This is a genomic window from Chryseobacterium sp. CBSDS_008, from assembly GCF_049959325.1.
Classification (GTDB): Bacteria; Bacteroidota; Bacteroidia; order Flavobacteriales; family Weeksellaceae; genus Chryseobacterium.
The window spans coordinates 3,690,726-3,745,879 of sequence record NZ_CP188202.1 but is presented as its reverse complement, the minus strand read 5'-3'; the positions used below and the strand labels follow the sequence as shown (position 1 = coordinate 3,745,879).

At 37.6% G+C, this 55,154-nt stretch carries 64 protein-coding genes (2 of these 64 cut by a window edge); 19 read left to right on the top strand and 45 right to left on the bottom strand.

Translation table 11 applies throughout. The annotated features are described in order from the left end of the window. The 27 genes from rpsD to ACP3T3_RS16845 all read right to left on the bottom strand — a co-directional run. Nucleotides 1-282, bottom strand: partial view of a 30S ribosomal protein S4 gene (rpsD, locus tag ACP3T3_RS16975; RefSeq protein ID WP_047096812.1) — the beginning only. 327 nt of this gene lie to the left of the window's left edge; 282 of the gene's 609 nt are visible here — the first part of the coding sequence; it begins with the start codon at nt 280-282; the stop codon falls past the left edge of the window. Between the two features lie 19 nt (nt 283-301). Next, the gene (gene rpsK / locus ACP3T3_RS16970) at nt 302-691 is read right to left on the bottom strand and encodes a 30S ribosomal protein S11 (RefSeq protein WP_002983263.1); all 390 of its coding nucleotides are present in this window, start codon (nt 689-691) and stop codon (nt 302-304) included. A gap of 12 nt (nt 692-703) precedes the next feature. Further along, nucleotides 704-1,081: a 30S ribosomal protein S13 gene (gene rpsM / locus ACP3T3_RS16965; protein WP_002983260.1), complete on the bottom strand. Its 378-nt coding sequence runs from the start codon at nt 1,079-1,081 to the stop codon at nt 704-706. Between the two features lie 9 nt (nt 1,082-1,090). Beyond that, nucleotides 1,091-1,207, bottom strand: a complete 117-nt coding sequence (gene rpmJ / locus ACP3T3_RS16960) for a 50S ribosomal protein L36 (RefSeq protein WP_007839480.1) — start codon at nt 1,205-1,207, stop codon at nt 1,091-1,093. A 64-nt stretch (nt 1,208-1,271) separates the two neighbouring features. Continuing rightward, nucleotides 1,272-1,487 (bottom strand): translation initiation factor IF-1, encoded by a 216-nt coding sequence (infA, locus tag ACP3T3_RS16955; protein WP_027381317.1) that lies wholly within the window; start codon nt 1,485-1,487, stop codon nt 1,272-1,274. Between the two features lie 3 nt (nt 1,488-1,490). After that, nucleotides 1,491-2,870, bottom strand: a complete 1,380-nt coding sequence (gene secY / locus ACP3T3_RS16950) for a preprotein translocase subunit SecY (RefSeq protein ID WP_089692682.1) — start codon at nt 2,868-2,870, stop codon at nt 1,491-1,493. A 9-nt stretch (nt 2,871-2,879) separates the two neighbouring features. Then, entirely contained in the window at nt 2,880-3,329 is a 450-nt protein-coding gene (gene rplO, locus ACP3T3_RS16945) for a 50S ribosomal protein L15 (protein ID WP_062673611.1), read from the bottom strand. A gap of 21 nt (nt 3,330-3,350) precedes the next feature. Beyond that, on the bottom strand, nt 3,351-3,527 hold the full coding sequence (rpmD, locus tag ACP3T3_RS16940; protein ID WP_002983247.1) for a 50S ribosomal protein L30: 177 nt from the start codon (nt 3,525-3,527) through the stop codon (nt 3,351-3,353). 11 nt (nt 3,528-3,538) lie between these two features. Further along, nucleotides 3,539-4,060, bottom strand: coding sequence for a 30S ribosomal protein S5 (rpsE, locus tag ACP3T3_RS16935; protein ID WP_002983245.1), 522 nt, complete (start codon nt 4,058-4,060; stop codon nt 3,539-3,541). A 19-nt stretch (nt 4,061-4,079) separates the two neighbouring features. Beyond that, the gene (rplR, locus tag ACP3T3_RS16930) at nt 4,080-4,433 is read right to left on the bottom strand and encodes a 50S ribosomal protein L18 (protein WP_034694689.1); all 354 of its coding nucleotides are present in this window, start codon (nt 4,431-4,433) and stop codon (nt 4,080-4,082) included. A 15-nt stretch (nt 4,434-4,448) separates the two neighbouring features. Beyond that, on the bottom strand, nt 4,449-4,994 hold the full coding sequence (gene rplF / locus ACP3T3_RS16925; protein WP_426476966.1) for a 50S ribosomal protein L6: 546 nt from the start codon (nt 4,992-4,994) through the stop codon (nt 4,449-4,451). A 17-nt stretch (nt 4,995-5,011) separates the two neighbouring features. Then, nucleotides 5,012-5,410, bottom strand: a complete 399-nt coding sequence (rpsH, locus tag ACP3T3_RS16920; protein ID WP_034694686.1) for a 30S ribosomal protein S8 — start codon at nt 5,408-5,410, stop codon at nt 5,012-5,014. 148 nt (nt 5,411-5,558) lie between these two features. Beyond that, entirely contained in the window at nt 5,559-5,828 is a 270-nt protein-coding gene (rpsN, locus tag ACP3T3_RS16915) for a 30S ribosomal protein S14 (protein WP_002983233.1), read from the bottom strand. A 3-nt stretch (nt 5,829-5,831) separates the two neighbouring features. Continuing rightward, nucleotides 5,832-6,383: a 50S ribosomal protein L5 gene (gene rplE / locus ACP3T3_RS16910; RefSeq protein WP_047427599.1), complete on the bottom strand. Its 552-nt coding sequence runs from the start codon at nt 6,381-6,383 to the stop codon at nt 5,832-5,834. 11 nt (nt 6,384-6,394) lie between these two features. Further along, entirely contained in the window at nt 6,395-6,721 is a 327-nt protein-coding gene (gene rplX, locus ACP3T3_RS16905) for a 50S ribosomal protein L24 (RefSeq protein ID WP_185249056.1), read from the bottom strand. A 21-nt stretch (nt 6,722-6,742) separates the two neighbouring features. After that, complete coding sequence (gene rplN / locus ACP3T3_RS16900; RefSeq protein WP_002983226.1) at nt 6,743-7,111, bottom strand: 50S ribosomal protein L14; 369 nt, start codon at nt 7,109-7,111, stop codon at nt 6,743-6,745. Between the two features lie 2 nt (nt 7,112-7,113). Beyond that, complete coding sequence (gene rpsQ, locus ACP3T3_RS16895) at nt 7,114-7,368, bottom strand: 30S ribosomal protein S17 (protein WP_042720938.1); 255 nt, start codon at nt 7,366-7,368, stop codon at nt 7,114-7,116. Nucleotides 7,369-7,380: 12 nt separating this feature from the next. Beyond that, nucleotides 7,381-7,566, bottom strand: coding sequence for a 50S ribosomal protein L29 (gene rpmC / locus ACP3T3_RS16890; protein WP_089793291.1), 186 nt, complete (start codon nt 7,564-7,566; stop codon nt 7,381-7,383). 12 nt (nt 7,567-7,578) lie between these two features. After that, the gene (gene rplP, locus ACP3T3_RS16885) at nt 7,579-8,004 is read right to left on the bottom strand and encodes a 50S ribosomal protein L16 (protein ID WP_002983219.1); all 426 of its coding nucleotides are present in this window, start codon (nt 8,002-8,004) and stop codon (nt 7,579-7,581) included. Between the two features lie 97 nt (nt 8,005-8,101). Then, nucleotides 8,102-8,851, bottom strand: coding sequence for a 30S ribosomal protein S3 (rpsC, locus tag ACP3T3_RS16880; RefSeq protein ID WP_034694675.1), 750 nt, complete (start codon nt 8,849-8,851; stop codon nt 8,102-8,104). 7 nt (nt 8,852-8,858) lie between these two features. Further along, complete coding sequence (rplV, locus tag ACP3T3_RS16875; protein WP_047096818.1) at nt 8,859-9,257, bottom strand: 50S ribosomal protein L22; 399 nt, start codon at nt 9,255-9,257, stop codon at nt 8,859-8,861. A 2-nt stretch (nt 9,258-9,259) separates the two neighbouring features. Next, on the bottom strand, nt 9,260-9,538 hold the full coding sequence (rpsS, locus tag ACP3T3_RS16870; RefSeq protein WP_002983209.1) for a 30S ribosomal protein S19: 279 nt from the start codon (nt 9,536-9,538) through the stop codon (nt 9,260-9,262). A 2-nt stretch (nt 9,539-9,540) separates the two neighbouring features. After that, nucleotides 9,541-10,362 (bottom strand): 50S ribosomal protein L2, encoded by an 822-nt coding sequence (rplB, locus tag ACP3T3_RS16865; protein ID WP_034678013.1) that lies wholly within the window; start codon nt 10,360-10,362, stop codon nt 9,541-9,543. Between the two features lie 22 nt (nt 10,363-10,384). Then, nucleotides 10,385-10,675, bottom strand: coding sequence for a 50S ribosomal protein L23 (gene rplW, locus ACP3T3_RS16860; RefSeq protein ID WP_002983204.1), 291 nt, complete (start codon nt 10,673-10,675; stop codon nt 10,385-10,387). Nucleotides 10,676-10,678: 3 nt separating this feature from the next. Then, complete coding sequence (gene rplD, locus ACP3T3_RS16855; RefSeq protein WP_426476965.1) at nt 10,679-11,308, bottom strand: 50S ribosomal protein L4; 630 nt, start codon at nt 11,306-11,308, stop codon at nt 10,679-10,681. Beyond that, nucleotides 11,299-11,925, bottom strand: a complete 627-nt coding sequence (rplC, locus tag ACP3T3_RS16850; protein ID WP_115927399.1) for a 50S ribosomal protein L3 — start codon at nt 11,923-11,925, stop codon at nt 11,299-11,301. Before rplC ends, rplD begins: the two co-directional genes overlap by 10 nt. A gap of 248 nt (nt 11,926-12,173) precedes the next feature. After that, complete coding sequence (locus ACP3T3_RS16845; RefSeq protein WP_426476964.1) at nt 12,174-12,938, bottom strand: DeoR/GlpR family DNA-binding transcription regulator; 765 nt, start codon at nt 12,936-12,938, stop codon at nt 12,174-12,176. Nucleotides 12,939-13,054: 116 nt separating this feature from the next. On the opposite strand from ACP3T3_RS16845, the gene ACP3T3_RS16840 reads away from it, so the two are divergent. From ACP3T3_RS16840 to ACP3T3_RS16810, 7 genes are all read left to right on the top strand, one after another. After that, nucleotides 13,055-14,653, top strand: coding sequence for a glycerol-3-phosphate dehydrogenase/oxidase (locus tag ACP3T3_RS16840; protein ID WP_426476963.1), 1,599 nt, complete (start codon nt 13,055-13,057; stop codon nt 14,651-14,653). Between the two features lie 10 nt (nt 14,654-14,663). After that, nucleotides 14,664-16,160, top strand: coding sequence for a glycerol kinase GlpK (glpK, locus tag ACP3T3_RS16835; RefSeq protein WP_426476962.1), 1,497 nt, complete (start codon nt 14,664-14,666; stop codon nt 16,158-16,160). Nucleotides 16,161-16,183: 23 nt separating this feature from the next. Beyond that, the gene (locus ACP3T3_RS16830) at nt 16,184-16,915 is read left to right on the top strand and encodes an MIP/aquaporin family protein (protein WP_426476961.1); all 732 of its coding nucleotides are present in this window, start codon (nt 16,184-16,186) and stop codon (nt 16,913-16,915) included. An 8-nt stretch (nt 16,916-16,923) separates the two neighbouring features. After that, nucleotides 16,924-17,733, top strand: a complete 810-nt coding sequence (locus ACP3T3_RS16825) for a hypothetical protein (RefSeq protein ID WP_426476960.1) — start codon at nt 16,924-16,926, stop codon at nt 17,731-17,733. 158 nt (nt 17,734-17,891) lie between these two features. After that, nucleotides 17,892-18,314 (top strand): hypothetical protein, encoded by a 423-nt coding sequence (locus ACP3T3_RS16820; RefSeq protein WP_426476959.1) that lies wholly within the window; start codon nt 17,892-17,894, stop codon nt 18,312-18,314. 201 nt (nt 18,315-18,515) lie between these two features. Then, nucleotides 18,516-19,493, top strand: a complete 978-nt coding sequence (locus ACP3T3_RS16815; protein WP_426476958.1) for a hypothetical protein — start codon at nt 18,516-18,518, stop codon at nt 19,491-19,493. Nucleotides 19,494-19,573: 80 nt separating this feature from the next. Beyond that, nucleotides 19,574-22,300, top strand: a complete 2,727-nt coding sequence (locus ACP3T3_RS16810; RefSeq protein ID WP_426476957.1) for a hypothetical protein — start codon at nt 19,574-19,576, stop codon at nt 22,298-22,300. 31 nt (nt 22,301-22,331) lie between these two features. Here ACP3T3_RS16810 and ACP3T3_RS16805 read toward each other — a convergent pair whose 3' ends face one another. The 7 genes from ACP3T3_RS16805 to rpsL form a co-directional block, all read right to left on the bottom strand. Beyond that, nucleotides 22,332-22,832, bottom strand: coding sequence for a low affinity iron permease family protein (locus ACP3T3_RS16805; protein WP_426476956.1), 501 nt, complete (start codon nt 22,830-22,832; stop codon nt 22,332-22,334). Between the two features lie 187 nt (nt 22,833-23,019). Beyond that, nucleotides 23,020-23,307 (bottom strand): hypothetical protein, encoded by a 288-nt coding sequence (locus ACP3T3_RS16800; protein WP_426476955.1) that lies wholly within the window; start codon nt 23,305-23,307, stop codon nt 23,020-23,022. A 14-nt stretch (nt 23,308-23,321) separates the two neighbouring features. Then, nucleotides 23,322-25,580 (bottom strand): TonB-dependent siderophore receptor, encoded by a 2,259-nt coding sequence (locus ACP3T3_RS16795; RefSeq protein WP_426476954.1) that lies wholly within the window; start codon nt 25,578-25,580, stop codon nt 23,322-23,324. Nucleotides 25,581-25,911: 331 nt separating this feature from the next. After that, nucleotides 25,912-26,217 (bottom strand): 30S ribosomal protein S10, encoded by a 306-nt coding sequence (rpsJ, locus tag ACP3T3_RS16790; RefSeq protein ID WP_002661363.1) that lies wholly within the window; start codon nt 26,215-26,217, stop codon nt 25,912-25,914. Between the two features lie 16 nt (nt 26,218-26,233). After that, nucleotides 26,234-28,351 (bottom strand): elongation factor G, encoded by a 2,118-nt coding sequence (fusA, locus tag ACP3T3_RS16785; RefSeq protein WP_426476953.1) that lies wholly within the window; start codon nt 28,349-28,351, stop codon nt 26,234-26,236. A gap of 6 nt (nt 28,352-28,357) precedes the next feature. Continuing rightward, a complete protein-coding gene (rpsG, locus tag ACP3T3_RS16780) occupies nt 28,358-28,834 on the bottom strand; it encodes a 30S ribosomal protein S7 (protein ID WP_426476952.1) in 477 nt (158 codons plus the stop codon). Nucleotides 28,835-28,857: 23 nt separating this feature from the next. After that, complete coding sequence (rpsL, locus tag ACP3T3_RS16775; RefSeq protein WP_002983146.1) at nt 28,858-29,271, bottom strand: 30S ribosomal protein S12; 414 nt, start codon at nt 29,269-29,271, stop codon at nt 28,858-28,860. 454 nt (nt 29,272-29,725) lie between these two features. On the opposite strand from rpsL, the gene ACP3T3_RS16770 reads away from it, so the two are divergent. From ACP3T3_RS16770 to ACP3T3_RS16745, 6 genes are all read left to right on the top strand, one after another. Beyond that, nucleotides 29,726-30,202 carry a Dps family protein gene (locus ACP3T3_RS16770; RefSeq protein WP_426476951.1) on the top strand — a complete coding sequence of 159 codons (477 nt, stop codon included), beginning with the start codon at nt 29,726-29,728 and terminating at the stop codon, nt 30,200-30,202. Nucleotides 30,203-30,298: 96 nt separating this feature from the next. Then, nucleotides 30,299-31,477 carry a nicotinate phosphoribosyltransferase gene (gene pncB, locus ACP3T3_RS16765; protein ID WP_426476950.1) on the top strand — a complete coding sequence of 393 codons (1,179 nt, stop codon included), beginning with the start codon at nt 30,299-30,301 and terminating at the stop codon, nt 31,475-31,477. A gap of 106 nt (nt 31,478-31,583) precedes the next feature. Next, nucleotides 31,584-31,934 carry a YciI family protein gene (locus tag ACP3T3_RS16760; protein WP_426476949.1) on the top strand — a complete coding sequence of 117 codons (351 nt, stop codon included), beginning with the start codon at nt 31,584-31,586 and terminating at the stop codon, nt 31,932-31,934. Continuing rightward, entirely contained in the window at nt 31,928-32,053 is a 126-nt protein-coding gene (locus ACP3T3_RS16755; RefSeq protein WP_426476948.1) for a hypothetical protein, read from the top strand. Before ACP3T3_RS16760 ends, ACP3T3_RS16755 begins: the two co-directional genes overlap by 7 nt. Nucleotides 32,054-32,235: 182 nt before the next feature. Beyond that, the gene (locus tag ACP3T3_RS16750) at nt 32,236-33,831 is read left to right on the top strand and encodes a GEVED domain-containing protein (protein ID WP_426476947.1); all 1,596 of its coding nucleotides are present in this window, start codon (nt 32,236-32,238) and stop codon (nt 33,829-33,831) included. A gap of 292 nt (nt 33,832-34,123) precedes the next feature. After that, on the top strand, nt 34,124-34,360 hold the full coding sequence (locus ACP3T3_RS16745; RefSeq protein ID WP_426476946.1) for a hypothetical protein: 237 nt from the start codon (nt 34,124-34,126) through the stop codon (nt 34,358-34,360). A 168-nt stretch (nt 34,361-34,528) separates the two neighbouring features. On the opposite strand, the gene ACP3T3_RS16740 is transcribed toward ACP3T3_RS16745, so the two are convergent. From ACP3T3_RS16740 to ACP3T3_RS16720, 5 genes are all read right to left on the bottom strand, one after another. Beyond that, nucleotides 34,529-37,627: an efflux RND transporter permease subunit gene (locus ACP3T3_RS16740; protein ID WP_426476945.1), complete on the bottom strand. Its 3,099-nt coding sequence runs from the start codon at nt 37,625-37,627 to the stop codon at nt 34,529-34,531. Then, nucleotides 37,627-38,742, bottom strand: coding sequence for an efflux RND transporter periplasmic adaptor subunit (locus ACP3T3_RS16735; protein ID WP_426476944.1), 1,116 nt, complete (start codon nt 38,740-38,742; stop codon nt 37,627-37,629). The genes ACP3T3_RS16740 and ACP3T3_RS16735 overlap by 1 nt, the downstream gene beginning before the upstream one ends. A 3-nt stretch (nt 38,743-38,745) precedes the next feature. Then, nucleotides 38,746-39,948, bottom strand: coding sequence for a TolC family protein (locus tag ACP3T3_RS16730; protein WP_426476943.1), 1,203 nt, complete (start codon nt 39,946-39,948; stop codon nt 38,746-38,748). Nucleotides 39,949-40,284: 336 nt separating this feature from the next. Beyond that, nucleotides 40,285-41,649, bottom strand: a complete 1,365-nt coding sequence (locus ACP3T3_RS16725; protein WP_426476942.1) for an ATP-binding protein — start codon at nt 41,647-41,649, stop codon at nt 40,285-40,287. Nucleotides 41,650-41,651: 2 nt separating this feature from the next. Next, nucleotides 41,652-42,326 (bottom strand): response regulator transcription factor, encoded by a 675-nt coding sequence (locus ACP3T3_RS16720; RefSeq protein ID WP_426479983.1) that lies wholly within the window; start codon nt 42,324-42,326, stop codon nt 41,652-41,654. Between the two features lie 222 nt (nt 42,327-42,548). Here ACP3T3_RS16720 and rmuC point away from each other — a divergent pair, with 222 nt between their 5' ends. Together rmuC and ACP3T3_RS16710 are read left to right on the top strand one after the other, a co-directional pair. Next, complete coding sequence (rmuC, locus tag ACP3T3_RS16715; RefSeq protein WP_426476941.1) at nt 42,549-44,054, top strand: DNA recombination protein RmuC; 1,506 nt, start codon at nt 42,549-42,551, stop codon at nt 44,052-44,054. A 200-nt stretch (nt 44,055-44,254) separates the two neighbouring features. Next, nucleotides 44,255-45,022: a TrmH family RNA methyltransferase gene (locus ACP3T3_RS16710; protein WP_426476940.1), complete on the top strand. Its 768-nt coding sequence runs from the start codon at nt 44,255-44,257 to the stop codon at nt 45,020-45,022. Nucleotides 45,023-45,173: 151 nt separating this feature from the next. Here the strand turns inward: ACP3T3_RS16710 and ACP3T3_RS16705 are convergent, their stop codons facing one another. Next, nucleotides 45,174-45,515, bottom strand: a complete 342-nt coding sequence (locus ACP3T3_RS16705) for a hypothetical protein (protein WP_047376546.1) — start codon at nt 45,513-45,515, stop codon at nt 45,174-45,176. Between the two features lie 183 nt (nt 45,516-45,698). Here ACP3T3_RS16705 and ACP3T3_RS16700 point away from each other — a divergent pair, with 183 nt between their 5' ends. Both ACP3T3_RS16700 and ACP3T3_RS16695 read left to right on the top strand, forming a co-directional pair. After that, nucleotides 45,699-46,880 carry a hypothetical protein gene (locus ACP3T3_RS16700; RefSeq protein ID WP_426476939.1) on the top strand — a complete coding sequence of 394 codons (1,182 nt, stop codon included), beginning with the start codon at nt 45,699-45,701 and terminating at the stop codon, nt 46,878-46,880. Next, complete coding sequence (locus ACP3T3_RS16695; RefSeq protein ID WP_426476938.1) at nt 46,864-47,445, top strand: hypothetical protein; 582 nt, start codon at nt 46,864-46,866, stop codon at nt 47,443-47,445. Before ACP3T3_RS16700 ends, ACP3T3_RS16695 begins: the two co-directional genes overlap by 17 nt. Here ACP3T3_RS16695 and ACP3T3_RS16690 read toward each other — a convergent pair. Continuing rightward, complete coding sequence (locus ACP3T3_RS16690; RefSeq protein ID WP_426476937.1) at nt 47,394-47,969, bottom strand: 5-formyltetrahydrofolate cyclo-ligase; 576 nt, start codon at nt 47,967-47,969, stop codon at nt 47,394-47,396. The two genes, ACP3T3_RS16695 and ACP3T3_RS16690, sit on opposite strands and share 52 nt — an antisense overlap. Nucleotides 47,970-48,034: 65 nt before the next feature. Next, nucleotides 48,035-49,396 (bottom strand): rhodanese-related sulfurtransferase, encoded by a 1,362-nt coding sequence (locus tag ACP3T3_RS16685; protein ID WP_426476936.1) that lies wholly within the window; start codon nt 49,394-49,396, stop codon nt 48,035-48,037. 340 nt (nt 49,397-49,736) lie between these two features. On the opposite strand from ACP3T3_RS16685, the gene ACP3T3_RS16680 reads away from it, so the two are divergent. Continuing rightward, nucleotides 49,737-51,266 (top strand): trypsin-like peptidase domain-containing protein, encoded by a 1,530-nt coding sequence (locus ACP3T3_RS16680; RefSeq protein ID WP_426476935.1) that lies wholly within the window; start codon nt 49,737-49,739, stop codon nt 51,264-51,266. Nucleotides 51,267-51,333: 67 nt separating this feature from the next. Here ACP3T3_RS16680 and ACP3T3_RS16675 read toward each other — a convergent pair whose 3' ends face one another. The 3 genes from ACP3T3_RS16675 to ACP3T3_RS16665 form a co-directional block, all read right to left on the bottom strand. Then, nucleotides 51,334-51,789, bottom strand: coding sequence for a hypothetical protein (locus ACP3T3_RS16675; RefSeq protein ID WP_426476934.1), 456 nt, complete (start codon nt 51,787-51,789; stop codon nt 51,334-51,336). Continuing rightward, on the bottom strand, nt 51,789-52,169 hold the full coding sequence (locus ACP3T3_RS16670; protein WP_034694591.1) for a RidA family protein: 381 nt from the start codon (nt 52,167-52,169) through the stop codon (nt 51,789-51,791). The genes ACP3T3_RS16675 and ACP3T3_RS16670 overlap by 1 nt, the downstream gene beginning before the upstream one ends. Nucleotides 52,170-52,304: 135 nt before the next feature. Beyond that, nucleotides 52,305-54,890 carry a putative LPS assembly protein LptD gene (locus tag ACP3T3_RS16665; protein WP_426476933.1) on the bottom strand — a complete coding sequence of 862 codons (2,586 nt, stop codon included), beginning with the start codon at nt 54,888-54,890 and terminating at the stop codon, nt 52,305-52,307. 53 nt (nt 54,891-54,943) lie between these two features. Between ACP3T3_RS16665 and ACP3T3_RS16660 the strand changes: the two genes are divergently transcribed. Then, a protein-coding gene (locus ACP3T3_RS16660; RefSeq protein WP_426476932.1) for an N-acetylmuramoyl-L-alanine amidase family protein crosses the window boundary here: on the top strand, nt 54,944-55,154 show its 5' portion. Its footprint extends 1,076 nt past the window's final position; the window shows 211 of its 1,287 coding nt (coding positions 1-211); its start codon is at nt 54,944-54,946; its stop codon lies beyond the right edge, outside the window.

Sequence of the window (55,154 nt, the reverse complement as noted above, 5' to 3'; positions counted from 1 at the left end):
TTCACAAAGTTGTAATAGAACTTCCCCTGTTACACCTTTGCTTCTGTGTGCTTTTTCAAATAAGTTAGCAAACTGTCTTTCTAAAATACCATAAGTATATTTAGCTTTTTGTTTTTCAGCCAACTGAACTGCATATTCTGATTTTTTAGCACCTCTTCTTTTGTTAGGACCGTGTTGTCCTGGCGGTTGGTTCTTTCTTTTTTCGAAGTTTTTATCATCTCCGTAGATTGCAGCACCAAACTTTCTAGCAATCTTAGTTTTAGGTCCAATATATCTTGCCATAATGGGTAAATTCTAAAAATTAAACTCTTCTTCTTTTTGGTGGTCTACATCCATTGTGTGGCATAGGAGTCACATCAATGATTTCGCTAACTTCAATTCCTGAATTGTGGATAGATCTGATAGCAGATTCTCTACCTGCACCAGGACCTTTCACAAACACCTTTACTCTTCTTAAACCAGCTTCGTGAGCTACAGCAGAGCAATTTTCAGCTGCCATCTGAGCAGCAAATGGAGTATTCTTTTTAGAACCTCTGAAACCCATTTTACCGGCAGAAGCCCAAGAGATAACCTCTCCGTTTTTATTTGTTAAAGAAATGATGATGTTATTGAAAGAAGCTTGAATATGGGCTTCACCAATAGCTTCAACTTTTACTTTTCTTTTTTTAACTACTTTAGTTTGTTTTGCCATAATTCCTAACGATTATTTACTAGCTTTTTTCTTGTTAGCAACAGTTTTTCTCTTCCCTTTACGTGTTCTAGAGTTGTTTTTCGTTCTCTGGCCTCTTAAAGGTAATCCAAGTCTGTGACGTATTCCTCGTTGGCATCCTATGTCCATCAATCTCTTGATGTTCAATTGCACTTCAGATCTCAATTCTCCTTCTACTTTTACGTTTTCAGAGATATATGTTCTGATTGCAGCCAATTCATCGTCATTCCATTCGTTGACTTTCTTGTCTTCGCTGATACCGGCAGCTTTAAGGATTTCAGAAGAAGTACTTCTTCCTACTCCATAGATGTAAGTTAAACCGATAACACCTCTTTTGTTTTTTGGTAAATCAATACCTGCAATTCTCGCCATAATTTAATGTTAACCTTGTCTTTGTTTAAATTTTGGGTTCTTCTTGTTGATTACGAATAGTACACCTTTTCTGCGTACGATTTTGCAATCAGCGCTTCTTTTTTTAATTGATGCTCTTACTTTCATTTTGATCGTATTTATTTTTTAACAATAGCCAAATGGAAGTCATGCGACTCCCTTTGGCGTTTGTTTAATATCTAAATGTGATTCTCCCTTTTGATAAGTCATAAGGAGACATTTCTAGTTTTACCTTATCACCAGGTAAAAGTTTAATATAATGCATTCTCATTTTACCAGAAATATGAGCGATAAGAATATGCCCATTTTCTAGTTCTACACGGAACTGAGCGTTCGAAAGTGCTTCCGTTATAACGCCGTCTTGTTCAATATGTTTTTGTTTTGCCATAAATTAATATCCAGTCGTTCTTGATAATTTAGACTGCATTAAGCCATCATAATGATGGTTCAGCAGATAAGTATTAATCTGTTGAACTGTATCTAAAATTACACCCACCATAATTAATAGTGACGTTCCCCCGAAAAATAGGGCAAACGCATCTGTCTGAACAAAGGTTCCGTGCACAATTGCCGGAAGGATTGCAAAGATAGACAAAAATATTGCACCTGGCAAGGTAATTTTTGATAAAATATCATCTAAATAATCAGCGGTCTCTTTACCGGGTCTTACTTTTGGTACTAAACCTCCATTTCTCTTCAAATCATCAGCCATCTGGTTTACCGGAATTGTAATCGCAGTATAGAAAAATGAGAAGATAATAATTAATAGCGCAAACAATACATTGTACTGCCAGCTAAAAACATTCTTGAAACCTGCAAGAAAAGTATTAGATTCATCGAATTTTGTTAATAATCCTGGTACGAACATCAGTGCCTGGGCAAAGATAATCGGCATTACACCAGCAGCATTTACTTTCAATGGAATCCATTGTCTTGCTCCCTGCATAAGATTTCTGTTTACACCTCCTCTTGCTTGAGCTCTGCTTACATACTGAATCGGGATTTTTCTAACAGCAACCGATAAGATCACCGCTAAAAGAACTACCACCATCCAGAATAATACTTCAATAAGGATCATGATAGATCCCATTCCTCCTTTTCCGTTCTGCACGGCCATCTCCTGTACGAATGCTTCTGGTAATCTTGAAAGGATCCCCACCATAATAAGGATAGAGATACCGTTTCCGATACCTTTGTCGGTGATTTTTTCACCTAACCACATTGCGAATACTGAACCAGCAACCAAGATTACAATACTTGGCAACCAGAACATGATAGAATTGGGCTCTACAAAATATGCAGACTGGAACTGAGCATATGGTAAGAATAATTGAGTAATAGAAGTTAAGTAAGAAGGTGCCTGTACCAGACAAACTCCAATCGTTAACCATCTTGTAATTTGGTTCAATGTATTTCTACCGGACTCTCCATCTTTCTGAAGCTTCTGAAGATAAGGAATAGCCATCCCCATCAACTGAACAATAATAGAAGCAGAAATATAAGGCATGATTCCTAACGCCATTACGGAAGCGTGGCTGAAAGCTCCCCCCGTAAACGACGAAAGCAAGCCAAGGAGACCTGCTCCTTGCTTGTTACCGCCTTGATTTTTATAATGCTCTAAGAGATCTCCCACCTCTGCAAGGTTAATTGCAGGAAGCGAGATATAAGATGCGAATCTATACACAAGGATAATACCTAAAGTAAAGAGAATTTTATCTCTAAGTTCTTTAAGACTCCAAATATTTTTAAGTGTTTGTATAAATTCTTTCATTAGTAAGTATTATAAGGTAATTGCTTTTCCGCCTGCCTTAGCAATAAGCTCTTCAGCAGACTTAGTGAATTTGTCAGCAGAGATTGAAACCGCAGATTTCAATTCTCCTCTACCCATAATTTTCACTAATTCGTTTTTAGAAACTATTCCGTTTGCTACTAAAACTTCTTTCGTGATATCTCCAGTGATGGATTTGTTCTCGATTAAAGTCTGGATTGTATCAAGGTTAATTCCTCTAAACTCTTTTCTGTTTACGTTTTTGAATCCGAATTTAGGTAATCTTCTTTGTAAAGGCATCTGTCCACCTTCGAAACCGATTTTTTGAGAGTAACCAGCTCTAGCCTTCTGACCTTTGTGTCCTTTTGTTGAAGTACCTCCTTTTCCACTACCTTGACCTCTACCAATTCTCTTTGAGTTGAAAGTAGATCCTGCAGCAGGTTTTATGTTATTTAAATTCATTTTAATTTCTCTTTTATAAAATTATTTTTGAACTTCAAGTAAGTGGTTTACTGCTGCGATCATTCCTAAGATAGAAGGAGTAGCTTCGTGCTCTACAACTTGGTGAAGTTTTTTTAATCCTAATGCTTCAAGCGTTCTCTTTTGGGTTTTTGTTCTACCAATAGCGCTTCTTACTTGCTTTACTTTGATTGTTGCCATTGTTTTAATTATTAACCGTTAAACACTTTACTTAGAGAAATTCCTCTCATTCTAGCGATTTCTTCAGGTCTTCTGATGTCTAATAACGCTTTGAAAGTAGCTTTCACCACGTTGTGAGGGTTAGAAGATCCTTTAGATTTTGAAAGGATATCGTGAATACCAGCAGATTCCAATACCGCTCTTACCGCACCTCCGGCGATAAGTCCTGTACCGTGAGAAGCAGGTCTTAAGAAGATATCTGCACCACCGTATCTAGCAGTAGTTTGGTGAGGGATAGTATGGTTCATTACAGGAACTTTAACAAGGTTTTTCTTAGCGTCTTCAACTGCTTTAGCAATTGCAGAAGCTACCTCTTTAGATTTTCCTAAACCGAAACCGATAACACCTTCTTCGTTACCTACTACAACAATAGCAGAAAATCCGAAAGCTCTACCTCCTTTTGTTACTTTTGTTACTCTGTTAACAGCTACGAGACGATCTTTTAATTCTAATCCTCCCGGTTTTACTCTTTCTATATTATCTAGTCCTAACATATTTTCCGAAATTTAATGATTAGAATTTAAGTCCACCTTCTCTTGCACCATCTGCCAGAGCTTTTACTCTACCGTGGTAAACGAATCCGTTTCTGTCAAATACAATACTTTCGATTCCTGCAGCGATAGCTTTAGCAGCGATAGCTTTACCAACAGCAGCAGAAACTTCAGTCTTAGTACCTTTAGCGTCCACACCTTTCTCTCTAGAAGAAGCTGAAGCTAAAGTTTTACCATTTTTATCGTCGATTAACTGAGCGTAAATTTCCTTATTACTTTTGTATACAGATAATCTTGGCAATTCAGAAGATCCAGAGATTTTCCCTCTTACTCTTCTTTTGATTCTTATTCTTTTTTCTAATTTACTTAATGCCATAATACTTATAATTTATTAAGCAGATTTACCAGCTTTACGTCTAACAATTTCTCCTACGAATCTTACACCTTTTCCTTTGTATGGCTCAGGCTTTCTGAAAGAACGGATCTTTGCAGTAACCATTCCTAGAAGTTGCTTGTCATGAGACGCTAAAGTAATAATTGGGTTTTTACCTTTTTCAGTCAATGTATCAACTTTTACTTCACTTGGAAGTTCTAATACGATACCGTGAGAGAATCCTAAAGCTAACTCAAGTTTTTGACCTGTGTGAGAAGCTCTGTATCCTACCCCTACTAGTTCTAGTTTCTTTTCGAAACCTTCTGATACACCAACGATCATGTTAGCGATCAACGCTCTGTACAAACCGTGAAGCGCTTTGTGTTGTTTAGACTCAGATGGCCTGTTTACATTAAGCTCACCATCTTTTTGTTCTAAAGTAATTCCTGCTGTAAGCTCCTGAGAAAGTTCTCCTTTCGCTCCTTTTACAGTTACTACACCGTTGTTTTCAGTGACTGTAACTCCAGCTGGAATTGTTATAATTGCTTTACCAATTCTTGACATTTTCCTCTGATTAAAAATTAATAAACATAGCAGATTACTTCACCGCCTACTTTCTCTTCTCTAGCTTTCTTGTCAGTCATTACTCCTTTAGAAGTAGAGATGATAGAAATACCCAAACCGTTTAGTACTCTTGGAAGTTCAGTAGAACCTTTGTACTGTCTCAAACCTGGTCTAGAAGCTCTTTGGATAGACTTGATAGCTGGTTTGTTGGTTTGCTTATCGTACTTTAAAGCGATTTTGATCACTCCTTGAACAGCGTTATCTTCAAACTTGTAGTTTAAGATATACCCTTGATCAAATAGGATCTTAGTAATCTCCTTTTTGATTTTCGATGCAGGAATTTCCACCACTTTGTGGCCTGCGCTTTGTGCGTTCCTTACTCTTGTTAGGAAATCTGAAATTGGATCTGTTACCATTTTTCTTTTATAAATTATTGGTTAAAGAACAATCAGTTTTGAAAGGACTTGAAGATTAAAATATCAGACGTCAGAAATCTTCGGTCTGATATTTTTATTCTTTAGTATCCTGACAACTTAATTGTCCCGATTTTTTAATTAGTAATTATTACCAACTGGCTTTTCTTACTCCCGGGATAAGACCGTTGTTTGCCATTTCTCTGAAAGTTACTCTGGAAATACCGAACGTTCTCATGTATCCTCTTGGTCTACCTGTCAATTTACATCTGTTGTGTAATCTTACAGGAGAAGCATTTTTAGGCAATTTTTGAAGTCCTTCGTAATCACCAGCTTCTTTAAGAGCTTGTCTTTTAGCAGCGTATTTAGCAACTAGTGCTTCTCTTTTGCGCTCACGCGCTTTCATTGATTCTTTAGCCATTTCTTAGTTCTTTTTAAATGGTAAACCGAAGTGAGTTAATAATGCTTTAGCTTCTTTATCTGTTTTCGCAGTAGTAACGAAAGTGATGTCCATCCCCTGGATTTTTTTCACTTTGTCAATTACGATTTCAGGGAAGATAATCTGCTCAGTAATACCTAAGTTGTAGTTACCTCTACCATCGAAACCATCTGCTTTGATACCAGAGAAATCTCTGATACGTGGTAAAGCAGAAGAAGTAAGTCTGTCTAAGAACTCATACATTCTGTGAGCTCTCAATGTTACTTTTGCACCTACAGGCATCCCTTTTCTTAGTTTGAATGCAGCCTCGTCTTTCTTAGAGATAGTACCTACTGCTTTCTGACCTGTGATGTTTGTCAATTCTTCTACAGCATAATCAATAATTTTCTTATCTGCAGTAGCATCTCCTAAACCTTGTGATACAACGATTTTCTCTAATCTAGGTACTTGCATGATTGACTTATACCCGAATTCTTCCATCATTGCAGGAACAATTGTCTCTTTATATGCTTTTTTGGGTCTTGCTATAAATTCCATGTTAATTCAAATTATAAAGTTTCACCCGTTTTTTTGTTGATTCTTACTTTCTTATCTCCTTCGATTTTGTAACCGATTTTGATAGCTTTTCCGTCTTTACCAACTAAAGCTACGTTTGAGATATGAATAGAAGCTTCTCTCTCAACGATTCCTCCTTGAGGATTTGAAGCTGAAGGCTTAACGTGCTTTTTGATGATGTTAAGTCCTGCAACAACTACTCTAGGGTCTCTTCCTTCTTTCTTGATCACTTCAATAACTTCACCAGTCTTACCTTTGATATCTTTCTTACCAGTAGTAATGATTACGTTATCTCCTCTTTTTATTTTTAACTTTGACATTTCTTTTAAAAATTTTTAAAATTAAAGTACTTCAGGAGCTAATGAAATGATTTTCATATATTCTTTGTCTCTCAACTCACGAGCAACCGGTCCGAAAACACGCGTTCCTCTCATTTCTCCTGCTGCGTTTAGTAATACACAAGCATTGTCGTCGAATTTGATGTATGAACCATCTTTTCTTCTAACTGCTTTTTTAGTTCTTACTACTACAGCTTTAGATACCTGACCTTTTTTAGCGTTTCCTGATGGCGTAGAATCCTTGATAGTAACAACGATTTTATCACCAACTGAAGCATATCTTCTTCTGGTTCCTCCCAGAACTCTGATAACCAGTACTTCTTTTGCACCTGTGTTATCAGCAACTTTTAATCTTGATTCTGTTTGTAACATTATTACTTAGCTTTTTCAATGATTCTTACTAATCTCCATCTCTTGTTCTTGCTCAAAGGTCTAGTTTCTTGGATCAAAACTGTATCACCTTCTGTGCATTCGTTGTTCTCGTCGTGTGCAGTATATTTTTTCGTTTTTAATACGAATTTACCGTACATCGGGTGCTTTACTCTTGTAGTTTCACTAACAACAATAGTTTTTTCCATTTTATTGCTGGAAACCACTCCGATTCTTTCTTTTCTTAAATTTCTATCCATTGTAAAATGAAATTATTGTTTGTTAGTTAACTCAGTGTTTAGTCTTGCGATTGTTTTTCTCAAATCTCTGATTTGAATCGGGTTTTCAACTGGGCTGATTGCATGAGCCAATTTCAATTTAGAATATTGAGCTTTTGCTTCAGTTAATTGAGCTTGAATATCACCCGCGCTTAAATTTTTAATATCAGCTTTTTTCATTGTATTCAAAGATTATAGAGGTTTAACAAAATCGTTAGCAACGATGAATTTAGTAACTACTGGTAATTTTTGTGCAGCAAGTCTAAGTGCTTCTTTCGCTACTTCGTAAGGAACTCCTCCAACTTCGAACATAATTTTACCTGGTTTTACTACAGCTACCCAATATTCAACAGCACCTTTACCTTTACCCATACGTACTTCCGCTGGTTTCTTAGTAATTGGCTTATCCGGGAAGATTTTGATCCATAGTTGACCTTCTCTCTTCATATATCTTGTTGCAGCGATACGAGCTGCTTCAATTTGTCTAGCAGTGATCCAAGCTCCTTCCGTTGCTTTGATCCCAAAAGTTCCGTAAGCAAGTTGACTACCTCTTTGGGCATTCCCCTTCATCTTCATCTTGTGAACTCTACGGAATTTGGTTCTTTTTGGTTGTAACATAATTTCTAAATTTTAGATTTTAGATTTTAGATTTTAGATTTTTTTTATTTTAAAAAAGTAACGGTAATTTAAAATTCAAAATTTCTAATCTAAAATTTTAATTATTATTGTTATTGTTGTTGTTTTTTCTAGGTCTTCTGTTGTCTCTGTCTCCTCCTCTGTTTCCTCTGTCTGACTGACCTCCTTTTTTCTGTTGTCCCACTAGTGGAGAAAGTTCTCTTTTACCGTAAACTTCACCTTTCATGATCCAAACTTTTACCCCTAATCTACCGTAAGTAGTGTGAGCTTCTGCCCAGTGGTAATCGATATCAGCTCTGAAAGTTGACAATGGAATTCTTCCTTCTTTGAAAGATTCTGATCTTGCCATTTCAGCTCCGTTTAATCTACCAGAGATCTGAACTTTGATACCTTCAGCACCCATTCTCATAGTACTTGCCATTGCCATTTTAACAGCTCTTCTGTAAGAAATTCTGTTTTCAATTTGCTTAGAAATACTATCAGCAACCAGTACAGCGTCTAATTCAGGTCTTTTGATTTCGAAGATGTTGATTTGAATATCCTTACCTGTAAGTTTCTTCAATTCTTCTTTCAATTTATCAACTTCCTGACCTCCTTTACCGATGATAAGTCCCGGTCTAGCAGTAGTGATTGTAACTGTTACTAATTTAAGTGTTCTTTCAATATAGATTTTTGAAATACCACCTTTAGATAATCTAGCCTCAAGGTATCTTCTGATTTTGTAGTCTTCAGCGATTCTGTCTCCATAATCGTTTCCACCAAACCAGTTAGAATCCCATCCTCTGATGATACCTAATCTATTACCAATTGGATTTGTCTTCTGTCCCATACCTTGATTAATTTTCTTTATTACCTAAGATTAATGTAACGTGGTTAGATCTTTTTCTGATTCTATACCCTCTACCTTGTGGAGCTGGTCTTAGTCTCTTCAATTGTCTTGCACTATCCACGAAGATTTCTTTAACGATAAGGTTAGCTTCTTCGATATCCGCACCTTCGTTTTTAGTCTGCCAGTTTGCCATAGCAGAAAGAAGTAATTTCTCTAACTTGTTAGAAGCATCCTTCTTAGAATATTTTAGGATATAAAGAGCTTTATCTACCTGCTCTCCTCTAATGATATCAGCAACTAATCTCATTTTTCTTGGAGAAGACGGGCAATTATTTAATGAAGCTTTTACAACGTCTTTGTTAGCTTCTTTTCTTGCGATTGAACTATCTTGTTTTCTTGATCCCATGATTATCTGCTTCCTTTGTTTTTATTACCCCCATGACCTCTGAAAGATCTTGTTGGAGAAAATTCGCCTAACTTGTGACCAACCATGTTTTCTGTAACGTAAACCGGGATAAAAGATTTCCCGTTGTGCACAGCAATAGTTTGTCCTACGAAGTCCGGAGAGATCATAGATGCTCTAGACCAAGTTTTGATAACTGTCTTCTTACCAGACTCTATATTTGCCTGAACCTTCTTATCTAAAGTATGATGAATGAACGGTCCTTTTTTAAGTGATCTTGCCATAATTATTTTCTTTTAGATACGATGTAACGGTTAGACACTTTGTTTTTCTTTCTAGTTTTGTAACCTTTAGACGGCATACCGTTTCTAGATCTTGGGTGACCTCCTGAAGAACGTCCTTCACCACCACCCATTGGGTGATCTACAGGGTTCATTACAACCGCTCTTGTTCTTGGTCTTCTACCTAACCATCTGCTTCTACCAGCCTTACCTGATACAGTTAATTGGTGATCTGAGTTGGAAACAGAACCAATCATTGCCATACATTCAGTAAGGATCATTCTTGATTCTCCTGAAGGCAATTTGATGATTGCATATTTTCCATCTCTTGAAGTTAATTGAGCTGAAGAACCAGCACTTCTTGCTAAAATTGCACCTTGACCAGGCTTCATTTCAACACAAGAGATAACGGTACCCAATGGAATGTTTTTCAATTTCATTGCGTTACCTACGTTAGGTTCAACGCTTTCTCCTGACACTACTTTCTGATCAACTTTGATACCGTTTGGAGCGATGATATATCTCTTCTCTCCGTCAGCATACTCTAATAAAGCGATAAATGCAGTTCTGTTTGGATCGTATTCTACAGATTTTACAGTTGCTTCAACGTTTGCTTTGTTTCTTTTGAAGTCAATAATTCTGTATTTCTTTTTGTGTCCACCTCCGGTGTAACGCATGGTCATTTTACCTGTTTGGTTACGTCCACCTGACTTTTTAATACCAACTGTTAGAGATTTCTCTGGTTTGTTGGTAGTAATTTCCTCAAAATTGTTTACAATTCTGAATCTCTGTCCCGGGGTGATAGGTTTTAATTTTCTAACAGACATTACTATTATTTATAATTAATAATTAATTTACAGCAAAAATATCGATAACCTCACCTTCAGCAAGCTTGATTACCGCTTTTTTCAATTTATTTGTCTTTCCTACTTGAAGACCTTTTTTAGTGTATTTTGAAGAAACCTTCGGAGCATAAATCATTGTGTTAACGTCTGCTACTTTTACACCGTAAGCCGCTTCAACAGCTTTTTTGATCTCGATTTTATTCGCCTTAGGGTTAACTAAGAAAGAATAAGAACCTCTTAAATCTGTAAGGTAATTAGCCTTTTCTGAAATAACTGGTTTAATAATAACTGACATGATTTATTTCTTTAAATTTTCCTGGAATTTTTCAACTGCACCTTCGAAGAAAATGATCTCACCAGCGTTTACTAAATCGTAAGAACTAATTTCATTGAAGTTCATTACTTTAGCTTTAGGCAAGTTTCTTGAAGATAAATACACATTCTTGTTAGCTTCAGGAAGAACGAATAAAGATTTTTTACCGTTAAGTTCCAATGCATTTAATACATTGATAAAATCTTTAGTCTTAGGAGCTGAAAAGCTCAAATCTTCTAAAACTTTGATGCTGTTATCTCTCATTTTCTGAGATAAAACAGATTTTTTCGCTAATCTCTTAAGAGCTTTGTTCAATTTGAATCTGTAGTCTCTCGGTTTTGGTCCGAATACTCTACCTCCACCTCTGAATACTGGAGATTTGATATCACCATATCTAGCAGATCCTGATCCTTTTTGCTTCTTAAGCTTTTTAGTAGAAGCTGTAATTTCGCTTCTTTCTTTTGCTTTATGAGTACCTTGTCTTTGAGCAGCAAGATACTGTTTAACTTCTAAGTAAACCGCGTGCTGATTTGGCTCAATTCCGAATACTGTTTCGTCTAGAGTTACTTTTCTTCCGGTCTCTTTTCCTGATGTATTTAATACTACTAGTTCCATTTTCTGATAATTACATAAGAATTTTTAGCTCCCGGAACAGCACCTTTTACTACTAAAAGATTTTGTTCTTGATCAACTTTTAACACTTGAAGGTTTTGAACAGTTACCTGCTTACCTCCCATTCTTCCAGCCATTCTCATCCCTTTGAATACTCTTGAAGGGTCTGAACCAGCACCGATAGAACCTGGAGCTCTAAGTCTGTTGTGCTGTCCATGAGTTGCCTGCATTACACCTCCAAATCCGTGTCTTTTAACAACACCCTGGAAGCCTTTACCTTTTGAAGTTCCTGTTACGTCAACAAATTCACCTTCAGCGAATAAATCAACTTTCACTTCTTCTCCTACTTTTACTTCATCAACGAATTCTCTGTAGAATTCAACCAACTTAGCTTTAGGAGCAGAACCAGCCTTTTTAAAATGACCAGCTAACGCTTTACCAACGTTCTTCTCACTCTTGTCATCGAAACCTAATTGAACAGCTTTATAACCGTCTTTTTCTAAGGTTCTGACCTGTAAAACCGAGCATGGACCAGCTTGAATAACTGTACAAGGAATGTTTTTCCCTTCTTCGTTAAACAAAGATGTCATACCGATTTTTTTACCAATAATACCTGACATTGTTTATGTTATAATAAAATTTATCCTTTATTTATCACCATTTTTGGGAAGTCTGAAGTAATTCTACTTTTGATATAGGCATACTACGCTCCTAAAATGAGTGTGCAAATTTATAAATAATTTTGTAACTGACAAATATTTCAGGTAAAATATTTTGATTTTTAATCAATTAGATGATTCCGGAAAAATTCAGAACAAATTTCCCAAAGATTTATTTTGATTTTAAAAAAGAAATTAAGATGAAGATTTTACTGGGCTATAACCTTTACCCCTGCTTCTTCCAGCTCCGCCCTGTCTTCGGCACAAATACCCGCATCTGTAATAAGATAATCCACCTGATCCAACGCAGCAATTTTTCCAAATCCTTTTTTATTCAATTTTGAAGAATCTGCGAGAATCACCGTTTGATCTGCACATTCCATCATAATCTGATTCAGATGAGCTTCAGCAGCATTGGAAGTGCTGATTCCGAATTCAGGATCAATCCCATCCACACCCAGAAAAAGCTTATTGCACGAAAACTGCTTAAGGATTTGTTCAGAAATAGACCCCACTATAGAAGTAGAGCTTTTCCGCACTTCACCTCCCAGCTGTATGATATTAATATTGGGATTATTGCAAAGTTCAATAGCTACCCGCAAAGAAGATGTCAGCACCGTAAGCGGGCCAAAGTTCACCAGCATCCTGGCCAGATAATGCATCGTTGTTCCGGACGCCAGTATAATGCAGTCATTTTCCTGAATCAGGGATAATGCAGCTTTGGCAATAATCTGTTTCGCTTCCACATTGATATTTTCTTTTTCATCAACATTTTTTTCATAAGCATACCTTACCTGCTTACTCGCTCCTCCATGGTTTCGGAAAAGAAGCCCCAGGCTTTCGAGATAGTTCAGATCCTTTCGGATCGTAACCGAAGAAACATTAAGCTTTTCACACAGATCCTGAACAAGCACATGCCCTTTCTCCTGAAGCTCTTTAAGTATTTCATCCTGCCTTGGTAATAGCTTTTCCATTGTATTCGTTTCCTCAAAAATACCGATTTTTTCCGACATTTAAAAATTTCATTTATTTTCTTTTTGCTTTCATTTTTAATTTATATATTTGAAAACGAAACATAAACGAAACATTTATGAAACGAAACGAAGAACTCAGTAAGTTAACCAATGTAAAAGAATGGGACTTTATTGTCATAGGAGGAGGAGCCAGTGGTTTAGGTTCAGCATTAGATGCGGTAAGCAGAGGATTCAAAACTTTATTGCTTGAATCTCATGACTTCGCAAAAGCAACATCCAGCAGAAGTACCAAATTGGTACACGGCGGAGTCAGATATCTAGCCCAGGGAGATGTCGGATTGGTAAAAGAAGCATTGAAGGAAAGAGGGCTGTTAGCAAAAAACGCAGCACATATCGTAAAAAATCAGTCTTTCATTATCCCAAACTATACATGGTGGGGAGGAATCTATTATAAGATAGGACTATCTGTTTATGATTTTCTTGCCGGCAAGCTGAGTCTGGGTAAAACAAAATACATCAGTAAATCAAAAACCATCGAAAAGCTTCCTACTATTGAACAAAATCACTTAATGAGTGGTGTTGTTTACCAGGATGGACAGTTTGACGATGCCAGACTGGCTATTAACCTTACCCAAACTATTATTGAAAAAGGCGGAAGCGCTGTCAACTATGTAAAGGTAGTCAACCTTTTAAAAGACAGCTCAGATAAAGTAATCGGCGTAGTTGCAGAAGACCAGTTTTCCAAACAGCAATACCAGATTCATGGTAAAGTAGTCATCAACGCCACTGGTGTATTTACGAATGACATTCTCAACATGAATAATCCTAAGCATGGTAAGCTTGTGGTACCCAGCCAGGGAATTCACCTTGTGCTGGATAAATCCTTCCTGAAAAGCGATGATGCAATCATGATACCGAAAACCTCAGACGGCAGGGTTCTATTTGTTGTTCCATGGCACGACAGAGCTTTGGTAGGAACAACAGACACCCTATTAAAGGATGAAAGCTTTGAACCCCGTGCGCTGGAAGAGGAAATCAGCTTTGTTTTAAATACAGCAAGACAGTATTTAGCTAAAAAGCCAACGCGTGAAGATGTAAAATCAGTTTTCGCAGGTCTTCGTCCGCTTGCTGCTCCTAAAGACGGAAGCAAAAGCACCAAAGAAGTTTCCCGAAGCCATAAAGTCATTACATCAGAGACTGGCCTGGTTTCTATCATCGGAGGAAAATGGACCACATACCGTAAAATGGCAGAAGACACTGTAGACGAAGCCATAAAAGTTCACAGATTGGGAAACAGCCCATCTAAAACGGAACACCTTTCCATCCATGGAAATGTAAAACCGGAACAGGTAGACAGAACCAATCATCTGTATGTTTATGGATCTGATATTCCTGCCATTAAAGCATTACAGCAAAGCAATCCGCGTTACGCTCAAAGAATCCATCCGGATCACCCTTTCACTGTAGCAGAAGTGGTATGGGCAATAAGAGCGGAAATGGCAGAAACCATTGAAGATATTCTGGCAAGAAGAGTACGTTTACTCTTCCTGGATGCAAGAGCTGCTATAGACAGTGCTCATCATGTAGCAAGAATCATTGCTGAAGAAAAAGGATATTCTGAAGAATGGGCACAGCAGCAGGAAAATGAGTTCATAGAATTAGCAAGAGGGTATTTATTAACTTCTTATTCACCTAAAGTTATCAACCTAAATTAGCACTATATACATGAATGAAAAGCTTATCCTCGCTCTAGATCAGGGGACAACTTCCTCCAGAGCGATTCTCTTCAACCATAGTGGAGAAATTAAGTATATATCTCAGAAAGACTTCAGACAGATATTCCCTACTCCGGGATGGGTAGAACACGACCCCAACGAAATCTGGTCTTCACAGATCTCTGTAGCCGCAGAAGTTATAGCGAAAGCAGGAATCTCCGGGCTGGAAGTTGCCGCAATAGGAATTACCAATCAACGTGAAACAACCATTGTCTGGGATAAAGAAACCGGCGAACCCATCTACAACGCTATTGTATGGCAGGACCGCAGAACTTCTAAATACTGTGATGAACTGAAAGAGCAGGGTCACGCAGAAATGATCAAAGAAAAAACAGGACTTGTTCTTGATGCTTACTTTTCAGCTACCAAGCTAAAGTGGATTCTTGATCATGTGGAAGGAGCAAGACAAAAAGCTGAAGAAGGAAAATTATGTTTCGGAACCATTGACACATGGCTTGTATGGAAACTTACCCGCGGAAAAATGTTTATCACAGATGTTTCCAATGCCAGCAGAACAATGCTTCTGAACATCCATACTTTAGAATGGGATAATGACTTATTAGAGCTATTCAAAATTCCTAAAGCTATTCTTCCTGAAGTAAAGCAGAGCAGTGAAATATACGGAGAGACGGCTACTACCCTATTCTCCACCAAAATTCCAATCGCAGGGATTGCAGGGGATCAGCAGGCTGCCTTATTCGGACAGATGTGTACCACTCCCGGAATGGTAAAAAACACTTACGGAACAGGATGTTTCTTATTAATGAATACCGGAACGGAAGCTGTTTCTTCTAAAAACAATCTTCTTACAACCGTAGCCTGGAAAATCAATGGAGAAGTCAATTATGCCCTGGAAGGAAGTGTATTCGTAGGCGGAGCAGCTATTCAATGGCTGAGAGACGGTCTTAAGCTTATTCATTCTTCCGAGCAGGTGAATGAGCTGGCAGCCTCTGTAGAAGATAACGGAGGGGTTTATTTCGTTCCTGCGCTTACGGGTCTTGGCGCTCCTTACTGGGACCAGTATGCCCGCGGAACTATTGTAGGAATTACCCGTGGCACTACAGACGGACATATTGCCAGAGCAACACTGGAAGGAATAGCATTTCAGGTGTATGAGATTGTAAAGGCAATGGAAGCAGATTCAGGAAGAGAGAGTCTTGAGCTCAGAGTAGATGGCGGTGCATCGGCAAGTGATCTTCTGATGCAGATACAGTCTGACCTTTTCGGATTTAAAATAACAAGACCCAAAACACTGGAAACAACGGCCCTCGGAGCGGCATATCTTGCAGGACTTGCAGTAGGATACTGGAAAAGCATAGATGAAATCCAGGAACAATGGATTATAGATAAAGACTTCCACCCTCAGCTGAAAAGGGAGCAAGTGGATAAAATGACTCACTTCTGGAAGAAAGCTGTAAAAAGTGCCCAAAACTGGATAGAAGATTAATTCACCTATTAAAAAAAACTTATATGACCCCATTTATTGCAGAAGTTATCGGAACGATGCTTCTTATATTGTTAGGCAACGGTGTTGTAGCCAATGTTGTCTTAAAAGATACGAAAGGAAATAATTCCGGATGGATTGTTATTACTACCGCCTGGGCACTCGCCGTTTTCGTGGGAGTAACCGTTGCGGGGCCAATAAGTGGGGCCCACCTGAACCCGGCTGTGACTATCGGTCTTGCTGCGGCAGGAAAATTTTCATGGGATCTGGTTCCTTCTTATATAGCAGCCCAAATGATCGGAGGAATGCTGGGTGCATTTTTGGTATGGCTGTTTCATAAAGATCATTTTGCCATTACGGAAGATGAAGGCGCAAAACTGGCATGCTTCAGTACAGCTCCTGCCATCAGAAAAACGTCTTCCAATCTTATCAGCGAGATTATAGGAACATTTGTGCTGGTATTCTGTGTATTTTACTTTGCGGATCCCAGTATTTCGTTACAGGCAGACCCAGCCGCCAAAGTGGGTCTCGGGTCAATAGGAGCCATTCCCGTTACATTTGTAGTTTGGGCAATCGGCTTATCTTTGGGAGGAACTACGGGATATGCCATTAACCCGGCAAGAGATCTTGCTCCAAGAATCATGCACGCCATCTTACCTGTAAAAGGAAGCAGCGACTGGAGCTATGCGTGGATCCCTGTAATAGGACCCATTACAGGAGCTATTATCGCGGCAGTTTTATATGGATTTTTAAAATAGTACAGATAATGAAAAAAGTCTTTAAGGGAATCTTCTTTCTTGCTTTAGGCACAGGAAGGTTATTTTCACAGGAAAGTGGTGAAACCGCGGAAGCAAAAGAAGGAAGGCTTGATTTTACAGCCAATATTCAGAACAATCACTTATGGAGAGGACTTATCATTACGGATAAACCTGTGATGATGGGCAACCTTTCTTATGCTTTAGACGCAGAAAAGAAATGGAAGGTAGGAATCTGGGGCGCTTCTGCATTGGCGGATGATAAAGACAACACCCATTATAAAGAGATCAATTATTATGTTCAGTATTCTGACGGACGTTTTTATATCGGATTATGGGATCTTTACAATTCCAGGAATATCAATACTGCAGTAGCGGCAGATGATATTTTCAGCTACTCACAAAGAAGGACTGCCCATATTATTGATTTAAGGACCAACTATACTTTCGGACCTTCATTTCCGATCAATATTGAAGCTGACATCATGCTGTATGGGGGAGCGAATGCGGGAGAAGTCATCCTGGAAACTGACGGAACCTACAAAAAGAACAGATATTCTACCTATGTACAGGCAAGCTATCCCGTCATCAAAGGACAGAAAGTAAATCTGGATGCATTTGTAGGAACAGGATTTGCTCTTAACGACAAAACCTTTTTGTATGGCAATGGTAAGAACAGTTTCGATATTGTCAATATAGGAGTAAAAGCCGGAAAAGCAATTAAGATTACCGATCATTACAGTCTTCCTGTATCAATGATGGCCATGTGGAATCCATCCAACAAGTATGCAAGGATTCAGCTTGCAGCAACCGTTTTTTAATATTAAAAAAATTATAGACAAGCCACTCCCAACAGAGTGGTTTTGTTGTTATGTTCCTACCAGACAAATAATCGTTTTTATTCTGAATTGTTATTCTAAATCCGGGTTTTTACGGTGGATATTTTGCTTAAATATCTTTACATTTGAAAAAAATATTTATGAAAAAGATTCTCAGTTTAATCATTCTGTGCATCAGTATTTTTACATGGGCGCAGCAGGAAAAGGTTCCTTTTGTAGGATACAGAAATTTTGACCTGATGAAAGGGTATAGCGGCACCGGCACTCCTCATTATTATCTGGACGTAAAAGATAATGGGGATGTACATTTTGGATATGTTCAGGTGAACCAGGCTGACGGAAAAGAAACAACGGAAGAAATCAATGCCGGCAAATATGCACCTAATAAGGTAATGAAAGTGGTTTTTAAAAAATTTGAAGAAACATTTTTTGTGAAATTTGACAAAGATAAAATCTACCTTACCGATGAAAAAGGAAATGTCCGGAACCTTGAAGGCTGCTGTTCATCCAGCGAAAGTGTCAATAAAGAAACCTGTACATGCGAAAGTGAATTTTTCAAGTAGTAAAATAGTATATATTGAGAGCCACTCCATTGGGGTGGCTTTCTTGTTACAGGAATGACCGGTTCAATAAAACAGAAATATCACGTTATAAATTCCTTTAACAATCACCGGATTTTTACGGTTTATATTCTGCTTAAATATCTTTACTTTTGAAAAAATTATAGCTGAACCGAATGGTGGCCGCCCGAATGATTTACACCTATGAAAAATTTTAAAATTTTATTTATATTTCTTCTTTTTCTTATTGTGTCATGCAGCAGGAAAGAGAATCATCCCTACACATTTTATTACTGGAAAACCAAGCTAAAGCTTGATCATGAAGAGAAAAAAATATTGGACCAGGCTACCGTCCCTTATGTATACACCAGATTCTTTGATGTAGATAAAGTGAACGGAAAATTTCAGCCGGTGGCAGTGATTACCAGAGACAACAGTTTTCAGACAGATAAGCAGATTGTTCCTACGGTTTTCATTACCAATCAGACATTGCTGGGTATTTCTGCAGAAGAAATCCAATTTCTGGCAGAAAGCATTCATCTTTTAGTTCAGAAAAAGGCAGAAGAATATCATCTGAAAACAAATAATGAAATTCAGATCGACTGTGACTGGACAGCCGGAACACGGAATGATTATTTTAAATTTCTGAAAGAGCTCAAGAGAATTTCCGGGAAGACAATCACCTGCACACTTAGGCTTCATCAGGTAAAAGATAAAAAACAGACAGGAATTCCTCCTGTGGAAAAAGTATATCTGATGTGCTATTCCACTTCATCACCGCTGGAAAATTCTGATAAAAATTCTATTCTGGATGTTAATATTCTCACGAGTTACCTTTCGAAAATGGAAGACTACCCTATTAAAAAAATTGAAGTAGCACTTCCTATTTATTCCTGGGGGATTGTCACGAACCATCTGGGAAAACATAAACTGATCAATGCCCTATCCAAAAGAGATCTGGAAAACCCAAACTTCAAAAAGATATCCGATCATGAAATTGAGGTTCTGAAAGATGGGTTCTACTTTGGAAGTTACTTAAACAAAGGATTTAAAATAAAGGCAGAAGAAATATCCGGAGAACAACTTGACAAGGTCATTTCTTTTTTGGAGAAAAAAATACCACATTTTAATATTATTTATTATCAATTAGATAGTAAATTTGTGCCAGACCGGAAATTTTAAATCTCTCCAGAGATAGAGGCATACCATTGCCAGAACCAAACCATAAACTATTATAAAACTAAAAAAACACGACAAACCCTATGAAAAAGTATATTCTTTCACTTGCGGTTGTATCACTTTTCTATACTCAATCTGACGCCTGCGCATGGTCAGATCCTGATTATGATTATTTCAACCTTTTTACACAAAGCATTATCAGGGACAAAGCTTATCTCCCTTTTCTGCACAACTATTCAAGCAGGTTCTATGGAGGATACAACCCTTCATTGATTCCAGATGATAATGTGGACACATGGAAAAAATTTTTTAACAATCAGCTTAGTTACACCGAGACTCAGGATCTGGTGTATAAAATAAGCATGAATGATCTGAATACTTTAAAAAATGGAAACCCCACCCAGCCTCTTTTACAAAAGCTAGGTACCGGATTTTACCAGAAGTATAAGGAAGGCATTGATTATTTAATTGAGGCCAAATATCTGGAACCTTATATGAGCATCAATTATATTGAAAGTGAGAATTCATTTTACTATGACAGAGATGCCAACAGGAAGAATGCTACAGCTCTTGACTATCATAAAACCATTGCTGCCCTAACTTCTTTATATAATGCAGCAAGAAACCCTGAAATAAAACAACGCTACGGATATCAGCTGGTACGTCTGAATCATTATACCAGAAATTACGACTCCGCAGTACAGGCTTTCAAAACCTATGTCGCTCCAATTAAATTAAAAGGAACCGTGTATTTCATGTCTCTTGACCAACTCGCCGGAGCACAAAGAGGATTGGAAATGAACAGCGATGCCAACTGGAACTTCTTCCAGGTATTCATGAACAGCAAAGACCGCAAAGAATCAGCATTCGTTTCTATGAAGCTTTCTGACACAGCCTCTTTCAGCAATATCATGAAAAGGGCCAACACGAATGAAGAAAAGAATATGGCATATTTTCTTTTAGGGTATGAAGATTTTAATAATCCTATTCCCATCATGGAAAAGATGTACGAGATCAATCCTGATTCTGAGATCCTGAAGGTAATGGCCGCCAGAAGCATCAATGAGCTGGAGAGAAGCTATCTTCCTGTGTATTATTACACTTCTGATGCAGCAAACAATCCCTATGTACAAAGAGGCAAAGCCGATAATAATACACCTTCAAAAAATACCAAAGCTGCTGCCACCACAGAAGTAAAAGAAGAAAAACTTTCTTTCTGGCAAAAAATTGTAAGGTTCTTTAAAAACCTTTTCGGAGGTTCTAAATCTAAAGAATCTGCTGATGGAAGTAAAACAGATCAGAGTGATGATGAATTACTGGACAATCCAAACAGAATTCCGTTTTACACAACTTCAGGTTATGGATATGATGGTAAAATGAAAGACTACCTCGATGATCTTCAGAAGTTCACCGACAAAACCAAAGAAAAGTCTAAGGATGAATATTGGCAGATTGCAGATGCTTATCTGAAATTCCTTAAAAAAGACTATAAAGGAAGCACAGAAATCCTGAACGGTATTAAAACAGCCAATCCTGAGTACCTGGAAGAAATCAAAAGAATGAAGGTTCTCAATGATATCGTTTCCCAGCCAAGAATTGACGCAGCATATGAAGATCGTCTGATGAAAGATTATGCCGAATATTTTGTAGAGAAAAAAGTAGAAAAGGACACTGTTGCTACAGATAATTTTGATTATTATGGAGAAGCTCCTTCTACTGCAGATTTCCTTAAGGATGTGCTGGCAAACCGCTATTTCCTTCAGGGAGAAGACGGCAAATCATTCCTGATGAATAATAAGCTTTCGGATCTTCAATACAATCCAAATTCCGGTCTGGTAAAAAGTGTGGAAGCGTTTTACAGAAAACCTGATAAAACACAGTTTGAACAGCAGATTATCGCCAAAAACATGGACAGCGTAGGTAACATAGATGCGTTCTTCAATACAATTTACGGTGACAGAGCGATGAGACTTGCTGATTTTGAAAAGGCAAAATCTTATTATGAAAAAGCTAAAAGCTTTGCCGGTATACCAAGACAAAATTATGAGTGGACAGAAAAGAATGGCCAAACCATAACAGCCAAACAATATACCCCTGCCGAATATGACGGATTTAAAAATATTTCCCATCTTGTATTTGGTCATAATGTATGGGAAAGTTTTGGAAGTCCTGATACCGAAAGTATGAAAGCGGAAAATTATACCGATTTCCCTTTCATCAAAACAAGCATGGATAAACTTCAACTGGCAGATGCACTGATTCAGCTTAAGAAGATTGGAGCCGGAACCGGTGAAAAAGCAGCAAAAGCCAACCAGCTTATCGGAAACTTATTGTACAATACTTCTATTTTAGGATATTACCGCCAGCTGTTTGTAATGGATATCGACAACAGCAACGGAGGTAAATACGATTTCTGGAACACAGATAGAAAGAACCCTTATAAGTATTATTATAAAAACTTCCTGGATACTTCTTATATTGAACCTGATAATTTTGATCTGTCCATCAACTATTACCAAAAGGCACTTAAGCTTTCAAACAACAAGGAAGAAAAAGCAAGAATCCTATTCCAGATGGCGAGTGCTGAGCAAGGTAAATATTACCAGTATGAAGCGAAAGCGCCAAAAGATTTTGATTATTCTGATCCGAAATGGTCCGAAAAAGAAGAGGCCCGCCAAAAAGAAATGGACAATCTTAAAAATCAAAAATACAGAACCTATTTTGCCCAGCTGAAAGCTCAGTATTCCGATACTGAAACCACGAAGAACTTAATGGGTAGCTGCAGTTATTTCAATTATTTCATGAGATAATCATGTTAAAATAAGTTACAAAAAAAAGGAATCAATTCGATTCCTTTTTTTGTTCCTGTTTATTCATCCATTCATCATGCTTTCGTTTGAAGAACTCATATTTGTAATCCTGATTTCTCTGTGCTGCGTCTATAGAATGGGAGGTATGGATATCAGCATCTTTTTTAGCCAGCTGGGCAAGCCTTTCATAATAGCAGTGGAGCTGATCCAATTCCGCTTCTGTAAGATCTTCAATATCTACAATCCTGTTACTGGCTTTTTCGTGGGCGGCTATCATTTCATTCAGCTTGATCTGTATTGCTTTCGAATCTTTGTTTTGAGCTTTCTGAATCAGGAATACCATCAGAAAAGTAATGATGGTGGTTCCGGTGTTGATGACCAGCTGCCAGGTTTCAGAATAGTTAAAAAAAGGACCGGTAACCGCCCACACCACTACTATCAGGAAAGCTCCTATAAATGCATGGGGACTACCGGTAAATCTTACCGCCCAGTTTGAAAATTTTTCAAAAAAATGATTTCCTTGGTGACTCATATCTCTGGTTTTAGATAATAAATGTATAAAAAATTAATCTGACTTGCGAAAAATAAAATCAATTACAGGAATTTAAAGACTGACATGAGATGAGGAATTCTCCACTTATTCGGTAAAAAAAACATTAAGACAGAGCTTCTGCCTTAATGTTCCTGAATTAAAGTTAATATGAATGTTTGAGATTATGTTATTGGGTTCGTCCTGAGAAACGATTTTCCAGCTCTTTCTTTTCTTCTGCGATCATACTCTTTCCGATTTGAACAGGTGAAAAAGCTTTTGGATAAAATGGAGTATTCCAATGATCCTTCCAGGGAGAAATGTTGCCCCAAGAATATATGCTTGTAGGTTTATTGTAATGTTTTTCAATATTTTCTCTGGCTGTTTTCAGTTCCTCTTCAGACAAATGTTCTTCTGAACATGAAGCAATACCCGCACCGGCAATTAATGATAAGAATATTATTTTTATGTTTTTCATACTTGTTTATCTGATTAAAATTTATAGTTTACCTGTACAGCAAAGTTTCTGGGCTGGATCTGGTCTATGTATCCTCCTCTGAAATAAGAGCTGTATCCTACGCTGTCAAAAATATTATTAAAGAACACTCTTAGTCCCATTCCATTTTTCAAAGAATATCCTACCTGGGCATCTACGGTTGTGTATTCCGGCATATCAAAAGGCTGATCTCCCGGTTTTACACTGTTGATGTGGCCTGCTGTGAATGTTTTCTGGGTCCACTCGTCAACCGGGCGCTGTCCCACATAATAAATTCCTGCTCCTATATCTAATCGGTCTAACAGACCTTTGTTAAATTTGTAATTCAGCCATGCATTCGCTGTATGTTTGGGAGCATTCATTGGTCTTGAGCCATTGATATACGCCGGGCTGTCCTGATACTGCGCATCAAGGTATGCCCATCCTGACATCACCTGAAGATTTGGTAAAATTCTTCCTATCAGCTCTACCTCCAGTCCTTTTCTTCTTAAGTTACCAGCTAATCCGTAAAGGATATTTTTATCGGCATCTCTGACCGGGTTATAGTTGGCATCCAGAATCTGGAATGAAAGATTATCGGTATTAATATCAAACCAGGTAACATTAAATCTCAAACGTTCATTAAACCAGTCTGACTTGATTCCTGCTTCCCATTGTTTTGTATGTGATGGTCCTACCAACCCACCAGCCTGAAGAATATTGTTGGAAGATCTCAATGAAGTTGTTGTTGTATATGATCCGAAAACATTAATATTTTCAATTGGAGAAATGATTAACCCGAAATTAGGGTTCCATGTATCTACCGATTCATTGGCAGAGCCATTCAGTCTGCTGTATCTGATTCCCAAATGTGCTTTTACATATTTACCGATTGACATTACATCCTGAGCCATTGCTCCGATACTTGGAGTCAATACCGTATTGGAACGTCCCAGGCTTTTATAAATAACATTTACCGGAAGTGCATTGGGAATAGATCCGTTGACTACGTCAAATGTATCAAGGGGATTGGCGGCATATTTCACACCATCAATCTCTGTAGGTCTTGCAGTAATTAAGTTTCCTGCAGCAATAGAGTTTTTATATGCTTCATAAGTTACAGCAGATGTTTCTGTTTCTCTCCAGTCGAATCCCACCTGGAAGGTATGGTTGATGATTCCTGTTTTTACATTCTCACCAATGAAATCCAACTGTAGAACTCTGTTGATATCTAATGATTCGGATTTACCAATAGTACGTTGTCTGATGTTATAATCTGTACCTCCGGCCGGCAATGAGATTGATGAAGCTTCGTTATCTGAGTTGGTCACAGAGTTCACGAAAGCAGCTCTCACTTTAAGCTTATTAGTAAGCTGACGGATAGCAGTGGTGGCAAAATTGTAGGTTTCCGTTTTGGCATAATCTGAGGTATACCCCAGGAACTTACCTTTTGGCATATGATATAACGCTTCTACATTTCCAGGTGCCAGGTTAATAGTTCCTCTATCGGGGGTTCTTTTGTCATGCAAATAATCCATCTCTACATTGATGTATGTTTTATCATCCGGACGGAAAGCGACTGATGGATTCACATAAATCCTTTCTCCTTTTACATGGCTTCTGAATGAATTGTTGTTCTGGTAAGCTCCATTGAACCTTACGGCTACTTTGCCCTGAGAGTCCAAAACCCGCTGGAAATCTACTGTAGGCCTGTAAAAATCCCAGCTTCCGTAACGGAATCCTACATTCGTCTGATCAATAAACTGAGGTCTCTTGGTTACAACATTGATAACTCCACCTGCAGATCCCAAACCATTTCCGATCCCCTGACTTACTGCAGCAGAACCTTTGATTACCTGAATACTTTCTACTCCCTGCATATCGGTCATCATTCCCGCAGTACGGAAATCAGAATCCATCTGTACTCCGTTCTTCAGTACAGGAACTCCACGATATCCTCTGATCGACATACTCTCACTTCCGCCTCCATAGCTCGAGAATAGCGTCACTCCCGGAACGTTTTTGGCAACATCAGTGACAGTAAGTGCTCCTAATTCTTCAATTGCTTTATGGGAGATGACAGAAATACTCTGAATCTGATCTCTGGTTTTCAACGGCAATCTGGTAATTGCCTCCAGCCCCTGCGGCTGTTTTTTTCTTTCACCAAAGACTTCTATTTCTTCAATTTTCTTGTGTTTAACTGAATCATTTACTTTCTGTGCATTGGCCAGAACCCCACCTAATAATAGCAGAGAAAAGGATACTACTTTATTCATCTGATAATTTTTTGCAAAATTATTATTTTTATTAATTCTAAATAAATAAAACAAAGTGACATATGTCACCCTGAAAAGAGCTATTAATATCAGATCATTAATCTTTCTCAAGGACTCTTTAAAATCCCTAAGCGCATTTATCCTATCCTTAAAAGTAATATTCCCTGGACCTTTTATGATTAAAAGAAATACAATTGAAAAAAAGCAGATTTCTACTGGTAAAGCCATCCTCTTCTAACAGGAGTTTAACCTGCTGCCGGAAAGAAATAAGCATAAAAAAATCCGTCCCTAAAAGGAACGGATTGTATAATCATTGCAAAGTATGCATTTATCACACTTTAATTTCAACGTCTACACCTGAAGGAAGTTCTAATTTCATTAGAGCATCAACAGTTTTAGAAGAAGAAGAGTAGATATCCATTAGTCTCTTGTGAGCTGAAAGTTGGAACTGCTCTCTTGCTTTCTTGTTTACGTGCGGAGATCTCAACACTGTGAAGATTCTCTTATTCGTTGGTAATGGAATAGGACCGTTTACAACAGCACCAGTAGCCTTTACCGTTTTTACGATTTTCTCAGCAGACTTGTCTACCAAGTTATAATCGTAAGATTTTAGTTTTATTCTGATTCTTTGTGACATTTCTTTAATTTAAAAATTAACCTTTTGCTTTAGCTATGATTTCTTCAGCAACGTTTTGTGGAGTAGCCTGGTACTTCTCTAATTCCATAGAAGAAGTAGCTCTTCCTGATGAAAGTGTTCTTAGAGTAGTAACATATCCAAACATTTCAGAAAGTGGAACAGAACCTTTGATTACAACAGCTCCATTTTTCTCTTCCTGACCACTGATAGTACCTCTTCTCTTGTTAAGGTCACCAATGATATTACCCATATATTCTTCCGGAGTTACAACTTCCAGTTTCATAATAGGCTCCATAATTACTGGCTTAGCAGCACGTCCCGCTTCTTTAAATCCTAATTTAGCAGCCATTTCAAATGAAAGAGCATCAGAATCCACCGCGTGGAAAGATCCATCTTTAAGAACCACTTTAATACCTTCAACTTCGAAACCAGCCAAAGGACCGTTCTTCATTGCAGCTTTAAAGCCTTTTTCAATTGCAGGAACAAATTCTCTAGGAACGTTACCACCTTTGATCTCATTGATGAATTCTAAACCAACTTTACCTTCGTCTGCAGGTCCTAGTTCAAATACAATATCAGCAAATTTACCTTTACCACCAGATTGTTTTTTGTAAACTTCTCTGTGTTGAGCAACTTTTGTTAAGTTTTCTTTGTATTCTACCTGAGGCTGTCCCTGGTTTACTTCAACCTTGAACTCTCTCTTCATACGGTCAACAATGATATCTAAGTGAAGCTCACCCATACCAGAGATAATCGTTTGTCCAGAAGCTTCGTCAGTTCTAACAGTAAACGTTGGATCTTCTTCAGCCAATTTAGCTAGAGCGTTACCCATTTTATCCTGGTCAGCTTTAGTTTTAGGCTCAACAGCGATACCAATTACCGGATCAGGGAAAACCATAGATTCAAGAATGATCGGGTTTTTCTCATCACACATTGTATCACCAGTTTTGATAGATTTGAATCCTACTGCTGCACCAATATCACCAGCTTCAATATATTCTACCGGGTTTTGCTTGTTAGCGTGCATCTGATAGATTCTTGAGATTCTTTCTTTATCTCCTGAACGGGTGTTCAAGATATAAGAACCGGCATCCAGTCTTCCAGAGTAAGCTCTGAAGAATGCTAATCTTCCCACGAACGGGTCAGTAGCAATCTTAAATGCTAAAGCTGCAAAAGGCTCATCTACAGATGGCTTTCTTGTAATTTCAGCATCTGTTCTTGGATCAGTACCTTTGATATCATCTTTATCCAATGGAGAAGGAAGGTATTTACATACCGCATCCAGCATAAACTGTACTCCTTTATTCTTGAATGAAGAACCACAAGTCATTGGAATAATAGATAAATCGATAGTAGCAGCTCTCAATGCAGCATTGATTTCTTCTTCTGTAATTGAATCCGGATCTTCGAAGAATTTCTCCATCAAAGTTTCGTCATACTCAGAAACAGCTTCTACTAGTTTCTCTCTATATTCAAGAACTTCATCTTTCATATCTTCAGGAATTGGCACTACTTCGAAAGTAGCTCCTTGTCCTGCTTCATCCCAGATGATCGCTCTGTTTTTAATTAAGTCAACAACACCTTTGAAATCTTCTTCAGCACCGATTGGTAAAACGATTGGAACGGCGTTAGATCCTAACATATCTTTAACCTGGTTTACCACGTTAAGGAAGTCAGCCCCTTGTCTGTCCATTTTGTTTACAAATCCCATTCTAGCCACTTTGTAGTTGTCAGCAAGTCTCCAGTTTGTTTCAGACTGAGGCTCTACTCCATCTACTGCAGAGAATAAGAATACCAATCCATCCAATACTCTCAAAGATCTGTTTACTTCTACTGTGAAGTCAACGTGTCCCGGTGTATCGATGATGTTGAAGTGGTAAGGCTTAGTTTCAGCAACAGGTTTTCCTTGATCTGTTGGAAAGTTCCAAGAACAAGTGGTAGCTGCAGAAGTAATAGTAATACCTCTTTCTGCTTCCTGCTCCATCCAGTCCATTGTAGAAGCACCATCGTGAACTTCTCCAATTTTGTGGTTTACCCCTGTATAGAATAGAATCCTTTCTGTAGTGGTAGTCTTACCTGCATCAATGTGAGCAGCGATACCAATATTTCTTGTAAATTTAAGATCTCTTCCCATTTCAGATTAGAATTTGAAGTGTGAGAAAGCTTTGTTAGCTTCCGCCATTTTGTGAGTATCAGATTTCTTTTTGAAAGCAGCACCTTCTTCTCTTGAAGCAGCTACAACTTCGTTAGCTAATTTCAAAGCCATAGACTTATCATTTCTAGCTTTAGAATATTTGATTAACCATTTCATTGCCATAGAAATTTTTCTGTCAGCTCTGATTGGCATAGGGATCTGGAAGTTAGCTCCACCTACTCTTCTAGAACGTACTTCTACGTGAGGCATTACATTTGTAAGTGCATCTTTCCAGATTTCAAGTGCAGTTTTTTCAGTTTCCCCTTTTTTAGTTTCTACGATCTCTAATGCATCATAGAAAATTTTGAATGCGATTGACTTCTTACCGTCAAGCATTAAGTTGTTTACGAATCTCGTTACCAATTGATCATTAAATTTCGGATCTGGTAACAACGGTCTTTTTTTCGCTTTTGTCTTTCTCATTGCTTTTGTACCTTATTTAATGATTATTTTTTCTTTCCTTTTGCAGGAGCAGCAGCTGCTTGTCCTGGTTTAGGTCTCTTAGCTCCGTACTTAGATCTTCTCTGAGTTCTTCCATTTACACCAGCTGTGTCTAAAGCACCTCTTACGATGTGGTAACGTACTCCCGGTAGGTCTTTCACCCTTCCGCCTCTAACCAATACTATCGAGTGCTCTTGAAGATTATGTCCTTCGCCCGGGATATAGGCATTCACTTCTTTACCGTTAGAAAGTCTTACCCTTGCTACTTTTCTAAGTGCAGAGTTAGGTTTCTTAGGTGTAGTAGTATATACTCTCGTACATACACCACGTCTTTGTGGACAAGAATCAAGGGCAGCCGATTTGCTCTTCTTGGCAAGCGTGGCTCTTCCTTTTCTTACTAATTGTTGAATAGTAGGCATTTAATTGCTTTTTATTTTAGGGTGCAAAAATAAGAATATTTTTTTAATCTGCAAATACTTATATAAAAATTAAAATCAAATACTTACATCAAAAATAGCAGACATTTCAATATGACCATCAGAGAAGCATAATATACATGCGGAAAGAAACAGGAAATATCTGCTTTTCAATGATAAAAAAAGAAGTATTAATTAATTATGAAATTTACAGCCTTAAGATAAATAAGCTTTTCAGTTCAACGCAATCCGAAAATCTAATCCGATACATCCAAACTATTTTTAAAAACTTTCTTATAGTTACCATCTATTAACAATCAGCCCTAGTCGGCACGATATTTCGTAAATTTGAGCTATACAAAATGATAAACTTATTGGTCCCACTACAATCTTCACAGTTTTTACTCCGCTGAAGATGGTAATTGAATTTTAACCTTAAATAATTAAATATATACATATGAAGAACGCTAGTATTATTGGCCTTAATGAAGCCGACTGCAAAAAAATTTCTGAAAAGCTAAATGTACTGTTGGCCAACTATTCTGTTTTTTATCAGAATACAAGAGGTTCTCACTGGAATATCAAAGGAGAGCAGTTTTTTACCCTTCACCCGAAGTTTGAAGAACTGTATAACAGCCTTGTATTAAAGATTGATGAAATTGCAGAAAGAATCCTTACGTTAGGAGCAACTCCGGCACACAACTATTCAGATTATTTAAAAGTAGCTACTATTAAAGAAAGTAAAGAAGTTACAGATGGCACAAAAAGTGTTGAGCAGATCCTAAATTCATTCAAAGTAGTGATTGATCTGCAGAGAGAACTTTTAGATATTACGGATGAGGCAGGAGATGAGGGTACAAATTCGCAAATGAGTGACTATATTACCGAGCAGGAGAAAGAAGTATGGATGTACAATTCTTATCTTGGAAAATAAGCTCCATCAAAAGCATGGAAATATTTCAAAAAAATCGCCTTACATTTAGGCGATTTTATTTTTTATTTTTATATTTGCGTTAAAATTACACATATTATGAGCGACGTGAGACTAAACTCTATCCTGGATAATGATTTCTATAAAATAACCATGCAGAATGCTGTGGTAAAACTATTCCCAAGTTCTATTGTAAAGTATGAATTTATCAACAGGGGAAAGCACCATTTTCCGGAAGGATTTGACGTTGCTTTAAGAGAAGCTGTGAATAAAATGGCTGAACTTAAACTTACGAAAGATGAAAAAAAGTTCATGGCAAGAACATGTCCCTATATTGATCTGCCCTACCTTGATTTTTTAGAAGGCTATCATTACGATCCGTCTGAAGTGAAAATCCACCAGGAAGGCGGCGACCTTTCCGTTATTGTAGAAGGACTTTGGTACAGAACGATTCTCTGGGAGGTTCCGCTGCTTGCATTGATCAGTGAGCTGCATTATGAAATGAACCACATGGAAAGAGATTCCAATAAAGTGGTAATGAGCAAAACGATAGAAAAGGCAGACTCATTAGGAAGACTTGGAGTAACATTTGCAGAATTTGGAACCAGGAGAAGACATTCTTATAAGGTACAAAACCTGGTGATGGAAGCTTTAACGCAGAAAAAAGAGTCTACATTTATCGGAAGTTCAAATGTTCATTTTGCCATGAAGTATGGGGTAAAGCCCATCGGAACGCATGCTCATGAATGGTTTATGTTCCATGCTGCCGAATATGGATTCAAAATGGCGAATGAAATGGCACTGGAACATTGGGTAGATGTTTACAGAGGCGACCTTGGAGTAGCTTTATCTGATACGTATACTACTGATGTTTTCTTCCAGCAGTTTGATAAAAAATTTGCAAAACTTTTTGATGGTGTACGCCATGACAGTGGTGATGCTTTAGAGTTTGCCGATAAAACAATTGCCCACTATCAAAAGAACGGCATTAATCCTATGTTTAAGTACATTATTTTTTCTGATGCTTTAAATCTTGAAAAAGTAGAAGAAATTACCAATTACTGCAGAGGAAAAATTGGTATTTCATTCGGAATAGGAACCAATCTTACAAATGATGTAGGAGTAAAACCAATGAATATTGTAATGAAATTAATTGGTGTACAGGCTCCAAACAAAGAATGGATTCCTACGGTAAAATTATCCGATGAGCATGGTAAATATACCGGAGATCCAAAGATGATCGAACTGGCGAAAGAATTTTTAAGAATAAAGGATTAAATTAGATTTTAGATATCAGACGTCAGATTTTAGATATCAGACGTCAGATTTTAGATATCAGACGTCAGATTTCAGATATCTGACTGATATAAATAATAAAGTAACTATGAAATTAAAAATTTATTTATTCCTCACTCTTTTAGTGCCCATTTTATCCTTTGCACAGGAGCAAAAAGCAGAAAAAGCTAAATACAATCAGAAGCTGGCAGATTCTTTAGGAGCTGATAAATACGGAATGAAGCCTTATATGATTGTCATGCTGACAACAGGTTCCGTTACCATCGAAGACAAAGTCAAAATGGGCGAAATCATGAAAGGGCACATGACCAATATCGGTAAACTGGCGAATGAAGGCAAAATTGTCGCAGCCGGCCCTTTCCTTGAAAAGAATAAAGAAAACTACCGTGGCATGTTTATTTTTAATACCCAATCTAAAGAAGAAGCTGAGCAATGGTAAAAACAGACCCTGCAGTTCGGGCCGGCGTTTTCAGCTATGAAATTCTCCCTTGGTATGGTTCAGCAGCGCTGCCATTATATTTAAAATATCATGACGGGATTTCGAAAGAAAATCCTTAGTCACCTAACCCCTACCTGTCCAACTGTAAAAGTGATAATTTTAAACAAAAAGAATAAAACATTCAAAGTAATTCAAATTAAATTCAAAAAAAATAAAATTAACTCATTTGTTAAATATGAATATTGTTTTCTATTTGCCTTTATAATAAAATAGTATTATATTCGGTGAAAACTTTTATCATATGAAAAAATTACTATTCTTGAGTTTCACAGCGCTCTCTATAATGGGCAGCGCTCAGATTTTAGTCACGGAAAGTTTTGAGAACGGAACTTATCCAGGTTTTACAATTACAGGCGGATATACCGGAACTCCTACAACCTATATTGTAGGGAATTGTGACGGCGCAATATCCATAGGTGCTGAATCATATGGCTCCAGTACTGCCAACAGAACTATAAACCTGTTATACACCAAACCGGCAAGTGTAACAGCCAATGGAAAAAAAATTGATATTTCCTTTTCATATTCAACACTTGCTTATGACACTTCCAGTTTAATCGGAGGCAGTATTAACGTTGAATACTCTACAGACGGTGGTACCACATATACACCCGTTAGTACTCCTATTACATTAACTGCGGCAGCCCAAACCTGTGCATCATATACAGGTACAATTCCTGAAAGTGCCAATGTAAACGGAAATTTTATGCTCCGCATTCAGACGGTAGGTACTACGGGAACTACTTATGATTTTTACAGCTTTATAGATAATGTAAAAATTAAACAGGAGGTTACGGCAATACCTGCATGTACCACTATAAGTGCTCCCGTAAGTGGTGCAACCGGAGCATCCGTGCGTCAGCAGATTTCCTGGGCAGCAACAGCCGGAGCAGAATCCTATAAAATTAAGGTAGGTACTACCTCAGGCGCCTCTAATGTCTATAGCGGAACCACATTTAACACATTCTATACTCCTACAGCATCTACTGCTTTTCCTCAAAACACAACGTTATATACAACCGTTACTCCTACAAATGTTCTGGGTGATGCCACAGGATGTCCGGAAATTTCATTCACAACCGGTGCTAATCCTTTTGCTCCTTATTGTGGTCCTCTTCTTGCTAAACTTGGTGTATACCCGATATCCAATGTCGTTTTCAGTGATATGACCAATGCCTCCAGCGCTACTGCAAATACAGGTGACGGCCAGGAAAACTTCACCAATAAAATAGCAAGTGTTGTAAGAGGAACTTCTTATCCAATAACTATGACAGGAACTTCAGTAGGAACAACCAACCGATTTGGATTTACTGTATTCATAGACTGGAATCAAAACGGAAGTTTTGCCGATGCTGGTGAATCTTACTTTGTTACTTCCGATTTTGCGGGAGGTACCGGTACGCCTTTAACCGTTAATAAAACTATCGCTGTTCCCGCTACCGCCGCTTTAGGAAACACCAGAATGAGAATTAAATATCATTTTAACAGCTCAACAACTTCTGTAAGAACAGAATTATCTAATCCATGTGCGGACCTTAACCAAGGCCAGGCAGAAGATTACACCATAAGCGTTCAGGATGTACTTTCTACATCAGATATAAACCTAAGTAAGAAAGCTGACGTCTCTATTTATCCTAATCCATTTAAAGATGTATTGAGAATTTCTGATACAAAAGGCGTAAAATCTATTATGGTAAGTGATATTTCGGGCAGACAGATAAAAACCCTTAGTCCAAGCAACGAACTGAATCTTTCTGAACTGAATTCAGGATTATACCTGATCAACCTTCAAATGGAAGATGGAACTGTAAAAGCGATAAAAGCGATTAAAAAGTAGTTTCTTAGAAAATTTATAATAATAAAAGGGTTATCTCATTTCCTGAGATAGCCCTTTTTACTTTTGGTCCCATGCCTGCCAATGAAGAACCCTTATATAAATGTTATTTAAATTAATTCCTATTTTTCAGATTAACCAGCTTGTCTTTGTCAGATTATTTATAGCATCATAAAGAAAAATATATCTTGTTCCAATGAATTAATTTGATTACTTTAGCGTATAAGCAACTCAACTTACACAACTCATTGTAAGCAAGTTACCAAAACCAATACCATAATTAAAAATTAAACTCATGAAAAAAATGAATTTTACAAAACTGAAGAGAACGGAACTGAAAGATGTATTCGGAGGAACACTGTATCCGGCAGAATGCCCCGGAGGATGTCATGGCGAAGCAATGATCAGATGTCCTGACGGTACCACTACGATGACGAATTTTATATGCATGGGAGGAACCTGCCAACCGGCAGCCATGTGCAAACCATTGGTTCTTGAACCTTTTCCTGATCCGGTTATCATTACCCCATAATCTGAATGAATAAAAAAAGTGAGCTTCCCCGCTCACTTTTTTAGTATCTCTAAAACTATTGAAAAATGGAAAAGCAATATAAGATGTTAGAATCTACAAAAAACGTTTAACAAAAAGGCCGGGATCTTCCTCACGGATCCCGGCCTACAATGAACAAAATAAAAGAAACTATATTGCGTCCTTATGCTTTTTGCGATAGGCATAATGGAAAATAATGGGCAGTACCGTAAATGACAGCAGCATACAGATAATCAATCCTCCTACAATCATAATGGCTAATGGTTTCTGAATTTCGGAACCCATTCCGTTTGACATCGCTGCAGGAAGAAGTCCCATAGATCCCATTAAGGCAATCATGACAACCGGGCGGATTCTGCTTTTGACTCCCAGAGAAATAGATTCTTTGAGCGACATTCTGTTTTGCAGATTCTCTTTCATTACGCCAATCAGGACGATACCATCAATGGTTGCCACTCCGAAAAGGATAATGAAACCGATTCCCGCTGAAATTCCGAAAATGGTTCCGGTAAACCAAAGGGATAAAAATCCTCCGATAAACGCAAACGCCAGTGTGATAGAAGAAATCAGTGTATCTTTTATGTTTCCGAAATTGAAATACAAGAGCATCAGAATAAGCACTAAAGAAATCGGTACAACCATTGCCAGCTGTTTTGCGGCTCTTTCTTTACTTTCAAATTCTCCGGCCCACGTCATTTTATGGTTTTTCGGAAGCTTTACTTCTTTATCTACTTTCGCTTTGGCTTCTTTTATGGTACTTCCAAGGTCACGTCCTTCGATATTAAATCCAACTCCGATGTATCTGCTGTTTCCTTCACGGTAAATAAATGATGGTCCCGTGTGATAATCAATGGTTGCAATTTCTTTCAGCGGAACTTTTTTATTATCCTGAGTCGGGATGAGAATATTCCCCATCTTTTCGGGTGTATCTCTGTATTGTTTTTCAAACCTGAGCATTACGTCAAACATTCGTTCTTCTTCGTAAAATTTGGTTGCAGCCTGCCCTCCGATTGTCATTTCAATAACTGCCTGGGCATCTGCTGTGGAAACACCATATTTTGCCATTTTAGAATCATGAAGCTGTATTCTTAATTCCGGAAGTCCTATATTTTTGAAAACATTCACATCTGATATTCCGGGAACTGTTCTTATGGAATTGGCTACCTTATTGGCATAATTTTCAAGTTCGAAAAGATCATTACCAAAAATTTTAATGACCAGCGGAGCTTTTACTCCGGCTACATATTCCTCCACATTATCCTGTATCGGCTGGCTGAATCCAAAGTTGATACCCGGAAATCGCTCAAGGGAAACCCTCATTTCTTCAAGAAGTTCTTCTTTGGATATTTTTTTCTTCCATTCATTTTCCGGCTTCAGCTGGATATTAAATTCGATATTAAAAAATCCGGTGGGATCGGTTCCGTCATTCGGACGGCCTGTCTGGGTCATGACAAATTTAACTTCATCATATTTCATGAGAATTTCCTTCATTTCTTTTGTTAACCGTACAGATTCATCCAGATTGACGCTGTTTGGAAGGGTTGCTCTTACGTAGATGGCGCCTTCGTTCAATTTTGGTAAAAATTCAGATCCGTAATTGGAAAATCTCCATCCACAAACGGCAAGCAAGGCAACGAAACCAATAATAAATCCTTTTTTGTGACGGTCGCTGAATTCGTAAATTCTATAAATATTGACTCTGAAGAATCTTGAAATAAAGTTTTCTTTTTCTTCAATATTTTTTGTCAACAAAAGTTTACACATGGCAGGAACGTAAGTCAGGCTTAAGATCAATGATCCTAATAATGCATATCCCAACGTAAATGCCAATGGAGAGAACATTTTCCCTTCTACTTTCTGGAAAGAGAAAATCGGCATCAGGGCAACGATCAGAATTAACAAAGCAAAGAAAATATAGCTTGCCACACTTCCCGCGCTTTTCTTGATGATTCCCAGTTTTGAAATCTTATTGAACCTCCGTACTCCTATCGCCCTGGCTTTAAGTTCGAGGGCAACAAAGACGTGTTCGACAATCACCAGCGTTCCTTCCAGGAGTAGTCCGAAATCCAATGCTCCCATGGAAATCAGGTTAGCCGGCAATCCCTGAATTTTAAGCATAATAATGGCAAACAGGAAAGCCAAAGGAATAACTGATGCTACAATAAAAGTGGTTCTCCAGTTGTAAAGGAATATAAATACAATGATAGAAACGAGAATGACTCCCTCAATAAGATTTTTGGAAACGGTATGAACGGTAGTATTCACAAGTTCAGTACGGTCGATGATCGGAACAATCTGCACATCACCTGGAAGTTCTCCCCCGTTCAGCTGCTCGATTCTGTCTTTAAGTTTTGCAATGACTTCACTTGGGTTTTCACCACGAAGCATGATCACAATTCCTTCTACAACATCATTTTCTTTGTTGTATCCTACCTGTCCTAATCTTGGTTTCGCAGAAACTTTTACTTCCGCTACATGTTTCACCAGAATAGGGGTAGAACCTTTTACCTCAATCTGAATATTCTCAATATCATCTTTTTTCTCTAAAAGACCAATCCCCCTCACTACATAAGCCTGATCACCTTTTGCCACTACATCTCCTCCTACATTGATATTACTCTTCGAAACCGCTTCATACACATCCAGGGGGGAAAGGTCATAATTGTGTAGTTCCGTAGGATTAATTTTTATTTCATATGTTTTTTCTTCTCCACCAAAGCTCACCACATCCGCTACACCGGGAACGGCAAGCAATTCTCTTTCCACAACCCAATCCTGGATAGCAGTCACTTCTTTAATGGGAAGCTTACTTTTGATAATGTATCTGTAAATTTCACCTGTAGCACCGGACGGAGGCTCAATGCTGTATTCTGCTCCTCCGGGAAGATCTACATTTCCGAGTTTGTTGGAAGCATACTGCTGTGCATAAAAATCATTCACATGATCATCAAAAATCACGGTAACCACAGACAATCCGAATAAGGAAATAGAACGCACCGACGTTTTGTTCGGGATAGCATTCATTTCTTTGGAAATAGGCAATGTGACAAATTTCTCTATTTCCTCAGCACTTCTTCCCGGCCATTGGGTAATCACCCTGACTCTGGTATTGGTAACATCCGGAAATGCTTCAATAGGAGTATGCATATAGGAATAGATTCCTCCGGCCAGCAAAAGGAAAGTTCCCAAAAGAACGATCAATGAGTTTTTTAGTGAGAAGGAAACTATATTCTGTACAAATTTTCGCATTACTTCGTGGAATTATTTAATTGGTTTTTCAGGTTTTCATAGATCAGCAGTCCGTTGGAAGCAATGACATTTTCACCTTGTTTTAAATTGCCTTCTACATAAATATATTGGCTGTTGGAAGCAATCTCCGTTACCGGTCTGATCTCAAGCTCACAGTCTTTTTTATACACGACGACATAGCTTTGGTTGTTATCAAAGATCAGCGCCTTTGCAGGAATAGCCAATGCAGATTTGTTTTGTGCATTAACCGGCAATACAACATCTGCAGACATTCCGGGCCTTAGCTTCATTCCATTATTATCCATAATGATTTTGGCTTTGAGCACTCTTTCATTTTCATTAAAAACCTGGGAAATAGTATTGATCTTACCTGGAAAACTGTCATCCGGATAAGCAAGTGTTTTTACCACTACCGGCTGATCTGCATAAACATGTCTCATATTGGTAGCATATACATTGGCCATAACCCATACTTTATCCAGATTGGAAATGGTAAACAGCTGGTCTCCGCCTGCCGTAACAGGCATTCCTTTGGAAATATTCTTTGAAATAACATATCCGTCTGCCGGAGCTTTTATCTGAATGGTATTTCCCCCTGCCGAATACAGCTGCATATTTTTCTGCGTTTTGGAAAAATTGGATTGCAGTATGGCCACTTCAGAACGAGCTTCCTGCAAATCTTTCTGAGAAGCAATATCATCTTTATACATCGCTTCAACGGAGGACAATTTTCTCTTTGCCACTGCTAGCTGAGCCTGTAAGGTTTGGGTATCATCCTGCATTTCGTTGACCGCGGTACTCTTTACGCTTGCCAGCGTCTGTCCTTTCTTCACGTAATCACCAAGAGAGAAATAGGTATCAATTACCACTCCGTCCACAAGACTTACAAAGGGAACCGTTTTGTCCGAATTGCTTTCCACTTCTCCCGTAAGGGTAATGCTTTCTTCTATGGGAAGCATTTCGGCTTTGGCCAGTTTAATATCTTTTTTAAGTTCTTTGCTGATGCAATAGCTTTTTTCAGCTTCTTTATTTTCTGCTTTTCCGGCACAGCCTGTAAAGATGATGAGGGCAGACAGGTAAGCCGCAGCAACGTATTTAGTAATATTTTTGTTCATATCTTATAAATCTTGTCCTACAACATACTGCAGGTTTTCGTAGTATTGATTAAGTTCTTTTTTAGTATCCAGGATGATCATTTTATTTCCGATGTAGGTATCCAGAAAGTCCATGTACTCCAGCATGCTGATATTTCTTAGCCTGAAATTTTTCTCGTGGCTTACCAGCAAACCATCCAGTGTAGATTCATAGCTTTCATCAATTTCTTCAGAAACCTGCTGTGTTCTGATATAGTTTCTGAAAACCGAGACAATTTCGTTCTCCGATTTCAACATGTTTTTGCGGGTTTCAAGCTTGCTTTTCTCAATCCCGAGCTTAGCCTCCTGAATATTTCCTTTGTTACGGTCGAAAATGGGAAGATCCATAGAAACTCCTAATCCTATAAAGTCTTTCATGATATTTCCACCACGGTCGTACCCTATGGAAACAGCAACATCGGGAGTTTTCATAGCATTTTGAATTTCCAGATTTTTGGCGGCGCGTTTTTCATTATTTTTTGAGATCATGATATCCGGACGGTTTTCTTTTGCCTTTTCTATCCATTGCGTTACTTCCAGATCTGAAAGTTGTTTTTCAGGCATCACAAATGAATCTGATATCACCAGATAAGATTGAGAAGGCAGCATCAATAATGCTTTAAGCTCTACCTGCTGCTCTTCAATTTCCTGTTTTAATGAAACCAGCTTCTTTTTGAATTCAATTTCCTGTGCTTTTAAGCGGACATACTCAGCTTTACTGATGTTTCCAAGGTTTAATTGATTATTGTAGGATTTTGTTAATTTCTCAATGGAAGCGATCTGTCCCTGATAAATTTTCTGCTGTTCCTGATTGTAAAGAATCTCAGTAATGGTATTTCGGAGCGTCTTCTTAAGTTCACGCAAAACTTCCTGCAGTTCGTATTTCTCACCTTCCACTTCTATTTTCTGCAGTTCAATATTTTTCCTTCTCTTGCCAGCAGTCTGAATCACCTGCTCTATCTCCGCAGAAATCTGGGTGCTTTTCCCCCAGTTTCCTATGAGTGCCGGCTGTTCTTCAATATCATAGGTTCTCCATAAATTGACTTCGCTGATACTTAATGTAGGATTGGGCCAGTATTTAGCCTGAACAGCTCTTGCTTCGGCTTGTGAAATTTCAAGCTTCTGCGCGATAAGGTCAAGATTTTTGGCCAGAAAAATAGTTTCAGCTTCCTTTCTGCCGATTTTCATAGTGTCTGAAATCTGTGCTGAAAAGAAACTGAAACAATGAATATAAAATAGTGTAAAAAATAGCTTCTTCAAAGTGTCTTATTTTAAGACCACAAAGCTATTTGTCTAATATTAGAAGGAATTGTAAAGAAAATTAAAATTCGGTTAGTTCAACATTAGAGTTTGATTAGAACTTTTTTTATTCCTGAGAATTGTGTTCGAATTAAGATGTTTTGCCTGCTCCTATTGAATATTTTAATCTCCCACAGATTTCACGGATGACACAGATTTTTTAAGATTTAAAATGAATCTAAAATCATCAATTTGCGAGATCTGGGAAATCTGTGGGAGAAAAAATCAAGAATTAACAGGAAATTCAAGGAGAACGCTTGTACCTACGTTCACAATAGAATCAATTTTCATCACGATACGATGATGATCAAAAATACTTTTTGAAAGCGATAAACCAATTCCGCTGCCTTTTACAGCATCTACATTTTTTCCTCTGTAGAAAGTCTCTGATATTTTCATAAGGTCTTCCGACGGAATTCCTCTCCCTTCATCTCTGACTTCAATATTCAGCTGACTGTTCTTTTCTGATAATGTGATCACCACAGGTTTGTCATAGGAATATTTGATGGCATTTTCTACAATATTGTATAATGCCAGGTATAGCAGTGTTTCGTTTCCAGGGAATTCCAGCAAAGCGGGTTTTGTTACCTGAAGCTGTATCTTAATAGATGAATGGTTTTCTTTTGCCTTGGGTTCTAATTTTTCATAAATCTTCCAGATCAGCTCATCTACTCTCATTTGCTTATGGGAAGATTCAAGTTTTGTCATTCCGGACATCAGCAAAAGATTGTTGAGAATATTTTCTATCTCGTATACATTTTCCAATGACTCTTTAGCCACTTGCCTGTATTCTTCCGGAGTACGGTCTTTTTGGGCAAAGACTTCCAGATTTCCGGAGATGGCTGCCAGCGGTGTTTTAAATTCATGGGAAACATAATTGATAAAGTTCTGCTGTAAGAGTACATTTTCAGAAATTCTGCCCAGCAGTTTATTGTAGGATTTTATAAGGTCTTCAACTTCATCATTGGTATTGGTAGGCGTTATGATTGCCGTAGAAATAGTATTATATTCCACTTTATTGATCCGTTCCACAACATTGGAAATGGGTTTATAAACCACCTTTGAAAGATATCTGCTCAGAAAATAAATTGCAAGCAATCCAATTAACAATACGGAAAGCATGATAATTGCCAGCCTCAGGATCTGTGACTGAAAAGAATCATTTGAAGATTTCACAAAAACCACAAAATCACCCTGATTGTCCGGATAAAAAATCCCATAGTAGAATTGATTATCAGACATAAACTGTATTGCTTTATTATTCCGCACCACCTGCAAATGGGAAAGCTTTATATTCTTATCATTCAGGTTATGCCCAAAAGTCACTTCATTATTCTGGTTATAGACTGCAACCCTGTTATTCTGAATCAAGTGATTATATTCTTTTTTGATCTGAGCATGGCGGTCTTTCGGAAGTTCATCTTTTTCGAGATAGTAAATGGCAGAAATTAGCGCTGTATTTCTCAGCTTTTCAAAATAAAAAATCTTGGTACTGTCATAATAGGCAAAGAATATCACCGCAGATGTGATGATAGAAACAATGCCAAACGAAAGGCTTGATATAAGGGTAAACCTGTTTCTGAGCGTCATGATCAGTCTTTAATCAAATATCCGGTTCCTTTCACCGTATGAATAATTTTCTGTTCCGTTTCATCAATCTTATTACGGACGTAGGAAATATAAACATCCACTACATTTGTTGTATTATCAAAATCAATTCCCCAAACTTTATGTAAAATCTGGGTCCTGCTCAGTACTTTATTTTTATTCTCCATCAGGAAAGTAAAAAGCTTGTATTCTGTAGGAGAAAATTCTATTTCCCTGTCATTCTGTGTTACCTTATGAAGGTCGGTATCTATGGTAATATTTCCACATGATAAATATTGATCTTCTTTCTGATAGCTTAATTTATTCCTTCGGGTTAAAGCTTTAATTCTTGAAATCAGTTCCTCAAAATGGAAGGGCTTTGATAAATAATCATCAGCACCCATATCCAGCATTTTGATCTTATCATCCGGACTGTTCAATGCGCTTAAAACCAGAATCGGGGTATAATTTCCTTTAAATCTGATAATTTGAGTAAGCTGCATCCCATCCAATCCGGGAAGCATAATATCCATCAAAATAATATCAAAATCATAAGTATGAAGAAGTTCACGCGCTTTTTCTCCAGAATCGGCAAGGGTCATATTATAGCCAGCCTCAGAAAGGCCTTTTATCAGGAAATTGCTGATTCTCTGATCATCTTCTACCAACAAAATATTCATCATTTTCTGAAATTTCCCATAAATATAAGTATTCTAGTTCAGAAAGGAAGCTGGAAGAAGGAGGAAGGAGGTAATAGACTTTTACAAAACAATTGGATTCCATTTTATTCATCTTTTAAAAACATGGAAATTAATTTAAAAAAATTGTCAGTTCTTATCTGCACAGAAGTAACTTCCAACATCCCTCTTCCTTCTTCCAGCCTTTTTTCATAATTTTGGAAGATGGAGATGTTATATTTAATTGTTGGGTTTGCTGCCGGCGGCTTGCTGGGAGCGGTTATATTATATTTTGCGCTGAAATCATCAATGGTTTCAAGAAGTTCTTATGACTTGCTGAATAGCTTATCTATCAAAACCCAGTCTGAGCTTGAAAATTCAACCCTGAAAATTCAGGAGCTTACTCAGAATATCAGCAAAGAAAAAGAAGCCAATATCCTGCAGCAGGATCTGCTGGATGACCTGAAAAATGAATTTTCTAAAATCTCTGCCGAATATTCTTCCTTAAACATCCAGTTTCAGGAACTAAAACAAATCAATCAGAAACAGACTTCCCAGATAGAAACCCACATTCTTGAAAAGCAGACCCTTTTTGCTAAAAACTCCGAGCTTTCTGCAAAAAATGAAGGTCTTCAGAAATCTCTTGACACTCAGAAAGAAGAAATTATTAAGATTCAGGAAGATTCTAAGCTTCAGTTTGAAAACCTTGCGAATAAGATTTTAGAAGAAAAAACAGAGAAGTTTACCACTTTAAATCAAAATAACTTAAAAAATATCCTTGAGCCTTTTCAGGAGAAAATTGCTGATCTAAAGAACAAGGTTAACGAAGCCTATGAAAAGGAAAACAAAGAACGTTTCTCTCTTGCAGAAAAAGTAAAAGAACTGGCAGAACTTAACCAGCAGATTTCCGAAGATGCCAAAAAACTGACCCGTGCCCTGAAAGGCGAAAGCAAAACGCAGGGGAACTGGGGTGAAATGATTCTGGAAAGTATTCTTGAAAAATCCGGGCTGGTAAAAGGAAGAGAATATTTCCTGGAACATGAATTGCGCGATGAAGACAACAAAGCCTTATTCTCCGAATTCTCCGGAAAGAAAATGCGCCCTGATGCTGTTGTAAAATATCCGGATGAAAGAAATGTCATCATTGATTCTAAAGTATCATTGACTGCTTTCACAGAATTGGTAGACGAAACGGATGCCGATGTTTACGCTATAAAACTGAGCCAGCACCTTGGATCTATCAAAAATCATATTACACAGCTCAGTCAGAAAGCCTATGATGACTATGGAAAATCATTGGATTTCGTGATGATGTTCATTCCTAGCGAACCTGCTTATATTGCGGCAATGCAGGCAGATCAGAACCTCTGGAACTATGCCTATGAGAGAAGAATCCTTCTGCTTAATCCAAGCAACCTGATCACTTCGCTTAAACTGATTGCGGATCTTTGGAAACGTGAATATCAAAACCGAAATTCCATAGAAATTGCAGAACGCGGAGCCAGACTCTATGACAAATTCGTAGGTTTTGTGGATAATCTGGAAAAAGTAGGCAGAAATCTGGATCAGGCAAAAAATGTATTCAATGATGCTTACAAGCAGCTTCACACCGGAAATGACAATCTTGTGATTCAGACTCAGAAGTTGAAGGCATTAGGAATTAAGAATAAGAAAGATCTGCCTCAGAGTCTTATTGACAACAGCAGCTTCACTGAACCAACTGAAAGCTAAACTCTTACGTCTTCATTTGTATCTTATCTTAGTATTTCCACTTTAGTGTGGAAATATTTATAAAATCTTTGTCTATCATTATGATTGCAGCTATTATCAATTTTAAAAAGAAAAAATTAAGTCCCCTTTGAGATTACCTGGAAAAGTCTTTTTATCAAAACCAGGGAAGTTCAATCATAAATTTTGCATAATTTTGTGGAATGTTGATAGAAAGTTTTCAAAACGATAAAATAAAAAATGTCACTAAGCTTCTTACTGACAACAGGTTTCGTAAAAAATCAAAAGTTTTTGTAGTAGAAGGCCAGCAGGAAAATGAAAGAGCGATACAGTATGATTTTGAGCCGTTAGAGTTCTTCATCTGTGAAAATATCTTCAAAGGAGCGATTCCTGGTGGAAAGATCCATTATGTAAGTGAAAAAGTATATGAAAAAATAGCTTACAGAGGAAGTTCTGAAGGAATTATCGGGGTCTACCAGGCCAAAGAAACTCTGCTGTCATCATTTGTTCCTAAAGAAGATTCTACAGTAATTATTGTTGAAGGGGTAGAAAAACCGGGAAACCTGGGAGCGATCTTAAGAAGCTGTGAAGCTTTTGGCGTAGATGCACTCATTGTTGCAGACGGAAAGACAGATTTTTATAACCCAAATGTGATCAGATCCAGTGTAGGATGTCTTTTTGGAATGGAAGTATACCAGGCTGAAAATGAAGAAACCCTGGAATTTCTTCAAAAGAATAATTTCAATATCTATACAACCCTTATGGATGAAAGCGCTGAAGACCTGTATAGGAGAGATTTCAGACAGCGTTCTGCCGTATTGTTCGGTACCGAACACTCGGGATTGAGTGATTTCTGGATTGGGAAAGGAAAAAATACATTGATTCCGATGGCTGGAAGTATTGATTCTCTGAACTTGAGTAATGCGGTGGCGATTACCTGCTATGAATCTTTAAAGCAGAAGAAAGGGTAAATACGAAATACGGGTTGAATATTATTTCTGCAACTTTTTATTAAACTTTGTTATGAATGAGATTGCTTCGCCTCCGGCTCGCAATGACTAAGCATAAAAAAACCGTTTCACTGGGTGAAACGGTTCTTTTATTGTTAAGCGTATGCTAAAATTATTTCTTAGCAGCGTCTTTTGCAGCATCTTTAGCAGCATCAGCAGCTCCTTTAGCAGCATCAGCAGCTCCTTTAGCAGCTTCTCCAGCTCCTTTAGCAGCATCTTTAGCAACTTCAGCTCCAGCAGCAGTAGTAGCAGCAGCAGCATCTTTAGTAGCTTCTACAGCAGTAGTTGCAGCAGAATCAACAACTTTAGCAGCAGAATCAGAAACTACAGCAGCAGAATCAGCTACAGTAGCAGCAGCAGAATCAGTTGCTCCTTCAGTAGAAGTAGCTTCAGTTTTTTTACAAGCAACTAGAGAGATTGCAGCGATAGCAGCTACGAATAATGACTTTTTCATAATAAATTAAATTTAATTTTGTTAATATTGTTTTATAAAATTTTCTTCTGTTCTGTTATTTGAACAAGACAAAGGTAGAGCAGTTAGAAAGTTTGTCTATGAAAAATAATTGTAATACCTTTGTAAAATAGTTTTACAAAACAATACAGCTGATAATCAACAATTTAATTATTTTTTGAAAAATTGACAGATTTAGATCTATTACACTTTGAGCAGCTAAAAAAGGATGTTCAGGGTCAATACTTAAAAGAACATACCCCTTCACAGGATGATATTTCCAAGTGGAAGGGTATCGATATTATATATTTCCAGGAAGACCTGCGCAAAAAGGCGAAAGGGAACATCAGTGAAAAGTCCTTTTATACGTATTTCAAAACTTCACCAGTCACTAAACTTCCAAGAATAGATATGCTCAATTTATTGAGTATTTATGCGGGCTACGACTCATGGTATGAGTTCAAGAAACAGCATCTTTTTGCCGGCGAACTGCTTCAGGAAAATGATAATCTGGAGGAAGAAGAAATCAATGAACTTGAAAAAACAGTAGCTGAAGCCCCTGAACTCCAAAAAACGGAAATTCTACCTAAAAAAATCGAAATCCGAACCCCGGAAAACACTGATTTACAAAAATCAAATATTGATAATCAACAAGTTACGCAAAAACAAGTAACTACAAATGAAATTGAAATTTCATCTGCTCCGCCTAAGAAAAATTTCTTCAAAAAGAACGCCTGGGCATTCGTTACTTCAATCTTAATTACCATAACCGGTATTTTAGGATTTAAAGATGTACTTTTTTCAAAAACTTATAAATATTGTTTCATTGATAAAGACAGAGGTGTTTCTGTAATCAATACCTTAGAAATAATGGTGGTGAAAGAAAATGAGTCTCCATTGATGTATAAAATAAAACCGGGTGAGTGTTTCTATTATTCTACCAAGGATAAAAATTTAAAAATGCGCATCAGCGCTCCTTTCTACGAGCCTCTGGAAGTCAACAGAAATCTGGAGAACGCCCCTGAAGAAGAAAAAATAGAACTCAAGCCGGACGATTATAAGATGGCGGTGTATTATTTCTCCATCAAAGATATCAAGGGTGGAAATCCTGATGAGCAGGTTGCACTGATTAAGCAGAAAAGAAGCCAGCTGGAAAATCTGATCAGCAGCAATGCCGTAATCTATCAGGTATACGATAATGACACCTATGGAATAGAAAGACTGGATAAACAGAAATACATTACTCTGGTAACCACGCCAACGACCTCTCTGAAAAACCTGAATGTAATAGAAATGAAAAAGGATATCAAAGGAAAGATTGTATCCATCAAATTTAAAATTGCTACCACAGATGAAAAGAATAAATAATTTTTTAATTTTCACCGTGCTTCTGACTTTATTTATTGCCTGTAACAATAAAACCTCAGAAGTAAGCGACCTCGATAAACTGCGAAACAGCAACAATGAAAAAAGCTATCCTGCCGTACAAATGGACAGTATGCAGGCTATCAATTCCATCACCAAACAGAAAGTTCAGGAACTTCTTGATCTGTCTACCTTATATCTTAGCGGAAACAGAAATACGGAAATAGATACAGTTATCTATTCACAGATGGAAAGTTATTTCCATAAACCTGATTCCCTGACATTTAAAACATTACTGAAGGAACTTGACAGTATGAAAGTAAAAACAGCAAAGGTGAGCAACCTCAATGTTTATAAAGAATTTTATAAGAAAGACACACTGGATTATGCCAAATTCAGTGTGGAATACTTTGACAATAAAAACAAGTCTCTGGGAAGTTTTGAAAAAAATGCCCAATATATCCTGCTCTCTACCTCTAAGCTTAAGAAAGAATTTAAGTTTTACTTTTTAGATTTTTATTCGAAGCCGCTTAAGAAAGACAGCACTTCTGCAGGAGTAACCAAATAGTCCAGGGAAATATCATTTTCCCAGACATCGTCCACATATTCATCGGGGTCAAAGTAATTGACTCCGATTTTTTTTGTCTCGGGAGAGATACTTTGAAACAATGCATCATAAAAACCTTTGCCATACCCTACCCGGTTTCCTTTTCTGTCACAATACAACAACGGGGTAATCACATAATGAAAGTAATTTTCCCCGGAATCTTCATTAGAAACAGGTTCTGCTATTCCCCAGCGGTTGGTTTCAAAAACGGTATCTTCAGATATCTCAATATTAATGAGTGTATCGGCAACAATTTTAGGCACATAAACACGGATATTCTGTGCTAAAAAATAATCGATGAAGATTTGGGTATTAATTTCTTTTCTGGCAGCAATCGGGATGAAAATATGTACTTTCTCCGATGCTTTTGGGTTGAAATACTGAATAAAATTTTCAAAAATCTTTTCAGATAACAAGAAAGCCTCATCTGAAGACAAGGCTTTTCTTTTTTGGGTATATTTTTTTCTAAGCTCAGCTTTAAGCATAACTATTAAGTTGTTTTAACTGAAATAATTTACCAGACAAGCTTTTGAAGCTTTATCGTTTAGGATTATGCGTTTTGTGCAATTCTGTACAGTTTATCAGATAAACGAACTCTGAATGGAAGTTCGAAAGTGATCTGATCTCCCGGTTTAGCCGTTTCACAAGGTCCACCATTTGCATAGATTTCAGTAATGGTAACCTCCTGCTCACCTGTTGTAGGACCTGAAATTAACACTTTATCTCCAACTGACAATTCTTTATTTTCAATTAAAAACTGGGCAATTTTTGATTTTGAGTAATAATGTTCTGCTTTTCCAATCAACTCTTTTTTAACAGCAATCTTTTGACGGATATTTTTTGTTTCAGCTTTTGCCAAAGGTTTTCCCGGTAAATCTCCTGAGTTTTTAAATTTAAGAGCATCAGATTTTCCTTTTCTGAATATTTTATTTCCAACCTGAAGTCCCTTTCTTAGCTTCACCTGTTCGTCCCAGGGCAAATGTATGATATCCAGACATTCTGTAGAGCAGCAGTTTTCCATGGCGGCTTTACATTCATCACACTGGATAAATAACAGGTGGCATGCATCATTCGCACAGTTTGTATGATTATCACATGGTTTTCCGCACTGGTGGCATTGTGCAATGATATCGTCTGTAATTCTCTCCCCTAAACGGTGGTCAAATACAAAGTTTTTACCAATAAACTTACTTTCTATTCCTTCTTCTTTTATCTGGCGGGTATATTCAATAATACCGCCTTCCAGCTGGTAAACATTTTTAAACCCCTGATGCTTGAAGTAAGCACTTGCTTTTTCACATCGGATTCCTCCGGTGCAATACATCAACAGGTTTTTATCTTCTTTAAAATCCTGCAGCTGTTCGTTGATAATCGGTAAACTTTCTCTGAAGTTTTCTACATCCGGAGTGATAGCCCCTTCAAAATGTCCTACTTCACTTTCGTAGTGATTTCTGAAATCCACGACAATGGTATTAGGATCTTCAAGTAAATTATTGAATTCCTGTGCCTTTAAGTGAATCCCTTTATTGGTGACGTCAAAAGTTTCGTCATTCAAACCGTCTGCAACGATTTTATTTCTGACTTTTATAGTTAATTTTAAAAAAGAGTAATTGTCGTGGTCTATTGCTACGTTCAAACGGATCCCTTTCATGAAGTCATATACTTCCAGCGTATCGCGGAAAGCCTCAAACTGATCTGCTGGAACACTCATCTGAGCATTGATTCCTTCAGTGGCTACATAAATACGGCCAAGCGCATCAAGTGCATTCCAGGCTATAAATAATTCGTCGCGAAATTTTTTGGGATCTTCAATTTTGGCATACGCATAGAAAGACAAAGTAAGACGGTCTTTACCGGCTTCAGCAATAAGTTGAGCTCTTTCTTCTGCGCTTAAGGTGTTATACAGTTGCATGCTATAAACGTTTTAAGTGAGAATAAAATTTTTGCAAAGATAAGAATTTTTGAATTAAGTATATTGATGACACAAATCACCCCCTGACAATAATAGCTGGCCAGCAACACATAACGGATAACTTTATAGGATAAGTCTGCCATATTTTCTTTAATTTTTTTTTAAGTTCTGTTAACTCTGACAGCAGGAATTATGACATAAGACACAAAATGATATAATGGCCGTTAAATTTTAGTTAAAATTGAAACATAGCATGCTAATTGCTTACTTATTTAACATTAAATTTGTTCACTCAAAAACATAAAAAGAAAAATTAATTAATAAACAAGAAAGATATACAATGAAGAGTACTTTAAAAAAACTATTACCATTTGCAGTAGTAGGAGTATTATCCGGAGCTACTACCGTTGGAGCTTTACAATATTTCGGACATGGTTCCAACAATGGAGATCAATCTTATTTTACAACAGCTGCACCGAATACCTCATTCGCAGGAATGAATACAGGAGCAGTAGGGGATGATTTTGTAAAAGCAGCTAAAACAACAGTTCCTGCTGTAGTAACCATTAAAAATTACCAAAACAGAACAGCAAGCAGAGCTTCAGAACAGGATCTGTTTGACTTTTTCTTCGGAGATCCCTTCGGAGGAAGGGGCCAGCAGAGACAGAAGCAGCAGCAGGCTCCCGATAATATACCATCGGGAATGGGTTCAGGTGTAATCATCTCCCCGGACGGCTACATTATTTCAAATAACCACGTGGTAGCCGGCGCCAATAAGCTGGAAGTGGTACTGAGCAACAAGAAATCATATATCGCAACATTGGTAGGAACAGACCCTAACACGGATATCTCGTTATTAAAGATTGAAGAAAAAGGTCTTCCTTATTTAAATTTTGCCAATTCTGACAATATTGATGTAGGACAATGGGTGCTTGCAGTAGGAAATCCACTTGGATTAAATTCTACCGTGACTGCCGGTATTGTTTCTGCTAAGGGAAGAGGTATCGGAATCCTGGGAAGCCAGGGAAAAGCAGCTAACCCTATCGAAAGTTTTATTCAGACCGATGCTGCAATCAATCCGGGTAACTCAGGAGGAGCACTGGTGAATACGAATGGTGAGCTTATCGGGATCAACTCTGCGATTCAGTCTACTACAGGATATTATCAGGGGTACGGATTTGCCGTTCCTTCCAACCTGGCACGAAAAATCGTTGAGGATATCAAAAAATTCGGAATTGTACAGAGAGGTTTCTTAGGCGTTCAGTCTTTAGATCTTTCAAATGATCAATTGGTGAGTTCATATAATCAACAATATAAGACTAACCTGAAAGTAGGTTCTGGAATCTATATTACAGGATTTGGTGAAAACAGCGGCGCAGAAGATGCAGGTCTGAAGAAAGGAGATGTTATCACAAAAGTAGACAGCTACGATATCACTGATTTTGCGGATCTCTCTATGTCAATTGGAAGCAAACGTCCTGGAGATAAAGTACAGGTAACCTATTTAAGAAATGGTAAAGAGGGTACTACTAATGTAACGCTTAGAGATCAGAAAGGAGGAACCTCCACCAGAACAAAAGCGGATCTTAGTGTAACTGAAAAAATCGGATCAGAATTCCAAAGCATTGATGACAGAACAAAAGCGTATTATGGCTTAAATAGCGGAGTTGTTGCTAAAAATGTTGTAGAAGGAAGCGAAATGGCTAAAGCAGGAATTGTAGACGGTTATATCATCACAGAAATCAATGGTAAGCCAGTAAATTCGCAGAAAGATGTGGAAAATTTACTGAATAAATTCTCCGGAACCGCACAAATAAAATACATGGACGACTACGGAAGAAATTACCAGAGAGGATTTAAAATGCCTTAATCAGAAAACCACTGGTTTTCATATCAATAAAAAAACGCTGCAGAGATCTGCAGCGTTTTTTTATATTTTATTTAGGCTTATTCATTTTTTCAGCGATTCTTTTCTGCTTATTCCGCTCGTAGATCACTTCTACAATTTTACCGCCAATCCAGGAAAAAGGAAAGAACGTAAGGAATATAGAGATCTTATAAAATGTTGGATGGTATGGAAAAATAATTACATCCAGCATCGCAATAAAGAGCATAATAAAACCAATCAGAATAGCATAGGCTACTTTGGCATATTTGACGATTATGGCTGTTGCAACTCCCCCAACAGTAGTTCCCAGTCCGGAAATAAACAGGAGGAAGCCGAAAAATGCATGGTCATCTTTCATGCTGAAGAGAAACCTTTGCCAGTGCTCAAACGGAGCAAAAGCCTCAAAAGTTACCCATTGCGGAAAAGCCCTTATACCAAGAGTAATAATAAGCCCTGCAATACCAAGACCTACCAGAACCGCAATTGTATTTCTTATAAAATTCATTAATCCTGATGTGCAATCATAGAAATTTCGATATCCACATTTTTAGGCAGGCATGAAACCTGTACTGTTTCGCGGGCAGGATAGCTTTCTGAATCCAGGTAAGAGGCATAGATATCATTCATTACAGCAAAATCATCCATACTCTTAAGGAAAATGGTAGCTTTCACAACGTTTTTAAAAGTCATGCCGGCTTCAGTAAGGATCGCTTCCAGGTTTTTCATTACCTGGTGGGTTTCCTTTTCAATTCCCTCTACCAATTTACCAGTTGCAGGATCTACAGGAATCTGTCCGGAGATATATAAAACTCCATTTGCCATATTAGCTTGTGAATAAGGTCCGATTGCTGCAGGTGCATTAACTGTGTTGATTATTTGTTTCATAACGGATATTTATTTTTTTATGTCATATTGAATCACTGTCCACAAAATTCATTTAAGAAAATCTTGTCAGCAGTGATTGCATTAGATTTATTGATTGCAAATATAAAATTTATATTGTCAAATGCCAATCTGATATTAGAAAGGTGCATTAGGCTGGGTAAAGCTTCGGTCTTTGTACTTCAGTGCATCACTTAAGATATTGGCTTTTATACCAATAAAGAAGTCATATACTTTATACTGGCCAAAAGGAACCCAGTTAAAATTGATGGTAAAACTTCGCTGATCTCTGGAAAAACCAATTCTTGTATAGGCCAATTCTTTAGTAACCATATCATAATGGGTACTTCCGTTGATATTCCAGTAAGGCGTCAGCTTGATACTACCATCTAATCCTATGGATGCAATTTTATTGGCAAATCTGCTCAGTCCTTTAGAATAAGCATAATTGGCACTGATATTTAACGTCCAGGCCTGGTCAAAGTGCGCGTAATGATCATCATCAAAATAATAATTTTCATTTCGGACCTCTCCCTTCGACGAATATTTTTTAGCATAATCCGTCTTCTCTCCAAAAATCTCACTGCTTAAAGGATAAGATAGCTGCACATTGAACCCCTGTACACTGAAGTGCCCGAACTGCTCTGTTCTTACTCCCGTATCCTGTCCCGGTGCGAAATCAATTTTATAAGGCTCTAATGCAAGACTGGTATTTACAGTAAGTTTATTATTGAAAAATGAAGACTGACCGTTGATTGAAAATACAGACCATGGGTGATCTTTAGCTGCGAAGTTGTAGCTTCCCGCAAGGTTTAAGGATTCAAAAATCTTGATTTTTTTCACTCCTGTAGAATCACTCTTCGACTTTACTTTCATTTCAATATTGTTACCGATATTGAAACCTAAAGCTCCCTGCATTCCGCTTGACGGGCTTCCGATAATTCCTTTTTCGAAAATAGAATAAGGCGTCAGCGCTCCGTTTGCATTGTAATAATTTCTGTAATAACCGAAATTAGGACTTGAGAAATCCGGTGAGTAGGTAAAGCTCACACTTGGTGTCATCATATGTCTTACCGCTTCCACTGCAGATCCTTTTTTGAATTTCATCATCCCGAAAAGTGTGGTCTGAAGACTGGCAGAGGTAGAGAATGTAGAATATCCTGTAAAGTTTTTATTGATCTCGTCAACGGTTACGTTCTTTACTGGATCATAAAATCTGTTAAGCGTTTTTGTAGTCAAAGCATTGTCGATATTCGCACTTAAGCTGAAAGTGAAATATTTTGCCAATGTTGTATTGGTTGCCAATGCAATATTATTTTTAAGTCCTGTCTGCATCTTGTCCCACATTTCTTTTTTAAATAACTCATTTTCCTGGGTATTTACGAAATTGGTAAGATTGAATCCGGTATTCACGGTAATGTTTTCAAGAAGCCCCTGTCTGATTCCTGTTCTTGATTTAAAAAGATAGAATTGGTTTATTGCGACATTCATCTGTGGAAGACGAAGGTCTGCCAATCCCGTTGCAAAGTTTTGGGAATAAGATGCCGTTCCTGTAATGGTCATCGGAAGTTTCAGGAACCTTTTGGTAAGCGTTACTGTAGAGTTCTGCTGGGTGTTCAGTACATTCTGGTTGAAAATATAGTTATTGTTCAGCGGGTTGTTATAAAACTTGGTACTTACAATATCCACAGACGCGCTGAAGGTAAGGAAAGGGTTGGCCTTAGAATCCTGCGAATGGGTCCAGTTGATTCTATAGGTACTGTTTTTGGTATAATCATCCAAACCTTTGATTCCTCTTACCATTGTTCCAACGTCTGCCGTAAAGTTTCCTGAGTAACGGTATTTCTTCTGGTAATTCACCTGAGGGCGCAGATTCCAGCTTCCTTTTGTATAGATATCAGCTAAAACTTTAAGGTCAAAGTGTTCCCCAATCGGCTGGTAATACCCTATTCCGTTCAGGAAGAAACCTACATCTTCCCTTTCCCCAAAACTTGGGATCAGGATACCTGCTGCTCTTTTATCTGAAAATGGTAAAATAGCAAAAGGAAGGTATAGCGGTGTAGGAACCTGTTCGATAAACATCTGGATAGGACCTGTAACGATCTGGGATTTTGTTTTGGTTTTAATCAGCTTAATATTATAAGCTCTCATAAAATAATCCGCTGCTGTGTCTTTTTTCTTGATGAAATAATCATCCGTTGTATAATCCGCTTTTCTCATTGCGAATACGGAATCGTTATATTTTTTAGTTTTCTGAGCTATAATTACGCCCTCACTCTCTTCAGTTCTTGCATTGAAAGCGATCGCCTGCTTCGTTTTTGTATTATAGCTGAATTCGTTGGTTTCGTATTTCTTTCCGGCCTGTGTGGTGATTACCGGTTCAATAATCTTCCCTAAAGAGTCTTGTTTTCCTCTGGCATAGATCAGGTTTTTATTATCATCGATAGAGATATAATCGGCATCAATCTGCATATCCTGATATTTTACCTGAGCATTTTTGTTCAGGAATGTCATCTTTTTCGGAACATCTCTTCTCTGATCATCTGCTTTTGTGCGGAGAACATCATTTAAGGGTTCTTTTTTTACAACTATGGTATCCTTTTTGGAAATAGTATCATTAACCGCATTTTTAGGCAATTTTTCAGGAGTTTTCTGTGCTAAAAAATTGTTAAAAATTAGGATAATTAAAATTTGTAATATATTTTTGAAGACGGTTTTGGCCAATTTTATTCTATATAATTAAGGCCCAAAATTAATATAATTTTTATAACTGTAAGATGCACAAACAAAATTTTAAAATAATTTTATCATTTCTCCTTATCCTTACCGGTAACTTTATTTTCTCTCAGAAGAAGCTTACTATCGTTCTGGATGCAGGACACGGAGGAAGTGATCATGGAGCCAACAGGACTTATTCTGATATCGGAAGAGTGGCAGAAAAAGACATTACACTTGCTATTACATTAAAAGTAGGTGCCATGTTAGAAA

What these genes read in the sequence shown, in the direction of transcription:
- rpsK (WP_002983263.1), bottom strand. Translation starts at nt 691, where the DNA reads ATGGCAAAACAAACTAAAGTAGTTAAAAAAAGAAAAGTAAAAGTTGAA.
- rpsM (WP_002983260.1), bottom strand. Translation starts at nt 1,081, where the DNA reads ATGGCGAGAATTGCAGGTATTGATTTACCAAAAAACAAAAGAGGTGTT.
- rpmJ (WP_007839480.1), bottom strand. Translation starts at nt 1,207, where the DNA reads ATGAAAGTAAGAGCATCAATTAAAAAAAGAAGCGCTGATTGCAAAATC.
- infA (WP_027381317.1), bottom strand. Translation starts at nt 1,487, where the DNA reads ATGGCAAAACAAAAACATATTGAACAAGACGGCGTTATAACGGAAGCA.
- secY (WP_089692682.1), bottom strand. Translation starts at nt 2,870, where the DNA reads ATGAAAGAATTTATACAAACACTTAAAAATATTTGGAGTCTTAAAGAA.
- rplO (WP_062673611.1), bottom strand. Translation starts at nt 3,329, where the DNA reads ATGAATTTAAATAACATAAAACCTGCTGCAGGATCTACTTTCAACTCA.
- rpmD (WP_002983247.1), bottom strand. Translation starts at nt 3,527, where the DNA reads ATGGCAACAATCAAAGTAAAGCAAGTAAGAAGCGCTATTGGTAGAACA.
- rpsE (WP_002983245.1), bottom strand. Translation starts at nt 4,060, where the DNA reads ATGTTAGGACTAGATAATATAGAAAGAGTAAAACCGGGAGGATTAGAA.
- rplR (WP_034694689.1), bottom strand. Translation starts at nt 4,433, where the DNA reads ATGGCATTAAGTAAATTAGAAAAAAGAATAAGAATCAAAAGAAGAGTA.
- rplF (WP_426476966.1), bottom strand. Translation starts at nt 4,994, where the DNA reads ATGTCAAGAATTGGTAAAGCAATTATAACAATTCCAGCTGGAGTTACA.
- rpsH (WP_034694686.1), bottom strand. Translation starts at nt 5,410, where the DNA reads ATGGTAACAGATCCAATTTCAGATTTCCTAACAAGAGTAAGGAACGCA.
- rpsN (WP_002983233.1), bottom strand. Translation starts at nt 5,828, where the DNA reads ATGGCTAAAGAATCAATGAAAGCGCGTGAGCGCAAAAGAGAAGCACTA.
- rplE (WP_047427599.1), bottom strand. Translation starts at nt 6,383, where the DNA reads ATGGAATTTATAGCAAGACCCAAAAAAGCATATAAAGAGACAATTGTT.
- rplX (WP_185249056.1), bottom strand. Translation starts at nt 6,721, where the DNA reads ATGTCAAAGTTAAAAATAAAAAGAGGAGATAACGTAATCATTACTACT.
- rplN (WP_002983226.1), bottom strand. Translation starts at nt 7,111, where the DNA reads ATGTTACAAACAGAATCAAGATTAAAAGTTGCTGATAACACAGGTGCA.
- rpsQ (WP_042720938.1), bottom strand. Translation starts at nt 7,368, where the DNA reads ATGGATAGAAATTTAAGAAAAGAAAGAATCGGAGTGGTTTCCAGCAAT.
- rpmC (WP_089793291.1), bottom strand. Translation starts at nt 7,566, where the DNA reads ATGAAAAAAGCTGATATTAAAAATTTAAGCGCGGGTGATATTCAAGCT.
- rplP (WP_002983219.1), bottom strand. Translation starts at nt 8,004, where the DNA reads ATGTTACAACCAAAAAGAACCAAATTCCGTAGAGTTCACAAGATGAAG.
- rpsC (WP_034694675.1), bottom strand. Translation starts at nt 8,851, where the DNA reads ATGGGACAGAAGACAAATCCAATTGGTAATAGATTAGGTATCATCAGA.
- rplV (WP_047096818.1), bottom strand. Translation starts at nt 9,257, where the DNA reads ATGGGATCAAGAAAACAAGATAGTTCAATCGCAAGAAAAGAAGCTAAC.
- rpsS (WP_002983209.1), bottom strand. Translation starts at nt 9,538, where the DNA reads ATGGCAAGATCACTTAAAAAAGGACCGTTCATTCATCATACTTTAGAT.
- rplB (WP_034678013.1), bottom strand. Translation starts at nt 10,362, where the DNA reads ATGTCTGTTAGAAAATTAAAACCTATCACCCCGGGACAGAGATTCAGA.
- rplW (WP_002983204.1), bottom strand. Translation starts at nt 10,675, where the DNA reads ATGTCAGTTATTATTAAACCAGTTATTTCAGAAAAGGCTAATTACCTT.
- rplD (WP_426476965.1), bottom strand. Translation starts at nt 11,308, where the DNA reads ATGGAACTAGTAGTATTAAATACATCAGGAAAAGAGACCGGAAGAAAA.
- rplC (WP_115927399.1), bottom strand. Translation starts at nt 11,925, where the DNA reads ATGTCAGGTATTATTGGTAAAAAAATCGGTATGACATCTTTGTTTAAC.
- ACP3T3_RS16845 (WP_426476964.1), bottom strand. Translation starts at nt 12,938, where the DNA reads ATGGAAAAGCTATTACCAAGGCAGGATGAAATACTTAAAGAGCTTCAG.
- ACP3T3_RS16840 (WP_426476963.1), top strand. Translation starts at nt 13,055, where the DNA reads ATGAAACGAAACGAAGAACTCAGTAAGTTAACCAATGTAAAAGAATGG.
- glpK (WP_426476962.1), top strand. Translation starts at nt 14,664, where the DNA reads ATGAATGAAAAGCTTATCCTCGCTCTAGATCAGGGGACAACTTCCTCC.
- ACP3T3_RS16830 (WP_426476961.1), top strand. Translation starts at nt 16,184, where the DNA reads ATGACCCCATTTATTGCAGAAGTTATCGGAACGATGCTTCTTATATTG.
- ACP3T3_RS16825 (WP_426476960.1), top strand. Translation starts at nt 16,924, where the DNA reads ATGAAAAAAGTCTTTAAGGGAATCTTCTTTCTTGCTTTAGGCACAGGA.
- ACP3T3_RS16820 (WP_426476959.1), top strand. Translation starts at nt 17,892, where the DNA reads ATGAAAAAGATTCTCAGTTTAATCATTCTGTGCATCAGTATTTTTACA.
- ACP3T3_RS16815 (WP_426476958.1), top strand. Translation starts at nt 18,516, where the DNA reads ATGAAAAATTTTAAAATTTTATTTATATTTCTTCTTTTTCTTATTGTG.
- ACP3T3_RS16810 (WP_426476957.1), top strand. Translation starts at nt 19,574, where the DNA reads ATGAAAAAGTATATTCTTTCACTTGCGGTTGTATCACTTTTCTATACT.
- ACP3T3_RS16805 (WP_426476956.1), bottom strand. Translation starts at nt 22,832, where the DNA reads ATGAGTCACCAAGGAAATCATTTTTTTGAAAAATTTTCAAACTGGGCG.
- ACP3T3_RS16800 (WP_426476955.1), bottom strand. Translation starts at nt 23,307, where the DNA reads ATGAAAAACATAAAAATAATATTCTTATCATTAATTGCCGGTGCGGGT.
- ACP3T3_RS16795 (WP_426476954.1), bottom strand. Translation starts at nt 25,580, where the DNA reads ATGAATAAAGTAGTATCCTTTTCTCTGCTATTATTAGGTGGGGTTCTG.
- rpsJ (WP_002661363.1), bottom strand. Translation starts at nt 26,217, where the DNA reads ATGTCACAAAGAATCAGAATAAAACTAAAATCTTACGATTATAACTTG.
- fusA (WP_426476953.1), bottom strand. Translation starts at nt 28,351, where the DNA reads ATGGGAAGAGATCTTAAATTTACAAGAAATATTGGTATCGCTGCTCAC.
- rpsG (WP_426476952.1), bottom strand. Translation starts at nt 28,834, where the DNA reads ATGAGAAAGACAAAAGCGAAAAAAAGACCGTTGTTACCAGATCCGAAA.
- rpsL (WP_002983146.1), bottom strand. Translation starts at nt 29,271, where the DNA reads ATGCCTACTATTCAACAATTAGTAAGAAAAGGAAGAGCCACGCTTGCC.
- ACP3T3_RS16770 (WP_426476951.1), top strand. Translation starts at nt 29,726, where the DNA reads ATGAAGAACGCTAGTATTATTGGCCTTAATGAAGCCGACTGCAAAAAA.
- pncB (WP_426476950.1), top strand. Translation starts at nt 30,299, where the DNA reads ATGAGCGACGTGAGACTAAACTCTATCCTGGATAATGATTTCTATAAA.
- ACP3T3_RS16760 (WP_426476949.1), top strand. Translation starts at nt 31,584, where the DNA reads ATGAAATTAAAAATTTATTTATTCCTCACTCTTTTAGTGCCCATTTTA.
- ACP3T3_RS16755 (WP_426476948.1), top strand. Translation starts at nt 31,928, where the DNA reads ATGGTAAAAACAGACCCTGCAGTTCGGGCCGGCGTTTTCAGCTATGAA.
- ACP3T3_RS16750 (WP_426476947.1), top strand. Translation starts at nt 32,236, where the DNA reads ATGAAAAAATTACTATTCTTGAGTTTCACAGCGCTCTCTATAATGGGC.
- ACP3T3_RS16745 (WP_426476946.1), top strand. Translation starts at nt 34,124, where the DNA reads ATGAAAAAAATGAATTTTACAAAACTGAAGAGAACGGAACTGAAAGAT.
- ACP3T3_RS16740 (WP_426476945.1), bottom strand. Translation starts at nt 37,627, where the DNA reads ATGCGAAAATTTGTACAGAATATAGTTTCCTTCTCACTAAAAAACTCA.
- ACP3T3_RS16735 (WP_426476944.1), bottom strand. Translation starts at nt 38,742, where the DNA reads ATGAACAAAAATATTACTAAATACGTTGCTGCGGCTTACCTGTCTGCC.
- ACP3T3_RS16730 (WP_426476943.1), bottom strand. Translation starts at nt 39,948, where the DNA reads ATGAAAATCGGCAGAAAGGAAGCTGAAACTATTTTTCTGGCCAAAAAT.
- ACP3T3_RS16725 (WP_426476942.1), bottom strand. Translation starts at nt 41,649, where the DNA reads ATGACGCTCAGAAACAGGTTTACCCTTATATCAAGCCTTTCGTTTGGC.
- ACP3T3_RS16720 (WP_426479983.1), bottom strand. Translation starts at nt 42,326, where the DNA reads ATGAATATTTTGTTGGTAGAAGATGATCAGAGAATCAGCAATTTCCTG.
- rmuC (WP_426476941.1), top strand. Translation starts at nt 42,549, where the DNA reads ATGGAGATGTTATATTTAATTGTTGGGTTTGCTGCCGGCGGCTTGCTG.
- ACP3T3_RS16710 (WP_426476940.1), top strand. Translation starts at nt 44,255, where the DNA reads ATGTTGATAGAAAGTTTTCAAAACGATAAAATAAAAAATGTCACTAAG.
- ACP3T3_RS16705 (WP_047376546.1), bottom strand. Translation starts at nt 45,515, where the DNA reads ATGAAAAAGTCATTATTCGTAGCTGCTATCGCTGCAATCTCTCTAGTT.
- ACP3T3_RS16695 (WP_426476938.1), top strand. Translation starts at nt 46,864, where the DNA reads ATGAAAAGAATAAATAATTTTTTAATTTTCACCGTGCTTCTGACTTTA.
- ACP3T3_RS16690 (WP_426476937.1), bottom strand. Translation starts at nt 47,969, where the DNA reads ATGCTTAAAGCTGAGCTTAGAAAAAAATATACCCAAAAAAGAAAAGCC.
- ACP3T3_RS16685 (WP_426476936.1), bottom strand. Translation starts at nt 49,396, where the DNA reads ATGCAACTGTATAACACCTTAAGCGCAGAAGAAAGAGCTCAACTTATT.
- ACP3T3_RS16680 (WP_426476935.1), top strand. Translation starts at nt 49,737, where the DNA reads ATGAAGAGTACTTTAAAAAAACTATTACCATTTGCAGTAGTAGGAGTA.
- ACP3T3_RS16675 (WP_426476934.1), bottom strand. Translation starts at nt 51,789, where the DNA reads ATGAATTTTATAAGAAATACAATTGCGGTTCTGGTAGGTCTTGGTATT.
- ACP3T3_RS16670 (WP_034694591.1), bottom strand. Translation starts at nt 52,169, where the DNA reads ATGAAACAAATAATCAACACAGTTAATGCACCTGCAGCAATCGGACCT.